General features: G+C 69.0%; 57 protein-coding genes and 1 pseudogene (1 of these 58 only partly in view). 29 read left to right on the top strand and 29 right to left on the bottom strand.

Annotated elements, in window-relative coordinates; genetic code table 11:
- A protein-coding gene (locus TFC3_RS12565) for a DapH/DapD/GlmU-related protein (RefSeq protein WP_067499375.1) crosses the window boundary here: on the top strand, positions 1–382 show its 3' portion. It extends 158 nt beyond the left edge of the window; only the last 382 of its 540 coding nucleotides appear in the window; its start codon lies off the left edge, out of view; its stop codon occupies positions 380–382.
- Between the two features lie 20 nt (positions 383–402).
- Here the strand turns inward: TFC3_RS12565 and TFC3_RS12560 are convergent, their stop codons facing one another.
- The gene (locus TFC3_RS12560) at positions 403–1,236 is read right to left on the bottom strand and encodes an alpha/beta fold hydrolase (RefSeq protein WP_067499373.1); all 834 of its coding nucleotides are present in this window, start codon (positions 1,234–1,236) and stop codon (positions 403–405) included.
- Positions 1,237–1,350: 114 nt separating this feature from the next.
- On the opposite strand from TFC3_RS12560, the gene TFC3_RS12555 reads away from it, so the two are divergent.
- Positions 1,351–2,400 carry an alcohol dehydrogenase catalytic domain-containing protein gene (locus TFC3_RS12555; protein WP_067499372.1) on the top strand — a complete coding sequence of 350 codons (1,050 nt, stop codon included), beginning with the start codon at positions 1,351–1,353 and terminating at the stop codon, positions 2,398–2,400.
- Complete coding sequence (locus TFC3_RS12550) at positions 2,397–3,056, top strand: hypothetical protein (protein ID WP_067499370.1); 660 nt, start codon at positions 2,397–2,399, stop codon at positions 3,054–3,056. The genes TFC3_RS12555 and TFC3_RS12550 overlap by 4 nt, the downstream gene beginning before the upstream one ends.
- A gap of 72 nt (positions 3,057–3,128) precedes the next feature.
- On the opposite strand, the gene TFC3_RS12545 is transcribed toward TFC3_RS12550, so the two are convergent.
- Positions 3,129–3,599, bottom strand: coding sequence for a nuclear transport factor 2 family protein (locus tag TFC3_RS12545; protein WP_067499368.1), 471 nt, complete (start codon positions 3,597–3,599; stop codon positions 3,129–3,131).
- A 135-nt stretch (positions 3,600–3,734) separates the two neighbouring features.
- Between TFC3_RS12545 and TFC3_RS12540 the strand changes: the two genes are divergently transcribed.
- Positions 3,735–4,349 (top strand): dihydrofolate reductase family protein, encoded by a 615-nt coding sequence (locus tag TFC3_RS12540; RefSeq protein WP_067499366.1) that lies wholly within the window; start codon positions 3,735–3,737, stop codon positions 4,347–4,349.
- A gap of 9 nt (positions 4,350–4,358) precedes the next feature.
- On the opposite strand, the gene TFC3_RS12535 is transcribed toward TFC3_RS12540, so the two are convergent.
- Entirely contained in the window at positions 4,359–5,480 is a 1,122-nt protein-coding gene (locus tag TFC3_RS12535; RefSeq protein WP_173745376.1) for a Dyp-type peroxidase, read from the bottom strand.
- Between the two features lie 5 nt (positions 5,481–5,485).
- The gene (locus tag TFC3_RS12530; protein WP_067499361.1) at positions 5,486–6,028 is read right to left on the bottom strand and encodes a copper chaperone PCu(A)C; all 543 of its coding nucleotides are present in this window, start codon (positions 6,026–6,028) and stop codon (positions 5,486–5,488) included.
- A gap of 331 nt (positions 6,029–6,359) precedes the next feature.
- Between TFC3_RS12530 and kdpF the strand changes: the two genes are divergently transcribed.
- The 6 genes from kdpF to TFC3_RS12500 are packed head-to-tail and all read left to right on the top strand — an operon-like array spanning position 6,360 to position 14,302.
- Entirely contained in the window at positions 6,360–6,449 is a 90-nt protein-coding gene (kdpF, locus tag TFC3_RS12525) for a K(+)-transporting ATPase subunit F (protein ID WP_067499359.1), read from the top strand.
- The gene (gene kdpA, locus TFC3_RS12520; RefSeq protein WP_067499357.1) at positions 6,449–8,125 is read left to right on the top strand and encodes a potassium-transporting ATPase subunit KdpA; all 1,677 of its coding nucleotides are present in this window, start codon (positions 6,449–6,451) and stop codon (positions 8,123–8,125) included. The genes kdpF and kdpA overlap by 1 nt, the downstream gene beginning before the upstream one ends.
- Before the next feature lie 35 nt (positions 8,126–8,160).
- Entirely contained in the window at positions 8,161–10,263 is a 2,103-nt protein-coding gene (gene kdpB, locus TFC3_RS12515) for a potassium-transporting ATPase subunit KdpB (protein ID WP_067499356.1), read from the top strand.
- Between the two features lie 5 nt (positions 10,264–10,268).
- A complete protein-coding gene (locus tag TFC3_RS12510) occupies positions 10,269–11,132 on the top strand; it encodes a potassium-transporting ATPase subunit C (RefSeq protein ID WP_067499355.1) in 864 nt (287 codons plus the stop codon).
- A gap of 6 nt (positions 11,133–11,138) precedes the next feature.
- Positions 11,139–13,628, top strand: coding sequence for a sensor histidine kinase KdpD (locus TFC3_RS12505; protein WP_067499352.1), 2,490 nt, complete (start codon positions 11,139–11,141; stop codon positions 13,626–13,628).
- Positions 13,625–14,302 (top strand): response regulator, encoded by a 678-nt coding sequence (locus TFC3_RS12500; protein ID WP_067499350.1) that lies wholly within the window; start codon positions 13,625–13,627, stop codon positions 14,300–14,302. The genes TFC3_RS12505 and TFC3_RS12500 overlap by 4 nt, the downstream gene beginning before the upstream one ends.
- Positions 14,303–14,473: 171 nt before the next feature.
- Here TFC3_RS12500 and TFC3_RS12495 read toward each other — a convergent pair whose 3' ends face one another.
- Together TFC3_RS12495 and TFC3_RS12490 are read right to left on the bottom strand one after the other, a co-directional pair.
- Positions 14,474–15,745, bottom strand: coding sequence for an Nramp family divalent metal transporter (locus TFC3_RS12495; RefSeq protein WP_236718095.1), 1,272 nt, complete (start codon positions 15,743–15,745; stop codon positions 14,474–14,476).
- Between the two features lie 68 nt (positions 15,746–15,813).
- Positions 15,814–16,764, bottom strand: coding sequence for a ferritin-like domain-containing protein (locus TFC3_RS12490; RefSeq protein ID WP_067499348.1), 951 nt, complete (start codon positions 16,762–16,764; stop codon positions 15,814–15,816).
- Positions 16,765–17,147: 383 nt separating this feature from the next.
- Here TFC3_RS12490 and TFC3_RS12485 point away from each other — a divergent pair, with 383 nt between their 5' ends.
- From TFC3_RS12485 to TFC3_RS12475, 3 genes are all read left to right on the top strand, one after another.
- Entirely contained in the window at positions 17,148–19,061 is a 1,914-nt protein-coding gene (locus tag TFC3_RS12485; protein WP_201787150.1) for a potassium transporter Kup, read from the top strand.
- Positions 19,062–19,180: 119 nt separating this feature from the next.
- Positions 19,181–19,597, top strand: a complete 417-nt coding sequence (locus tag TFC3_RS12480) for a response regulator (RefSeq protein WP_067499344.1) — start codon at positions 19,181–19,183, stop codon at positions 19,595–19,597.
- Positions 19,594–19,971, top strand: coding sequence for an Hpt domain-containing protein (locus tag TFC3_RS12475; RefSeq protein WP_067499342.1), 378 nt, complete (start codon positions 19,594–19,596; stop codon positions 19,969–19,971). Before TFC3_RS12480 ends, TFC3_RS12475 begins: the two co-directional genes overlap by 4 nt.
- Here the strand turns inward: TFC3_RS12475 and TFC3_RS12470 are convergent.
- Together TFC3_RS12470 and lexA are read right to left on the bottom strand one after the other, a co-directional pair.
- On the bottom strand, positions 19,962–20,651 hold the full coding sequence (locus TFC3_RS12470) for a GTP pyrophosphokinase family protein (RefSeq protein WP_236718094.1): 690 nt from the start codon (positions 20,649–20,651) through the stop codon (positions 19,962–19,964). The two genes, TFC3_RS12475 and TFC3_RS12470, sit on opposite strands and share 10 nt — an antisense overlap.
- A 35-nt stretch (positions 20,652–20,686) precedes the next feature.
- Positions 20,687–21,337 carry a transcriptional repressor LexA gene (lexA, locus tag TFC3_RS12465; protein ID WP_082772009.1) on the bottom strand — a complete coding sequence of 217 codons (651 nt, stop codon included), beginning with the start codon at positions 21,335–21,337 and terminating at the stop codon, positions 20,687–20,689.
- A 106-nt stretch (positions 21,338–21,443) separates the two neighbouring features.
- Here lexA and TFC3_RS12460 point away from each other — a divergent pair, with 106 nt between their 5' ends.
- The gene (locus TFC3_RS12460) at positions 21,444–21,800 is read left to right on the top strand and encodes a PRC-barrel domain-containing protein (RefSeq protein ID WP_067499338.1); all 357 of its coding nucleotides are present in this window, start codon (positions 21,444–21,446) and stop codon (positions 21,798–21,800) included.
- Here the strand turns inward: TFC3_RS12460 and TFC3_RS12455 are convergent.
- On the bottom strand, positions 21,773–22,573 hold the full coding sequence (locus tag TFC3_RS12455; RefSeq protein ID WP_067499336.1) for an SAM-dependent methyltransferase: 801 nt from the start codon (positions 22,571–22,573) through the stop codon (positions 21,773–21,775). The two genes, TFC3_RS12460 and TFC3_RS12455, sit on opposite strands and share 28 nt — an antisense overlap.
- Positions 22,574–22,837: 264 nt before the next feature.
- Between TFC3_RS12455 and TFC3_RS12450 the strand changes: the two genes are divergently transcribed.
- Together TFC3_RS12450 and TFC3_RS12445 are read left to right on the top strand one after the other, a co-directional pair.
- The gene (locus TFC3_RS12450) at positions 22,838–23,323 is read left to right on the top strand and encodes a DUF4396 domain-containing protein (RefSeq protein WP_067499335.1); all 486 of its coding nucleotides are present in this window, start codon (positions 22,838–22,840) and stop codon (positions 23,321–23,323) included.
- Between the two features lie 186 nt (positions 23,324–23,509).
- Entirely contained in the window at positions 23,510–24,256 is a 747-nt protein-coding gene (locus TFC3_RS12445) for an SDR family NAD(P)-dependent oxidoreductase (protein WP_067499333.1), read from the top strand.
- A 224-nt stretch (positions 24,257–24,480) separates the two neighbouring features.
- Here TFC3_RS12445 and TFC3_RS12440 read toward each other — a convergent pair whose 3' ends face one another.
- Complete coding sequence (locus TFC3_RS12440) at positions 24,481–26,469, bottom strand: acyl-CoA dehydrogenase (RefSeq protein ID WP_067499331.1); 1,989 nt, start codon at positions 26,467–26,469, stop codon at positions 24,481–24,483.
- A 52-nt stretch (positions 26,470–26,521) separates the two neighbouring features.
- Between TFC3_RS12440 and TFC3_RS12435 the strand changes: the two genes are divergently transcribed.
- From TFC3_RS12435 to TFC3_RS12420, 4 genes are all read left to right on the top strand, one after another.
- A complete protein-coding gene (locus tag TFC3_RS12435) occupies positions 26,522–27,181 on the top strand; it encodes a TetR/AcrR family transcriptional regulator (protein WP_161952586.1) in 660 nt (219 codons plus the stop codon).
- Between the two features lie 657 nt (positions 27,182–27,838).
- On the top strand, positions 27,839–28,210 hold the full coding sequence (locus TFC3_RS12430; protein ID WP_067499329.1) for a hypothetical protein: 372 nt from the start codon (positions 27,839–27,841) through the stop codon (positions 28,208–28,210).
- A 38-nt stretch (positions 28,211–28,248) separates the two neighbouring features.
- Positions 28,249–29,277 carry a trypsin-like serine protease gene (locus TFC3_RS12425; protein WP_067499327.1) on the top strand — a complete coding sequence of 343 codons (1,029 nt, stop codon included), beginning with the start codon at positions 28,249–28,251 and terminating at the stop codon, positions 29,275–29,277.
- Positions 29,278–29,345: 68 nt separating this feature from the next.
- The gene (locus TFC3_RS12420) at positions 29,346–30,050 is read left to right on the top strand and encodes a hypothetical protein (RefSeq protein ID WP_153040206.1); all 705 of its coding nucleotides are present in this window, start codon (positions 29,346–29,348) and stop codon (positions 30,048–30,050) included.
- On the opposite strand, the gene TFC3_RS36985 is transcribed toward TFC3_RS12420, so the two are convergent.
- The 6 genes from TFC3_RS36985 to TFC3_RS12395 form a co-directional block, all read right to left on the bottom strand.
- Positions 30,031–30,216: a hypothetical protein gene (locus TFC3_RS36985; RefSeq protein ID WP_153040205.1), complete on the bottom strand. Its 186-nt coding sequence runs from the start codon at positions 30,214–30,216 to the stop codon at positions 30,031–30,033. The two genes, TFC3_RS12420 and TFC3_RS36985, sit on opposite strands and share 20 nt — an antisense overlap.
- Positions 30,217–30,232: 16 nt before the next feature.
- Entirely contained in the window at positions 30,233–31,225 is a 993-nt protein-coding gene (locus tag TFC3_RS12415) for an MFS transporter (protein WP_201787149.1), read from the bottom strand.
- A 283-nt stretch (positions 31,226–31,508) separates the two neighbouring features.
- Positions 31,509–32,321 carry a polysaccharide deacetylase family protein gene (locus tag TFC3_RS12410; RefSeq protein ID WP_067506518.1) on the bottom strand — a complete coding sequence of 271 codons (813 nt, stop codon included), beginning with the start codon at positions 32,319–32,321 and terminating at the stop codon, positions 31,509–31,511.
- Positions 32,322–32,606: 285 nt separating this feature from the next.
- A complete protein-coding gene (locus tag TFC3_RS12405) occupies positions 32,607–33,794 on the bottom strand; it encodes a cytochrome P450 (RefSeq protein WP_067499323.1) in 1,188 nt (395 codons plus the stop codon).
- 3 nt (positions 33,795–33,797) lie between these two features.
- Complete coding sequence (locus TFC3_RS12400; RefSeq protein ID WP_067499320.1) at positions 33,798–33,992, bottom strand: ferredoxin; 195 nt, start codon at positions 33,990–33,992, stop codon at positions 33,798–33,800.
- Positions 33,993–34,160: 168 nt separating this feature from the next.
- The gene (locus TFC3_RS12395; protein ID WP_236718092.1) at positions 34,161–34,475 is read right to left on the bottom strand and encodes a hypothetical protein; all 315 of its coding nucleotides are present in this window, start codon (positions 34,473–34,475) and stop codon (positions 34,161–34,163) included.
- A gap of 101 nt (positions 34,476–34,576) precedes the next feature.
- Between TFC3_RS12395 and TFC3_RS12390 the strand changes: the two genes are divergently transcribed.
- The gene (locus tag TFC3_RS12390) at positions 34,577–35,761 is read left to right on the top strand and encodes a M20 family metallopeptidase (protein WP_067506512.1); all 1,185 of its coding nucleotides are present in this window, start codon (positions 34,577–34,579) and stop codon (positions 35,759–35,761) included.
- A 15-nt stretch (positions 35,762–35,776) separates the two neighbouring features.
- Here the strand turns inward: TFC3_RS12390 and TFC3_RS12385 are convergent, their stop codons facing one another.
- From TFC3_RS12385 to TFC3_RS36980, 4 genes are all read right to left on the bottom strand, one after another.
- Entirely contained in the window at positions 35,777–36,154 is a 378-nt protein-coding gene (locus TFC3_RS12385) for a response regulator transcription factor (RefSeq protein ID WP_067499318.1), read from the bottom strand.
- A gap of 66 nt (positions 36,155–36,220) precedes the next feature.
- On the bottom strand, positions 36,221–36,955 hold the full coding sequence (locus TFC3_RS40170; RefSeq protein ID WP_067499316.1) for a DivIVA domain-containing protein: 735 nt from the start codon (positions 36,953–36,955) through the stop codon (positions 36,221–36,223).
- Between the two features lie 128 nt (positions 36,956–37,083).
- Positions 37,084–38,424 (bottom strand): M1 family metallopeptidase, encoded by a 1,341-nt coding sequence (locus TFC3_RS12375; RefSeq protein WP_067499314.1) that lies wholly within the window; start codon positions 38,422–38,424, stop codon positions 37,084–37,086.
- On the bottom strand, positions 38,421–38,627 hold the full coding sequence (locus TFC3_RS36980) for a hypothetical protein (protein ID WP_067499312.1): 207 nt from the start codon (positions 38,625–38,627) through the stop codon (positions 38,421–38,423). The genes TFC3_RS12375 and TFC3_RS36980 overlap by 4 nt, the downstream gene beginning before the upstream one ends.
- 141 nt (positions 38,628–38,768) lie before the next feature.
- On the opposite strand from TFC3_RS36980, the gene TFC3_RS12365 reads away from it, so the two are divergent.
- The gene (locus tag TFC3_RS12365) at positions 38,769–39,398 is read left to right on the top strand and encodes a thymidine kinase (RefSeq protein ID WP_201787148.1); all 630 of its coding nucleotides are present in this window, start codon (positions 38,769–38,771) and stop codon (positions 39,396–39,398) included.
- 52 nt (positions 39,399–39,450) lie between these two features.
- Here the strand turns inward: TFC3_RS12365 and TFC3_RS39975 are convergent, their stop codons facing one another.
- Complete coding sequence (locus TFC3_RS39975; protein WP_255363759.1) at positions 39,451–39,585, bottom strand: hypothetical protein; 135 nt, start codon at positions 39,583–39,585, stop codon at positions 39,451–39,453.
- A gap of 101 nt (positions 39,586–39,686) precedes the next feature.
- On the bottom strand, positions 39,687–40,712 hold the full coding sequence (locus tag TFC3_RS12360) for an IclR family transcriptional regulator (protein WP_236718091.1): 1,026 nt from the start codon (positions 40,710–40,712) through the stop codon (positions 39,687–39,689).
- A 127-nt stretch (positions 40,713–40,839) separates the two neighbouring features.
- On the opposite strand from TFC3_RS12360, the gene TFC3_RS12355 reads away from it, so the two are divergent.
- Positions 40,840–41,715, top strand: coding sequence for a hypothetical protein (locus TFC3_RS12355; protein WP_067499311.1), 876 nt, complete (start codon positions 40,840–40,842; stop codon positions 41,713–41,715).
- 5 nt (positions 41,716–41,720) lie between these two features.
- Positions 41,721–42,212, top strand: coding sequence for a sigma-70 family RNA polymerase sigma factor (locus TFC3_RS12350; protein WP_067499309.1), 492 nt, complete (start codon positions 41,721–41,723; stop codon positions 42,210–42,212).
- Positions 42,213–42,383: 171 nt separating this feature from the next.
- Here TFC3_RS12350 and TFC3_RS12345 read toward each other — a convergent pair whose 3' ends face one another.
- Both TFC3_RS12345 and TFC3_RS12335 read right to left on the bottom strand, forming a co-directional pair.
- Positions 42,384–44,636: a M4 family metallopeptidase gene (locus TFC3_RS12345; RefSeq protein WP_236718386.1), complete on the bottom strand. Its 2,253-nt coding sequence runs from the start codon at positions 44,634–44,636 to the stop codon at positions 42,384–42,386.
- 921 nt (positions 44,637–45,557) lie between these two features.
- Positions 45,558–45,884 carry a TraR/DksA C4-type zinc finger protein gene (locus tag TFC3_RS12335; RefSeq protein ID WP_067499305.1) on the bottom strand — a complete coding sequence of 109 codons (327 nt, stop codon included), beginning with the start codon at positions 45,882–45,884 and terminating at the stop codon, positions 45,558–45,560.
- Positions 45,885–45,909: 25 nt separating this feature from the next.
- On the opposite strand from TFC3_RS12335, the gene TFC3_RS12330 reads away from it, so the two are divergent.
- A complete protein-coding gene (locus TFC3_RS12330; RefSeq protein ID WP_067506502.1) occupies positions 45,910–46,272 on the top strand; it encodes a DUF2203 domain-containing protein in 363 nt (120 codons plus the stop codon).
- A 174-nt stretch (positions 46,273–46,446) separates the two neighbouring features.
- Here the strand turns inward: TFC3_RS12330 and TFC3_RS12325 are convergent, their stop codons facing one another.
- Entirely contained in the window at positions 46,447–47,742 is a 1,296-nt protein-coding gene (locus TFC3_RS12325) for an HNH endonuclease signature motif containing protein (RefSeq protein ID WP_067499303.1), read from the bottom strand.
- Positions 47,743–47,789: 47 nt separating this feature from the next.
- On the bottom strand, positions 47,790–48,737 hold the full coding sequence (locus tag TFC3_RS12320; protein WP_173745318.1) for a sigma-70 family RNA polymerase sigma factor: 948 nt from the start codon (positions 48,735–48,737) through the stop codon (positions 47,790–47,792).
- 59 nt (positions 48,738–48,796) lie between these two features.
- Between TFC3_RS12320 and TFC3_RS12315 the strand changes: the two are divergent.
- A pseudogene (locus TFC3_RS12315) lies at positions 48,797–49,473 on the top strand (alpha/beta fold hydrolase).
- On the opposite strand, the gene TFC3_RS12310 reads toward TFC3_RS12315, so the two are convergent.
- On the bottom strand, positions 49,433–50,104 hold the full coding sequence (locus tag TFC3_RS12310) for a TetR/AcrR family transcriptional regulator (RefSeq protein ID WP_082772006.1): 672 nt from the start codon (positions 50,102–50,104) through the stop codon (positions 49,433–49,435). The pseudogene TFC3_RS12315 and the gene TFC3_RS12310 sit on opposite strands and share 41 nt — an antisense overlap.
- A gap of 179 nt (positions 50,105–50,283) precedes the next feature.
- Between TFC3_RS12310 and TFC3_RS36975 the strand changes: the two genes are divergently transcribed.
- Together TFC3_RS36975 and TFC3_RS12300 are read left to right on the top strand one after the other, a co-directional pair.
- A complete protein-coding gene (locus tag TFC3_RS36975; protein ID WP_067499299.1) occupies positions 50,284–52,059 on the top strand; it encodes a flippase-like domain-containing protein in 1,776 nt (591 codons plus the stop codon).
- Positions 52,060–52,157: 98 nt separating this feature from the next.
- On the top strand, positions 52,158–53,657 hold the full coding sequence (locus TFC3_RS12300) for an MFS transporter (protein WP_067499297.1): 1,500 nt from the start codon (positions 52,158–52,160) through the stop codon (positions 53,655–53,657).
- A gap of 300 nt (positions 53,658–53,957) precedes the next feature.
- On the opposite strand, the gene TFC3_RS12295 is transcribed toward TFC3_RS12300, so the two are convergent.
- Complete coding sequence (locus tag TFC3_RS12295; RefSeq protein WP_067499295.1) at positions 53,958–55,184, bottom strand: GDSL-type esterase/lipase family protein; 1,227 nt, start codon at positions 55,182–55,184, stop codon at positions 53,958–53,960.
- A complete protein-coding gene (locus TFC3_RS12290; protein WP_067499293.1) occupies positions 55,169–55,738 on the bottom strand; it encodes a TetR/AcrR family transcriptional regulator in 570 nt (189 codons plus the stop codon). The genes TFC3_RS12295 and TFC3_RS12290 overlap by 16 nt, the downstream gene beginning before the upstream one ends.
- Before the next feature lie 354 nt (positions 55,739–56,092).
- Between TFC3_RS12290 and TFC3_RS12285 the strand changes: the two genes are divergently transcribed.
- Positions 56,093–56,496 (top strand): TetR/AcrR family transcriptional regulator (locus TFC3_RS12285; protein WP_067499291.1); only part of this gene is annotated, 404 nt, incomplete at its 3' end.

Genomic DNA, 56,496 nt, shown 5'->3' with positions numbered 1-56,496 from the left:
GCCGGCGAAGGTCACCATCTACCCGCCGTTCTACACCGATCATGGCCTGCGCCTGGAGCTGGGCGAACGGGTGTTCATCAACCAGAACTGCACGTTTCTCGACTATGCGGGCATCCGGCTCGGCAACCGGGTGATGGTTGGCCCCAAGGCCACCTTCATCACCGTCGGTCACCCCGTGCACCCGCAGCCGCGCCGCGAATGGCTGACGGGGGCGCCGATCGACGTGGCCGACAACGTGTGGATCGGGGCCGGCGCGATGATTCTGCCCGGCGTCACCATCGGGCGTGACGCCGTGATCGCGGCCGGGGCGGTGGTGGCCGACGACGTCCCCGCGGCCACCCTGGTGACCGGGGGCAAGGCGGCTGTGCGCCGGAGCTGGTGAGGGCCCGGTGCAGGCGGTCCCTAGGCATTGACGGATTCCAGGAACGCCACGGTCAGCGCGGCCACCTGCTCGGGGAACTGCACGTGCGGGTAGTGACCGGCGCCCTCGATCATCTGCAGCCGGCCCAGCCCCCGCGGCAGCGCGGCGACGATGGCTTCTCCCTCGGCCTGCGGCGACGCCCAGTCGGGGTCGAGGGTGCCCTGCACGATGAGCACCGGGCAGCGCACGTTGCCCAGCTGATCGCCGGCGTCGGTGGGCGCGGACCGGGTCATCTGCTGGAACGCCTTCATCCGGCCGGGTTCGCGCATCATCGCGTCGATGCGGGCCAGGCTGGCGTCCCAGTCCGCCGGCTTGCGGCCCGGGGTGGCCAGCTCGAGGTATTTCCCCCACTGCGGGACGCTGCCGAACACACCCGCGCGGAGCAGCGGGAACATGGCCCGGCGGTAGCGCGACACCGTGAAGTCGCCGAGCTTGACCGACTGTTTGCGGGTGAACGGGCCGAGTTCCACCACGGCGGTGATCAGCGCCGGGGCCTGCGCCGCGGCGATCGTGGCGGCGCCACCGGCCAGCGAGTGCCCGACCAGCACAGCCGGTCCGCCCAGGTGCTCGACCAGCGCGATGAGATCGCGGGCTACGTCCGTACGGGAACAGGACGTCCATTCGGCAGTTGATTCGCCGCAGCCGCGCAGGTCGAGGGCGGCGACCCGGTAGCCGGCCTCGGCCAGCAGCGGGGCGACGAAGCGGTAGGCCTCGCGGCTGTGGCCGATGCCGTGGGCCAGCACGATCAGCGGTTCCGCGGCGCCGGTCACCTCGTAGGCCAGGGTGCCGCCGTCAACGCTCAGGTAATCGGTCATGTCGTTCTCCTGTTAGCTAGCCTTGTTAGCTCGAAAGCTAATGCACTTAGCCAGAGCGCGTCAAGGTGACCGGGCGCACAATGCCCTCGGCGGCCGGCAGGCTAGAAAGGAGCCATGCGCGCTGTCATCTTCGACAAGTTCGGCGAAGCTCCCCGGTTGGCCGTGGTGCCCGATCCCGTCCCACCGCCCGGAAGCGTCGTGGTGGCTGTGCGGGCGACCGGTCTGTGCCGCAGCGATTGGCACGGCTGGCGGGGTCACGATCCGGACATCGCGCTGCCCCACGTGCCCGGCCACGAGTTCGCCGGTGAGATCGCGGCGGTGGGCGCAGGCGTGACGGGCTGGCGTGCGGGAGACCGGGTGACCACGCCGTTCGTCTGCGCGTGCGGCTCCTGCCCGGCCTGCCTGGCCGGTGATCAACAGATCTGCCACCAGCAACAACAGCCCGGCTTCACGCATTGGGGATCGTTTGCGGACTACGTCGTGGTCCATCATGCGCAGACCAACCTGGTACGTCTGGAGCCCGCGATCGGCTTCGCCGGCGCGGCGGCTCTCGGGTGCCGGTTCGCTACCTCGTTCCGTGCGGTGGTGGCCCAGGGCCGGGTACGAGCCGGGGACTGGGTCGCGGTGCACGGCTGCGGGGGAGTGGGCCTGTCCGCCGTCATGATCGCGGCGGCGGCCGGTGCCCGCGTGGTGGCCGTCGACGTCTCACCCGCGGCTCTCGACCTGGCTCGGTCAGCCGGTGCCGAGGCGGTTGTCGAAGCCGGCCCGGACGTGGCCGCTACGGTCCGGGAGGCGACCGGCGGCGGGGCGCACGTGTCGATCGACGCGCTGGGCAGCCAGGCCACGCTGACCGCTTCGGTAGCTTCGCTGCGGCGGCGGGGACGGCACGTGCAGGTAGGGCTTTTCCCGTCGAACCAGCCCCAGCCGGTCGTACCGATGGACCTGATTGTCGCTCATGAACTGGAAGTCCTGGGAAGCCATGGCATGCCCGCTCACGCGTACGGCAGCATGATGGCCCTGGTCGCCTCGGGCCGGCTGCGCCCCGCCGAGCTGATCACCCGCGAGATCGCGCTGCCCGCGGCCCCCGACGCCCTGGTCGCGCTGGACGGTCCCGGCCTCGCAGGCATAACCATCATCCGGCCGCACGGGGAGACGCTCGCATGAAGCCCACGATCGCGCTGCTGCCCAGCGCCCTGCTCGGCCCGGCGGTCTGGCAGCCCGTGCACGCGGCGCTGACCCGGCGGGGCTGGGACGTGATCACCGCTGATGGTCGCGGATCCTCCACTGCGGAGGTGCAGTCGCGCTACCTGGACGGGTTGCCCGACGACCGCCCTTACTTCGTGGTGCCGCACAGCAACGCCGGGCTTTATGTGCCGGGGATTGTTGCGGTCCGCTCGGTTGCCGCCTGCGTGTTCGTGGACGCTGTGCTGCCGGGGCGCGCTGGGGACGTACCCGTCGCGCCGGAGCCCTTGCTGGTCCTGCTGCGGGACCTCGCCGACCCTGACGGGATGCTGCCGCCGTGGACCGAGTGGTGGGCGCAGGAGGACGTGGCGGCGTTGTTCCCGGATGCTGAGGTACGGGCGCAAGTTGCCGCTGAGCAGCAGCGACTGCCGTTGTCCTACTTCGAGGAAACCGTTGCGGTGAGCGCGGACTGGTCCCGCGTTCCGGCAGCGTATGTGGCCTTCGGCGAGACCTACGCGGACGAGTGCCGGGAGGCGGAGAGCCGGGGCTGGCCAACCACAGAGCTGACCGGCAACCACCTTCACATGCTGCACGATCCGGAGGGTACGGCCGAAGCAATCCACCGCAGCCTGCCCTGAGCGACCCGCGCGCTCCGGCTGCGGTGAACCGATGGCAGCGGTGCGGTGCTGCTTCGGTGCCATCCTGCGGGGTCAGCCTGCGGCGGGCGGCTCCACGACCAGGCCATCCCGCTCGTCGTCCCACGCCGCGGCGCTGATCCGCCAACCGGCCGACGTCCGGACGAACTGCAGCGTTTTCATCCCTCGCCCCGTGAACGGGACGCCGTCCTGCACGCCCTCCTTGGCGTAGCTGCAGAAGTGCTGCGCGATGTCGCCGAACACCTCGGTGCGCCCGGTCAGCTCCCACTCGGAGAAGCCGGTCAGCCGGCCCCCGCTCAGCAGCGCTTGCCGTGGCGCGATGAAGCTGTTGACCGCGTACACCTCGGGCTCGCCTCCGCACGTCTTGACGATCACCGCCTGCGGCAGAAAGACCTCCCGCAGCGCATCAAGGCGGGCCACACAGTCCCCCTCGGAAGTAAAAGCAGCGAAGAAGGTACGCACAACAGCCGCGATCGCCGCCCGATCACCGGTCTGCCCGGCACGCACCGGCTCATCATCGATCACAGAGCTACTGTGCCACGCCTCTGCGCGGCCGTCCCCGCGCCGGTCTCGTTCGAATTTGGTTCGTCGCCGCCGATGAGTTTGCGCGGCGGGCCCGGTCTGATGGTCGACAGAGTTTCAGCGAAAGGAACCGGCACCATGGCGAAGGTCATCTCCACCCTGTTCATCTCGGCCGACGGCGTTGCCGAGATCGACCCCAGCTGGCACTTCCCGTACTTCGACGAGAACATGGGTCGCAGCGTCGAGGAGGACTACAACACCGCCGATGTGCTGCTGATCGGGCGGGTGACCTACGACAGCTTCGCCGGCGCGTGGCCCGAGCGGGAGGTGGCCGGCGGGGACGACGCGGCGTTCGCCAAGCAGCTCGGCGACATCCGCAAGGTTGTGGTTTCGCGTCAGCCGCTGGAGTTCAGCTGGCGTGCGTCCGAGCTGATCGGCGGCGACCTCGTGGAGGCGGTCACCGCGCTCAAGGCCGACGCGGGCAGCAAGGGCATCCTGATCCCGGGTTCGATCTCCGTGGTGCAGCAACTGCTGGCCGCCGGTCTGGTCGACGAGCTGCGCCTGCTGGTGCACCCGGTCGCCGCGCGCAAGGGCCGCAAACTGTTCGACGAGGGCGAAGCGCCGTACCACTTGACGGTCATCGCCACCGAGGCCTTCCCGACCGGCGTCCTCCGGGTGATCTACGCCCCGGCGCCGGCGCCTGGCGAGGCCGGCTACGACGACGTGAAGGACCAGGTGCCCGGCAACCGGTGAGCGCCGCGTTCAGCCCAGCGCCTGCTGCCCGATCCAGCCGCCTTCGGGGCAGCCCGGCGGTACCGCGAACACCGCCGAGCCGATCGGGGTGATCCACTGGTTGAGCAGGTCCTTGTCGGCCAGGCGCTGCTGGATCGGCACGAACTGCCGGGCGATGTCGCGCTGGTAAGAAGCGAACAGCAGGCCCGCGTCGGGGCGGCCGAGAGCATCCGGAACGCCGTCATAGTTGTACGGTCGCCGCAGGATCTTCTGCGCCGGATCGGTGACCCGGGCGCGGGTGACGTGGGCGTAGTCGGGCATCGTGGGCAGCCCGGCGTCGTCCAGCGCGGTGAAATCGGGTTCGTCGTGCTCGCCGGTGCCGCTCAGCGGGGCACCGGACGCCAGGCGCCGGCCGGTGGCATTCTCCTTGTCGGTGCCCGAGAGCAGGTCCCACTTCTCGATCTCGGCTCGGATGCGACGCAGCACCAGCGTGGTGGAGCCGTCCGGGTTCCACACCGCGGTGTCCACCTCGGCGCCGCGCGGGTTGGCGGTGCCGTCGAGCTGGCCGAGCACGTTGCGCTGGGTGTGCCCGGGGGCCTGCACGCCGGGGCTGCGCCGGAAACCCTGCTGCACCCAGCGCACCGCGGCGAACGGGCGGGCGTCCTTGACGAGCATGCGTTGGGTGTGTGCCACGGTGAGCGGGTCGTCGGAGCAGATCTGCAGCAGCAGGTCACCGCCGGACCAGCGCTTCTCGAGCCGGTCGATGGGGAACTTCGGCAGATCGGCAACGGGGGAGGCCAGCCCGGCGGCGCGGTACAGGCCGGGTCCGAAGCCGAAGGTGACGCTCAGGCGGGCGGGCAGGGTGGCCAGGGTCGCGTCGGTGTCACCCAGGGCAGGGGTGCCCTGGGTGAGCCGGGCCGCGTCGTCGCTGAGCAGGCGCAGCATCCGGCCCAGCGCGCGCCGGTCGGTGCCGGTGGCGAGGGTGAACGCGACGAACGCGGCGTGAGCCGGCGGGTCCTGGGCCACGCCGGCTTGGCGGGGGCCGTGGAACGGGACTGTGGCCGTACCCATATCAGGGGGTTCTGCTGTTGTGTTTTCTTTCAGCGCAACCGCTGCCGCTCCCGCGCCGCCCAGGAAGAGCCGGCGGCTCAGCGACGTCACTGCGCGGCGCTCGGCATCGACATGCCCGGGTCATAGCTCTCCCCGGCGCCGGCGAAGGGCTTGGCGATGGCGGTGAACGCGACCGTGCTGCCGTCGGCGAGCTCGAGCGTGAACGACACCTCGTCACCGGCGGCGATCTCGGCGTCCGGCTTCATCAGCATCAGGTGGTCGCCGCCCGGGTTGAGCTCGTGGGTGCTCTTCGCCTTGATGACGAAGCCGCCCTGCTTGGGCTGCATCACCATCTTGCCGCCTTTCATGGTCATCTCGTGCAGTTCCATCGGCGACGCCGGCGACTCGGCGCTGACCACGGTGACTTCGGCCGCCGTGTCGTTCACCAGGACGCCGAACGCAGCGGTCATCGCGCCCGCCTTGGCCGCCTTCACCCAGGGGTCCTTGATGGTCAGCACCGCGCTGGAGCTGGTCGCGGGTGCTGCGGCGGCGTTGCTGGGAGTGGTGTTGCCGGCGGTGGCACCGGTGCCACCGCAGCCGGCGAGGGCGAGGACGGTCAGCGTCAGGAGGGCTCTGATCGGGATACGCATGATTGGTTGGTCGGGCGGCTCATCGCGGAAGTTCCCGGCTCCTTGCAGCACGCGAATTGCCGGTGGGTTTGTCGCGCTGGTCACAAGGTGAGTGGTGCTTGCGGCGGTGATGGGCACCACCTGGGGCGTTAAGAAGGCGTCAAGATGGCGGGTTGCTGCGTAGTCATCGCGTGAACGCCGATGACGGGGAGTTCTGGGCGCGCTGTGCTGATGGCAGCAGTTCAGCCCGTACCCCTCGCTAGGAGACCTCCGTGGCCGACGTCGTGTTCGTCCTTCTCACGGTGGCGCTGTTTGCCGCGCTTACCGTGCTGATCCGGGCGGTCGAGCGCTCGTGAGTGCCGTCAATCTTGTTGGCCTGATCATGGCCGTTCTGCTGGGTGGCTTCATGGTGTCCGCCCTGCTGTTTCCGGAGAAGTTCTGATGGCCGGGTGGATTTTCCCCGGTACGCTCGTGCTCGCTCTCGTGGTGGTCTACCGGCCGTTCGGTGACTACCTGTACCGCGCCATCGCGGGCACCGCTGATGCCCGGGCCGAGCGGGTGCTCTACAGGCTCGTCGGGGTGGACCCGAAGGCACAGCAAACCTGGGGCGTGTACGCGCGCAGCGTCCTTGCGTTCTCCGTGCTTTCCGTGCTCTTCCTCTACATCTTGTTGCGGGTACAGGACAAGCTTTGGCTTTCGCTGGGGCTGCCGCCGGTCACCGACCACGTTGCTTGGAACACCGCGGTCAGCTTCGTGTCGAACACGAACTGGCAGGCTTACTCGGGCGAGTCGACGATGGGCCACCTGGCGCAGATGGCCGGGCTCGCGGTGCAGAACTTCGTGTCCGCGAGCGTCGGCATCGCGGTCGCCGTGGCCCTCATCCGAGGATTCGCGGCCCGAAAAGCACCAGGTCAGGCCCGCAACCCAGCAACCCCCGCCACCCTGGGCAACTTCTGGGTGGACCTGACAAGAATCACGCTGCGCATCCTCGTGCCGGTCAGCGTGCTGTTCGCCCTCGTGTTCATGGCCGGGGGCGTGGTGCAGAACCTGTCCGGCGGCACCGACGCGACGACGTTGACCGGCGCCACGCAGCATCTCACCGGCGGGCCGGTTGCCTCGCAGGAAGTCATCAAGCTGCTGGGCACCAACGGCGGGGGGTTCTACAACACCAACTCGGCGCACCCGTACGAGAATCCGGCCACCTGGACGAACTGGCTTCAGGTGTTCCTCATCTTATTGATCCCGTTCAGCCTGCCCCGGGTGTTCGGCCGCATGGCCGGGCAGAACCGGCAGGGGTACGCCATCGTCGCGGTGATGGCCGTGCTGGCGATCGCGTCCACGGCGTTGACCGTTGGCTTCGAGCTGCACGGCGGTGGCACGGTGCCGCAGGCGGCCGGCGCGGCGATGGAGGGCAAGGATGTGCGCTTCGGTGTTCCGGGCTCAGCCACGTTTGCTGCTGCTACCACGTTGACGTCGACCGGGGCGGTGAACTCGTTTCACGACTCGTACACGTCGCTGGGCGGGATGATGCCGATGGTCAACATGATGCTCGGGGAGGTGGCTCCGGGCGGCACCGGCTCCGGCCTGTACGGCCTGCTGGTCCTGGCGATCATCACGGTGTTCGTGGCGGGGCTGATGGTGGGACGTACCCCTGAATATCTGGGCAAGAAAATCGGCGCGCAGGAGATGAAGCTGGCGTCCAGCTATTTCTTGGTCACGCCGGCGCTGGTGCTGACAGGTACGGCCACAGCGTTCGCCACCGGGCACAACAGCACAGCGCTCAACACCGGGCCGCACGCGCTGTCCGAGGTGCTTTACGCCTTCACCAGCGCGGCAAACAACAACGGCTCGGCCTTCGGCGGCATCACGGTGAACACGCCCTGGTGGGATACCGCGCTGGGGCTGGCCATGCTGCTCGGGCGGTTCCTGCCGATCGTGCTGGTGCTGGCCCTGGCCGGGGCGCTCGCCGAACAGCAACCGGCTCCGGAGACCGAGGGCACGATGCCCACCCACCAGCCGCTGTTCGTCGGCATGGTCGTCGGCGTGACCGTCGTGCTCGTCGCGCTCACCTTCCTGCCCGCCCTCGCCCTGGGCCCGATCGCCGAGGCCCTGGCATGACTGACCGCCCCGATTCTGAAGCCGAGGGACCGAGCATGACCGACCTGATGGAACGCCCGGCGGAACCCGCCGCCCCAGCGGCAGCGCGCAGAACCGTCCAGGGCGGCCTGCTCGATCCCCGGCAACTGTGGAAGTCTCTGCCCGGCGCGCTGCGCAAACTCGACCCGCGCACGCTGTGGCACAACCCGGTCATGCTCATCGTCGAGGCCGGCGCAGTGTTCACCACCGTGCTCTGCATCGCGCAGCCGAGCACGCTGGCCTGGATCATCACCGTCTGGTTGTGGTTGACCGTGGTGTTCGCCAACCTGGCCGAGGCTGTTGCCGAGGGCCGCGGCAAGGCCCAGGCGGCGACGCTGCGACAGTCCAAGAAGGACATCACCGCCCGGCGGCTCACCGGGGATGGGCGTGCGGAGCAGGTACCCGCACCCGAGCTGCGGCAGGGCGACACCGTGGTGGTCGAGGCCGGCGAGATCATCCCGGGCGACGGTGACGTGATCGAGGGCATTGCCAGCGTTGACGAGTCGGCCATCACCGGGGAGTCCGCGCCGGTGATCCGCGAGTCCGGGGGCGACCGGTCGGCGGTCACCGGCGGCACCAAGGTGCTGTCCGACCGGATCGTTGTGCGGATCACCCAGAAGCCCGGGGAGAGCTTCGTGGACCGGATGATCGCGCTGGTCGAGGGGGCGAACCGGCAGAAGACGCCGAACGAGATCGCGCTCAACATCCTGCTCGCCGCGCTGACCATCATCTTCTTGCTCTCGGTGGTGACGCTGCAGCCCCTGGCCATCTTCTCCAAGCAGTGGCAGGCCGCCGCGCCGGACACCGCGGCGATCGACGGGCACGGCGTCACCGGCATCGTGCTGGTCTCGCTGCTGGTCTGCCTGATTCCCACGACGATCGGCGCGCTGCTGTCGGCGATCGGTATCGCCGGCATGGACCGGCTGGTGCAGCGCAACGTGCTCGCGATGAGCGGCCGCGCGGTCGAGGCGGCCGGTGACGTCAGCACGCTGCTGCTGGACAAGACGGGCACGATCACGCTCGGCAACCGGCAAGCAGCCGAGTTCGTACCCGTGGAGGGGGTCAGCGCGAAAGACCTGGCCGAGGCGGCGCAACTGGCGAGCCTGGCCGACGAGACGCCGGAGGGCCGCTCTGTGGTCGTACTGGCGAAGAATGAATTCGGTCTCCGGGAAGTGGAACCTGGTCTGATCGGGGGCGCGACGTTTGTGCCTTTCACGGCGCAGACGCGGATGAGCGGCGTGGATCTCGGCGACCGGCAGATCCGCAAGGGCGCGGCGGCAGCGGTGCTCAAGTGGGCGGGTTCGGCCAGCGAGCAGACCGGGCGGATCGTGGAGGAGATCAGCGCGAGCGGCGGCACTCCGCTGGTGGTTGCCGACGGCCGCACCGTGCTGGGCGTGATCCACCTCAAGGACGTCGTGAAGAGCGGCATGCGCGAGCGCTTCGACGAGATGCGCCGGATGGGCATCCGCACGGTCATGATCACCGGTGACAACCCGCGTACGGCTCAGGCCATTGCGGCGGAGGCCGGGGTCGACGACTTCCTGGCCGAGGCCACCCCCGAGGACAAACTCGCGCTGATCAGAAGGGAACAGCAGGGCGGGCGGCTGGTCGCGATGACCGGTGACGGTACGAACGATGCTCCCGCTCTCGCGCAGGCCGACGTCGGCGTGGCCATGAACACCGGTACCTCGGCGGCCAAGGAAGCCGGCAACATGGTCGACCTCGACTCCGATCCGACCAAGCTGATCGAGATCGTGGAGATCGGCAAGCAACTGCTCATCACCCGCGGCGCGCTGACCACATTCTCCATCACCAACGACATCGCCAAGTACTTCGCGATCATCCCGGCCATGTTCGCCGGGGTGTACCCGGGCCTGGACGCGCTCAACATCATGCGGCTGCACTCACCGGGCTCGGCGATCCTGTCCGCTGTCATCTTCAACGCGCTGGTCATCGTCGCGCTGATCCCGCTCGCCCTGCGCGGCGTGCGGTACCGGCCCTCCAGCGCCGCCGCCCTGCTGCGCCGCAACCTGCTCGTCTACGGCCTCGGCGGCGTCATCACCCCGTTCCTCGGCATCAAGCTCATCGACCTGCTCATCCAGTTCATCCCAGGGATCTGAGACTCATGCGACTGCCTTCTTGGATTTCGCAGCACCTCGCCGCACTGCGTGCCCTGCTCGTCTTCACCGTGCTGCTGGGCCTGGCCTACCCGCTGCTGCTGGTCGCCGCCGGCCGCCTGCCCGGACTCTCCGGGCGCGCCGACGGTTCGCTGCTGCACGTCAACGGCACGGTTGTCGGCAGCAGACTGATCGGTCAGTCCTTCACCGATGCCGACGGCAACCCCGACCCGCGCTACTTCCAGTCCCGGCCCTCCGCAGCCGGCGACGGCTACGACCCCACGGCGACCTCGGCCAGCAACCTGGGCCCGGAAAGCGTCGTCGACACCCTGTCCGGCAACCCCGGCGACGCCTCGCCCAGCCTGCTGACCCAGGTCTGCGCGCGCAGCCTCGCGGTGGGCCGGCTCGAAGGTGTCGACGGCAGCCGCCCGTACTGCACCGCGGACGGCGTCGGAGCGGTGCTGGCCGTGTTCCACCGCGACGGCTTCGCCGGCCCGGTCACCCGTGTGGTGTCGGTGAACCAGACCAGCACCCCGTTTCTGGCCGGCTACGCGGGGGTGACCGTCGAGCCCGCGAAGATCGGCGAGGACTACCAGGCCCTCGGCGGCGTGATAACCCCGATCAGGGGTACGGCGCCGGCCCACCCGGCAGTCCCGGCCGACGCGGTAACCGCCGGTGCCAGTGGCCTCGACCCGCACATCAGCCCGCAGTACGCCGCGCTGCAGATCCCGCGGATCGCCCGGGAACGCGCCCTCACCGAGGACCGGGTCCGTACCCTGATCAAGCAGCACACCGACGACCGCGCCCTCGGCTTGCTGGGCGAGCCCGCCGTCAACACCCTCGAACTGAACCTGGCTCTGGACCGGACCTGATAGCGCATGGCACGTGGGGAACTGCGGATCTACCTCGGCGCCGCACCGGGGGTCGGCAAGACGTACACGATGCTGGAGGAGGCGCACCGGCGCGCCCAGCGCGGCACCGACGTGGTCATCGGCCTGGTGGAGACGCACGGGCGCCGGCACACCGAAGCCATGATCGGTGACCTGGAAGTCGTTGCGCGCACCGAGATGCGCTACCGCGGTGCCGGCTTCACCGAGATGGACCTCGACGCCATCCTCACCCGCAAACCCGAGCTCGTGGTGGTGGACGAGCTCGCCCACACCAATGTTCCCGGGGCGCGTAACGCCAAGCGCTGGGCGGACGTGCAGGAGCTGCTCGATGCCGGGATCGACGTGCTGACCACTGTCAACGTGCAGCACCTCGAATCGCTCAACGACGTGGTCGCCCAGATCACCGGCGTCGAGCAGCGCGAAACCGTGCCGGACGCGATCGTGCGCGCCGCCGAGCAGGTCGAGTTGGTCGACATGACCCCCGAGGCGCTGCGCCGGCGGATGGCGCACGGCAACATCTACCGGCCGGAGAAGATCGACGCGGCGCTCGGCAACTACTTCCGTACCGGAAATCTGACTGCTCTTCGCGAACTTGCCCTGCTGTGGCTGGCCGACAAGGTCGAGGACCAGCTCGACAAGTACCGGGCCGACAACAAGATCGACAAGACGTGGGAGACCCGCGAGCGCGTCGTGGTCGCGCTGACCGGCGGGCCTGAAGGCGAAACTTTGGTACGCCGGGCAGCCCGCATTGCCGCGCGTAACAAGGGCGCCGACTTGATGGCCGTACACGTTGCCCGCAATGATGGCCTGAACGGCGCCGACCCGGCCCGGCTGGCCAAGCAACGGGTCCTCGCGGAAAGCCTCGGCGGCTCGTACCACCTGGTGGTGGGTTCGGACATCCCGCAGGCGCTGCTGGACTTCGCGCGGGCGGTGAACGCCACCCAGATCGTGCTCGGCGCCTCCAGTCGCAACCGGCTCGCCCAACTGCTCACCCCGGGCGTCGGCGTCACCACCACCGCGCTGTCCGGCACGATCGACGTGCACCTGGTCCCGCATGAACGTGCGGGCGCGGGACGGCGGGGCCGCAAGCTGCCCGCAGCGCTGTCCCGGCGCCGGCGCATCGCCGGGTTCGTGGCCGTCGCGGCAGGACTGCCTGTGCTGGCCGCCTTGCTGAGCATCGGCCCGGGTCTGTCGCTGACCAACGACATCCTGCTGTTCCTGGTCGCCGTCATCGGTGTGGCGCTGATCGGCGGGCTGTGGCCGGCGCTGCTCGCCGCGGTCGCCGGTTCGCTGATGCTCAACTACCTCTTCACCCCGCCGGTGCGCCGCTTCACCATCGCCGAGGGCACCAACCTGCTGGCCCTGGCCATCTTCGTGGTGGTGGCCCTGGCCGTGAGCTGGGTTGTCGACACCGCCGCCCGCCGGACCCGCCAGGCCGCGCAGGCCGGTGCCGACGCGCAAACCCTGGCCACCGTGGCCGGCAGCGTGCTGCGCGGTGAACGCCCCCTGATGGCTCTGCTGCAACGGTTGCGGGAGACCTTCGCGCTCGACTCGGTGACCATGCTGGAGCGCGGTGTCCTCGTCGCCGGGGTCGGCACGCCGGCCTGCACCAGAACCGCCGACGCCGACGCCGAGATCAAGGTCGATGACGGGCTGACCATGCTGCTCAAGGGGCGGACGCTGGCGGCCAGCGACCGGCGCATCGTGGAAGCGTTCGCCGCCCAGGCCGCGATCGCGCTGCGCCAGGAGCGGCTGACAGCGCAGGCGGCAACGGCCAAACCGCTGGCCGAAGCGGACAAGATGCGCACCGCCTTGCTGGCCGCCGTCAGCCATGACCTGCGGACGCCGCTGGCGTCGGCGAAAGCGGCGGTCGCCAGCCTGCGCAGCGATGAGGTCCACTTCGACGACGAGGACCGCGCGGAGCTGCTGGAAACCGCCGACGAGTCACTGGACCGGCTGACCCGGCTGGTGATGAACCTGCTCGACATGAGCCGCCTGCAGGCCGGCGCGCTCGGCGTGCACCCCATCGCGGTGGGTGCCGACGAGGTGGTCCCGCGCGCCCTGGACGATCTGGGCCCTGCCGGGCGTACGGTCATCGTCCATGTCCCCGAAGGGCTGCCCTATCTCTTCGCCGACCCGGGTCTGCTGGAGCGGATCCTGGTCAACGTGGTAACCAACGCCCAGCGCTACAGCCCCGCCGACCGGCCGCCCATCATCACCGCCAGCGCCCTGGGACGCACAGTTGAGCTGCGCGTCATCGACCACGGCCCGGGCCTGCCCGAGGACCGCTGGGACGATGTCTTCCTGCCCTTCCAGCGCCTCGGCGACCGTGACAACCACACCGGCGCCGGGCTCGGTTTGGCCCTGTCCCGGGGGCTCATCGAGGCGATGAACGGCACGCTGCGACCCGAGGAAACACCCGGAGGAGGTCTCACCATGGTGCTTACGCTGCCGCTGCCCCCGGCGCTCACCCCGTGACCCGCATCCTGGTGGTCGACGACGAGCCGCAGATCGTCAGGGCGCTGCGGATCAACCTGCGTGCCCGCCACTACGAGGTCGATACCGCCGCGGACGGCACCTCAGCCCTGCAGGCCGCCGCGAACTTTCACCCCGACCTGGTCGTGCTCGACCTCGGCCTGCCCGACCTGCCCGGAGCCGAGGTGATCCGCGGGCTGCGCGGCTGGACGGCGATCCCGATCATCGTGCTGTCCGGGCGTACCGAGAGTCAGGACAAGGTGGAGGCCCTCGACGCCGGAGCCGACGACTACATCACCAAGCCGTTCGGCATCGACGAGCTGCTCGCCCGCATCCGCGCGGTCACCCGGCGCAGCCAGCCCAGCGAAGACACCGCGGCCACCGTGACGATCGGCGAGCACACCATAGACCTGGGTACCCATACGATCACTGGTCCGCCGCCACCGGTCCGGCTCACCCCGACCGAGTGGCAACTGCTCGAACACCTCACCCGCCACCCCGGCAAATTGCTCAGCCAGCGCACGCTGCTGCACGATGTGTGGGGCCCGCAGTACTCCACCGAAACCAACTACCTGCGCCAGTACATGGCCCGCCTGCGCCGCAAACTCGAAGCGGACCCGGCCCACCCCCGGCACCTGCTCACCGAACCGGGAATGGGCTACCGATACCGGCCCTGAACGCCGGCGGACGGGCCTGTGACCTGCCCACCGGGGGACGAAGTCGGTGGACGAGGAGTTTCGATGGCCGGAGAACTCAGCGGCCGCGCATCTCGAACGCTGCGGCGATCGCATGCTTTCGGGGCGGCCAGGTCCTCGAGTACACCACCGTGGCGGCACCGGTGTGCCGGCTCAGAAGCCCAGCCAGGACAACGACTGCTGCGCCAGTAGCAGAATGTTCAGGCCGCCGAGCACGGCTACGACAATCGCCATGCCGGCTTTGGTGGCGGTGGTGTTGACGTACGGGCCCATGATGTCGCGCCGGCTGGTCAGCCACAGCAGCGCGCCGAGGGCGAACGGGATGCCGAACGACAGCGTCACCTGGCTCAGGACCAGGGCCTTGGTCGGGTCGGCGCCGCACACCAGCAGGATCACGGCTGGGCTCATGGTGACGGCGCGGCGCAGCCACACCGGGATGTGCAGCCGCAGGAAGCCATCCATGATGATCTGGCCCGCGGCGGTGCCCACGCTGGAGGAGGAGATGCCGGACGCCAGCAGGGCTGCGGCGAATGCCAGTGCGACGCTGCCCCCGACGGTCTCGGCGAGCCGGCTGTGCACGGCTTGCAGGGCGATCGCAGGTGTCCCAGGCCCCTGATGGAACAATTTTGCCGCGATTGCCAGCATGCTGAGGTTGACCAGCCCCGCGATGCTCATCGCGATGCCGATGTCGGCTCGGGTGTAGCGCAGCAGCTGCGCCGGATCGCCGGCGCCGGCCGCGGCAGCTCGCTTGCTCATCAGGCCGGAGTGCAAGTAGATGGCGTGCGGCATGACGGTTGCCCCGATGATGCCGACGGCGAGCAGCAGGGTGTCCGAGCCGCCGATGCTGGGCACCAGCCCGGTCAGGACGCCGGAGCCGGAGGGCGGGATGCGCAGCGTCAGGTACAGGAAACCGGCGCAGATCAGGGCCAGCAGGAACCCGATGGCCACCTCGAAGGGCCGGTGCCCGCGGCGCTGGAAGGCCAGGACGGTGAACGAGAGCACCGCGGTGACCACGGCCGCCACCGGCAGCGGCATGCCGAACAACAGGTTCAACCCGATGGCTGCCCCGACGAACTCGGCAAGGTCGGTGGCCATGGCGACGACTTCCGCCTGGACCCACATGAGCCAACGGGCGCGGCGGGTCATCGTCTCGTGACACAGCTGGGGCAGGCTGCGTCCGGTGACCACGCCCAGTTTGGCCGACAGGTACTGGATGGGCATCGCCACCAGGTTTGCCAGCACCATCACCCACACCAGGCGGTATCCGGTGCTGGAGCCGCCGGCGAAGTTGGTGGCGAAGTTGCCGGGATCGAGATAGGCGATCGCTGCGACGAACGCGGGTCCCAAGGCGGTGACGAGCCGGGTCTTGCGCCCGGTGGCGACGCCGGCTCCGGCCACGCGGGGCTGTTCGGAGAGTTGGGTCACGGGCGAGGCCCCCTTCAATACGAGTGAGGTCCGCCCCGGTGTCGGGGCGGACCTCGGCCAGACTCGGATCAGCCGCTGACGCGGACGGAGCCGTTGACACCCTTGGGGTAGAAGCCGCCCTTGCTGACCTTGCCCGGGTTCAGGTAGACGATGTTGAGGACCCGTCCGGGCGTACGGCTGAAGGCAATGCCGCTCTTGTTCGTGGGGTTGATGTTCGCCCGGTCGTTGATCATCAGGCCCTGGTCGTCGTTGGCCGCACCGTCGAGGGCGTTGCGGGCGTCGGAGAGCTTCTGCACCTGCTCGCTCAGGCCCTTCTCGAACAGCGACGTGCGGATCGTCGCAGCGTGGTAGGCCTCCACGGCGAGGATGCCGGCCGCTGCTTCCAGGTACGTCTTGTTGCTGATCAGCGGCGCGGCACCCTTGTACGCGGTGACGCCGACGTCCTCGAACAGGTACGCCGCCAGCAGGAAGTTGTTCTCATTGGCGTACGGGTCGAAGGTGTCGTTCGCGCCGATGAGCTTGGCGGCTCGCGCGGCGGCCGTGAAGCTGTCTCGGATGTTGATGGCCGGGCGAGCCACCGCGGCGCTGCCCAGCGCCCCGCGCAGGAAGTTCACGTGGGCGCGTTCATCGTTGGCGATTTCCTGCGCGTACTGGCGGACCGCCGCCGTTTCGAAGGTGACCTTGCGTCCGCCGGTCACCCCGCCGAGGGTTCCCTTGCCGGAGGTGAAGGTGCTGGCCAGGCCCTCGCCGTTGACGGCGTGCAGGTAGAACTCCGCCTCGAGGTATTCCAGGTTCAAGGCGAAGTTGAGCACCGCGCCGTCGCTCGGCGCGGCGGTGACAGCGGCCTCTTCCTGCGCCGCAAGGCTTTCGTCAGGCGCGGCGGACGCGCCGCCGCTGAGCAGGCCGGCGCCGACGACGCCGAGCCCGACGGCTCCGGCACTCTGCAGGAACCGGCGCCGGTCGGTCGCGTTCTCCGCACTGCGGCCGATCATCTCTTTGACGAGTTTCTTTCCGAACACGTGGAACTCCCTGGCATGAGGACGATGCTGCGCGCCCGCGATCCACGGGCGCGGCGCGCCGCCCGGAGGCGCTGTCCCCGGTCAGGGCAGTGTCATGCCGGGACGGCGAGAAGACGAAGGAATAAGGCCCGCGCGACGGACTGAGACCTCGAAGGCGGCGGGTCCTGATGCGACCTTGGATGGGCCGATCACGAGAACCATAGCCAGCCTGCGGCGGGTCCGGTGGGCAAACAGCAAACTCGGACGAAACGGGATGGGCGGTGGGTAGGGGAGCCATACCGGCGACGACACGGTGCTGGTAGCCGTGCGCTGACTCAGAGTGATTGCCGGGCGGAGTAGATCACGGCGGCGTAGTGTCGCGCTCGGGCAGCGGAGGGACATCTGTGACGAGTCGGCAGCATGCAGGGGACAGCGCACGGCTCGCCGTGGTGGTCGGGGCGCTCGGTGTGGTGTTCGGCGACATCGGCACCAGCCCGATCTACACCTTGCAGACGGTGTTCAATCCCGACGATCCGCACCCGGTCCCGGTCAGTGACGCCAACGTGTACGGCGTGGTGTCCCTGATCTTCTGGTCGGTGATGATCATCGTGACCGTGACCTATGTGCTGCTGGCCACGCGCGTCGACAACCACGGCGAGGGCGGCATCATGGCCCTGATCGCCCTGCTGCGCGGCAGCGCCGAACGCCGGGGCCGAAAGGCCGCCCTGGTGCTGGCCGCGCTGGGGATCTTCGGGGCGTCGCTGTTCTTCGGCGACAGCATGATCACCCCGGCCATCTCGGTGCTGTCAGCGGTCGAGGGCCTCAAGGTCGTGCAGCCGTCGCTGGGGGAGGCCGTCGTCCCCATCACCGCGGTCATCATCGTCGCGCTCTTCCTGGTGCAGCGGCGCGGAACGGCCGCCGTCGGCCGGGTTTTCGGCCCGGTGATGATCTGCTGGTTCGCGGTGATCGGGGCGGCCGGCATCGGCGGCATCATCGCGCACCCGGCAATTCTCAAGGCGCTGTCCCCCACGTACGCGCTCAGCTTTCTGTCCGGGCATTTCGGCATCGCGTTCTTCGCCCTGGCCGCGATCGTGCTCTCGGTCACCGGCGCCGAAGCCCTGTACGCCGACATGGGCCACTTCGGGCGCGGCTCGATCGTCAGGGGCTGGCTGCTGCTGGTGCTGCCCGCGTGCACGCTGAGCTACTTCGGCCAGGGTGCCCTGGTGCTGCAGAACCCGGCCCATGTGAGCAGCCCGTTCTTCCTGCTCGTACCGGGGTGGGGGCGGTTGCCGTTGGTCTTGCTGGCCACCGCGGCGACCGTGATCGCGTCGCAGGCGGTGATCACCGGGGCATACTCGGTGGCGTCGCAGGCCGCGCAGCTCGGTTACCTGCCGCGACTGCGGATTGCGCACACCTCCGAGTCGTCGATCGGCCAGATCTACGTACCGTGGATCAATTGGCTCCTGATGGTCTCGGTCCTGACTCTCGTCTTCGCCTTCCGCAGCTCGGCGGCGCTGGCCTATGCGTTCGGGATGGCCGTGACGGGCACGATCACCATCACCACGCTGCTGTTCTTCTACGTCGCTCACCAGCGCTGGAAGGCTCCGCTGTGGCTGATGGGCGCCGGGGCCGCGATCCTGCTGGCCGTGGACCTGCTGTTCGTCGCGGCCAACCTCACCAAGCTGGCGCACGGGGCTTGGCTGCCGCTGCTGATCGCGCTCACCGCCTTCACGCTCATGACAACGTGGCAGCGCGGCCGGCAGATCGTGACCGCCGAACGCGAACGGCGTGAAGGCTCGCTGCCGGGGTTCATCGAGGACCTGCGCACCCACCGCCTGCCCACCAGCACGGTGCCGGGCACCTCGGTGTTCCTCAACCGCGGCAAACTGACGGCACCGTTGGCCATGCGTGCCAACGTCGAACACAACCACGTCCGCCACGAACACGTCATCATCATGTCCCTGCAAACCGAAACCGTCCCCCGCATCCCGGCCGAGGACCGCATTGTGGTCGACGACCTGGGCTACGCCGACGACGGCATCGTCCATGTGATCGCCCGCTTCGGCTACATGGAGACGCCGGACGTGCTGGCAGCGCTGCGTCAACTCCACCCTGACACCACGGAGGGCGACCTGGACCTGGAGCAGGCGTCGTACTTCCTGTCCAAAATCGAGCTCAGGCTGGGCACGGAACCGACGATGGCGGTGTGGCGCAAGCACTTGTTCGTGGCTACGTCCTACATCACTGCTGATGCGGCTGAGTATTTCCGGCTGCCGCGCGATCGTACGGTGATCATGGGGTCGCACATCGAGGTGTGAGCGCCGCCGCACCGACATCCGGCGCTGAGGGTGTTGCAGCAAGGCGCTGAGCGGGCTAAAGGGGCGATGCGGCCCGCCAGCCGGGGGTTTGGTCTAGCCTTGGTTGGGGGGTATGGGATATGAGTGACGTTTCGGGGCTTTCGCTTCCGGTGGTGCTCGTCGTCGAGGATGATGAGGATGTCCGGGACATCATGGCCCATGCGCTCGATGGGCGGGGCTTTCAGGTGCTGACGGCTCCGGACACCCGGACCGCCCGCACCATCTGTCAGGAGCGGTCCGGGCGGATCAACATTCTGATCGCTGATCTCTCGCTGCCGGGGGAGGTGCCCGGGTCACTCGGGCACTGGGTGGCCACCGCCTACCCGCGCATCAAGGTCGTCTACGCCAGCGGCATCCCGCGGCACGTCGCGTTGTCGTCGGGGCTTGTGCAACCGGATGCTCCTTATCTGGAGAAGCCGGTGAACCCGAACGTACTCGCCAGCACATTGCGCAGCCTGCTGCCCCGCGCCACCCCGGTGCCGGACGACGACTGGTGAGCAGCGACGACCACCGTGCCGGCATCCAGGCCCGCCTCGAGGAGATCACCGGGCCGCAGCCGGGGGAGTCCGAGCGCGCTCTGCTGGCCCGGGTGCTCGGGTCGTACGTGAAGAAGACTCCGCCGGGGATGGAGCAGTTGGCGGTGGCGTGGGAGGCCGGCGATGTGGTGGCCGTACGAGATCAGGCTCATGCTCTGAAAGGGTCGGCCACGAACATCGGGGCGCTGGCCATGAGTGAGTTGTTCGCCGGGATCGAGGACGCGGCGCGCGCCGGGCAGTTGGCTGAACCCGGACCGGCTCTGCAGCGGATCCGGGAGACGTTTGCGCAGGTCGAGCCCGTGTGTGCGGCGATGGCCGCCGAGCTTCAGGGCTGAGGTCTGGGTCCGTGGATCTCGTGGTGCAGCCGTTCCATGCGCTTGTCGAGGCGGGCGGCGTCCTCGGCAGCGGCCGGCCGTTCATCGCGCAGGGCGGGCGGAATGTCCGGGTCGTACTTGTAGTAGATCTTGTGTTCGAGGCTGGCCCAGAAGTCCATGGCCACCGTGCGTAGCTGCACCTCGACCGGCACCGCGACCACCCGGTCGGACAGGAACACCGGAATCTCCACGATCAGGTGCAGGCTGCGGTAACCGTTCGTCTTGGGCTTGTCGATGTAGTCCTTGGTCAGCACGAGGTTGACGTCGGGCTGGCGGGTGAGCATGTCGGCGACCGTGTACACGTCCGAGACGAAGCTGCACACGATGCGGATGCCGGCGATGTCGCGGATGCGCGAGCGCAGGTCGTCGAAGGTCAGCGGGCATTCGATGCGCCGGGCCTTGGCCGCGATGCTGACCGGGGTCTTGAGGCGCGGGCTGACATGTTCGATGGGGTTGCCCCGGCCCTTGTGCGCCAACTCCTCGGCCAGGATCTTGATTTTCGTCTCGATCTCGGCGAGCCCGAACTTGTAGACCATCATGAAGTGGGTCAACTCGTCGGGCTGCTCCGGGAAGATCCCCGGTTCCGTGGGCCGCGCCCACCGGGTGATCTGCCCTGAGTCTCGGGACTGCTCGGAAGTCACCGCCATACCGTATGCAAGCCGTGCACCCCGCGCCCTTAAATACGCCTCAGCACGGACACGACTTTGCCGAGAATCACAGCCCGGTCGCCGTCGAGGGGCTCGTAGGCGGCGTTGCGCGGCTCCAGCAGCACATGACCGCGGCGGCGCTGGAACACCTTGACGGTGGCTTCCTCGTCGATCATGGCGGCCACGATGTCGCCGTTGCAGGCGTCCGGCTGCTGGCGCACGACCACGATGTCGCCGTCGCAGATCGCCGCGTCGACCATCGAATCGCCCTGCACGCGCAGGCTGAACAGGGTGCCGCTGCCGCGTCCGACCAGGTCACGCGAGACGGTCAGCACCTCCTCGGAGGTCTCCTCGGCCAGGATCGGGGCGCCGGCGGCGATGCTGCCGACCAGGGGCACGCTCACCGTGGAGGGATCGGCCCGGGGAGCATTGTCCGAATCAAGAAATGTCCGTACGTCCACAGGGCGCGTCACCGATCGTCCGCGCCGCAGGAAACCAAGGTCCTCCAGAACCCGCAGATGCCGGCTCACCGAGGACGTGGAGGCCAACCCGATCGCGTCACCGATCTCGCGGGTGGACGGTGAGTAACCGTATCGGTTCGCCCAGTCGCGGATGACCGTCAGGACGGACCGCTGACGCGGCGTGAGGATCGAGGTGTCGAGATCGTCATCCAGGTGCACCTGGAGATCTTGCCTGATCGACGGGCGCGGCCGGGTCAGGCGCGCCGGGTGGCGTTTGTCTTGGCGCCTCGCGGGTAGCTCTCGGTATGCCGAGGGGAGGACAGTGATGATCAAATTCACGGAGACGAGCCGGCGGCCTGCCGGGCCGGGGCGGATGCTCGGGTTGCGGGTGACCGACCGCGACGGCAACGCCCTCGGCACGGTGGAGGATCTGCTGGTCGACGCGCCCGGCCCGCGTTTCCGGCTGATCAGCGTGGAGCACGGCGGCGTGACCGGCTTCGGTGCCACCCCGTCGTTCATCCCCCTGGAAGCCGTCCACGAGGTCAGCGGCAGCGGCATCCGCATCGGCCAGTCCAGCGCCCAGGTGGCCGACGCCCCCCTGTACGACCCGAGCTCGATGGCCCCCGGTGAATTCTGCGAGCATTTGTACGGCTACTACGGCTTGCGCCCGACCGCCGCATAGAAGCTGACCAGCCGCGCCTCGGCTTCCTCCTGACCCGGCTGCGGTCGCCATCGAGTGCCCAGCACTACGCCGGGTTCGACCAGGTCGAGGCCCTCGAACAGATCCTGCACCTCGGCTTCGGGGCGCGGCCAGATGTCGAGGCGCCCGGATTCCACCATGGCCAGGTACCCCTGAGCATCGGTGGGCGGCATGAAGTCCACTGTGACGTGGGTCAACGCGAGATAGCTGCCCGACGGCAACGCTTGCATCAGGTGGTCGACGGCTTTCTTCGCCTCGCCCTGGCCGGGCAGGAAGTGCAGCACGGCGACCAGCATCAAGGCGACCGGTTGGGCGAGGTCGAGCACCTCGCGTACCTGCGGGTCGTCCAGAATGGTCTCCGGGCTGCGCAGGTCGGCCTCGACGTAACCGGTGCGCCCGTGCGGGGAGCCGTCCAGCAGCGCGCGGGCGTGGGTCATTACCAGCGGGTCGTTGTCCACGTAGATGATCCGGCTGTCCGGGGCGAGGCGCTGGGCCACCTCGTGGGTGTTGTCGGCGGTGGGCAGGCCGGTGCCGATGTCCAGGAACTGCCGGATACCGGCGTCGCGAGCCAGGTACGTCACCATGCGCCCGAGCACGTCACGGTTGGCCCGCACCCCGGCGCGCATCCCCGGGAACCGGCGTTCTATCTCGTCGCCGGACTCCCGGTCGGCGGCGAAGTTGTCCTTGCCGCCGAGCCAGTAGTTGTACCGGCGCGCCGGATGCGCCGTTGACGTGTCGATCCCCGCGTGCGTCACACTTGCACGCTAGTCGATGTCTGTCATTCGTGGGGGTAAGCCGGATCCGGCGCTTCGTAGCTGAACCCGCGAGCCGCGCAGCACGTAGTCGCCACGGCCATCGATCAGCTGCAAGGCGCTGCGGTACGAACACAAAGCCCGTTCGGTCGCGTCGGCACCCCGAGGAAATCGCCGCGGTGGTGGGTCGGTATACGCGGGCGGGAATGCTTTGCGCCTGGCCGTTCATACCCCTGGGGGGTAAACTTGACGGCTGGGGAGGTACCTATGAGTCATCCGGAACACCACTCGCACGCCCAGCATCCCGCCCCGGCTACGTGGGCGGTGGCCGCGGCGGCGACGGTGCACTGTCTCACGGGCTGCGCCATCGGTGAAGTGCTTGGCATGGTGATCGGGACGGCGGCCGGCTTGCACAACGCCGCGACCGTTGTGCTGTCGATCGCCCTGGCGTTCCTGTTCGGCTACGGCTTGACCATGCGTGGGGTTTTGCGCGCCGGCGTCGACCTGCGAAGCGCCCTGAAGGTGGCGCTGGCCGCGGACACCGTGTCGATCGCTGTCATGGAACTGTTGGACAACGCGTTCATTGTTGCGGTGCCTGGTGCGATGAATGCCGGGCTCACCAGTGCGCTGTTCTGGGGTTCGCTTGCGGGTTCGCTGGTTGTGGCGTTCCTGCTGACCACTCCGGTCAACCGGTGGATGATTTCGCGGGGCAGGGGGCATGCCGTGGTTCATCGCTACCATCACGGCAGCTAAGTGGCGTTGTGGCGCTGCGTTTCGGTGAGGCGCTTCGCTGTGATGCTGCCCTTTGGTGCTGCGCTGTGGCACAGGCGAGCGACCAGTAACTCGTCCCCGAGTTTGTCCGCGGTAGGTGGGGCGGCCCCCCGTAGCCATCCGCGGCGTCCCATTGGCCACCGGAGCATCGCAGGAGGTCGTAGCACCATGACGACTCGACCATCGTTCGTAGTCACCGGAGGCGCCCGAGGAATCGGCCGAGCCATTGTGGAGCGGCTGACCGCTGACGGTCAGGTTGTCGTCCTGGATGTCGAGGACGGCCCACTCGGATGGCAGCACGACCGGATCAATGCCATCGTTGGCGACGCCCGCGATCCCCAGGCAGCACGGGAAGCAGCCGCGGCCGCCGAGGCCACCGGTCCTCTCGCCGGCTGGGTGAACAACGCCGCCATCTTCCGCGACGCAGGTCTTGCCGACGCCTCGACGGCGCAGATCCTGGAACTGATCACCGCGAATCTCGCCCTGACCCTCACGGGATGCCACACAGCCGTCAACCACTTCCGGGTACGCCAGCGGCCCGGCGCCATCGTCAACGTCTCCTCCCACCAAGCGCAACGTCCCGTCCGCGGCGCCTTGCCCTACGCAACGGCGAAGGCAGCCATCGAAGGCTTGACCCGAGCAATTGCGGTCGACCACGGCCCGGATCGCATTCGCACCAACGCGGTCGCGCTTGGATCCATAGCCACGGATCGGTTCGAGCAGTACCGGATCGAGCATCCCGGCGTCGACGCCCAGATGGCGGCCCTGCACCCCCTCGGACGAGTCGGCACGCCCGCAGAGGTGGCAGATGCCGTCGCCTTCTTGCTGTCGCCCGCCGCAGGGTTCATCAACGGCGCCACTCTGCCTGTTGACGGAGGACGGGCGGTTAACGGTCCTGATCCAGAGGCCGCCTGACCCCCGCCGGGCATCCGCCGTTTCTCCAGCGATGTGATCTTCGATCTTGCCGCCGTGACCGCTGGGCTGAGCCTGTACTTCAGCTCAGGGCCGGTTGAGGGCAACGTCCATCGGATCAAGGTATCCAGCCGATGCCGCAGTACCTTGCACCCGCGGGTAGGTCCAAGGCATGCCGGCTCCGACCCGCCCCGGAAGCGGGGTTTGCTCGCCTGCTGTTCGGACGCTTACTGGGCCGGCGCCACCTCCATGGCCGTGGCGGTTGCGGGTTCGAGGGGCTCGTCGTCGTGGGTGGCCATGATGGTCTGGCGGGCTGGTTCTTCGCGGAGGATGGCGGCGTTGAGCCATTCGTCGGGGATGGCGAAGGCGGCGACCAGCGTGGGCAGGCCGGGGCGGAGGTGCTTGAGGAGGTCGTTGACCTTGGCGGTCACTGCTTTTGAGCGGGCTGGGGTGAGGCGCTGGTGTTCGAGGAGCCAGCCCTTGTGGGCTTCGATGGTGCTCAAGGCGTACAGGTCGCACACCTTGGAGAGCAGGGCCTTGGCGGCCGGGTCGGTGGTGCGGTCGATGCCGGCCACGAAGGCTTCGAGGATGACGCGGTCGATGTGGGCGCCGGCGGTTTCGAGGACGTGGTCCTGGACGTCGTTGAAGATGTCGAACGGGCGGTCCTTCTTGGCGGCGGCTCCCTTGCGCAGGCGGCGGATGGCGCCGTCGAGCAGGTGCTTCTCGCGGTCCTCGAACAGGGCGAGGTGCCAGCCGCGGTCGGTGAGCACCACCTCCTCGTCGCGGCCGGGGACGGCGTCGACCAGGCGCTGGATCAGGGTGCGGGCGGCGGTGCGTTCGAGCACCATGGCGCGTACCTGCTCGGCGACGAAGGTGGCGCGGCCCCAGCCGTCCAGGGAGCCGAAGGCGTCGCGGTAGCCGGTGAGCAGACCCTTGGCGACCAGCTGCAGCAGCACGGTGTTGTCGCCCTCGAACGTGGTGAACACGTCGGTGTCGGCCTTGAGCCCGGGCAGCCTGTTCTCGGCGAGGTAGCCGGCACCGCCGCAGGCCTCCCGGCACGCCTGGATCGTGGCGGTGGCGTGCCAGGTCTGCGCCGCCTTGAGACCCGCCGCCCGGGACTCGAGCTCGCGCTGGCGGCGCTCGTCGACCGGGCCGTCAGCGGTCTGCACCTCGTGCAGCGCAGCGACCAGCTCGTCCTGGGCGAAGTGCAGCGCGTACGTCTTGGCCAGCGCGGTCAGCAAGGTGCGCTGGTGGGCCAGGTAGTCGTTGAGGGCGACCTCGCGCTGCTCGCCGGGGGCGGTGAACTGGCGCCGCGTCTCGCCGTAGCGCACCGCGATGGTCAGCGCGCTCTTGGCGGCCGCCGACGCCGAGCCACCCACCACGACGCGGCCGCGGACCAGGGTGCCGAGCATGGTGAAGAAGCGGCGGGTGTCGTTCTCGATGGAGCTGGTGTACGTGCCGTCGGGGGCCACCTGGCCGTACCGGTCGAGCAGCATGTCGCGGGGCACTGTGACGTGGTCGAAGCAGAGACGTCCGTTGTCGACGCCGAGCAGGCCGGCCTTGGACCCGTCGTCGCCGATGCTCACCCCGGGCAGCGGGTTGCCGTGCTGGTCGCGGATCGGCACCAGCCAGGCGTGCACGCCGTAGCGCCGCCCGCCGGTGATGAGCTGGGCGAACACCACCGCCATGCGGCCATCGCGAGCGGCGTTGCCGATGTAGTCCTTGCGGGCCGCCTCGTGCGGGGTGTGCAGGTCGAAGGTCTGGGTGAGCGGATCATATTCGCAGGTGGTGCGCAGTTGTTGCACGTCGGAGCCGTGGCCGGTCTCGGTCATCGCGAAGCAGCCGAGCAGGTCGGCGGAGATGATGTCGCGCAGGTAGGCGTCGTGATGCGCGCGGGTGCCCAGCGCCACCACGGCCCCGCCGAACAGGCCCCACTGCACACCGGCCTTGACCATCAGCGACAGGTCGAGCTGGGCGAGCATCTCGGCGGCGACCACCGAGCCGCCGGGGTCGGACCGGCCGCCGTACTCGGCGGGGAAGCCGGCCGCGACACCGGGATCGGCGGGCAGCTCGCGCAGCAGCCGGGTTATCCGGGCGCGGGCCTGATCGAGGGTCTCGCCGGGCACGGCGACGAAGTGACCGCCGCCCAGCTGGGTGCGGGCCGCCTCGCGGACGTGTGCCCAACGGCCGTCGAGAGCCGCCTGTAGTGCTCGCATGCCCCACCTCCGATGTGTGGGTACAGACTGTACCCCGCTTAGACTGGGCGGCATGACGTCTGTGAGGCGGGACACCGTCAGCCGGGACACCGTCAGGCGGGACACCGTGGCCGCCCGCCGGGCCGCCGTTGCGGCCGACGACCGTGAGCAGCGGCGGCGCGTGATCGTCGAGGCCGCTGTCCGCGCGATCGAGGAGAACGGGGCCGATGCCGGGCTGGGCGCGGTCGCCGACCAGGCCGGCCTGCCGCGCCCGCACGTCTACCGGCACTTCACCGGCAAGGACGACCTCGATCAGGAGGTGGCCCGGCATGCTGGGCGCCTGCTCAGCGAGTGGATCCGCCCGTCACTGGAGGCGCGCGGGGAGCCCGAGGACGTCATCAACGGCATCGTCGGCCGGGTGCTGATCTGGGCCGTCGACCACCCCAACCTCTACCGGTTCCGCGCCCGGCTCGCCTCACCCGCGGCGGTCGGCGAGCTGGGCGACGCGCTGGCCGCCTACCTGCGCGCGGCCGGCCACGACGCGCGCCCGCCTGCGCATGTGGTGGCCGGCATCATCGGGCTGGCCGACGGGGGCATCATCTGGTGGCTGGATCACCGTGACGAGACCGACCTCGACGGACTGGCCCGCTGGCTGGGGGCTCAGGTGCTGGCCGTGCTCGGCGACCTTGTATCGTCAGCACAGCGTTCGGGCCCGCGGTCCGCGCCAGCGTGATGCGATCGACCTCGGTTGCTTGACGCGGCGCGAAGGGATAACACGGGCTCCGGCCAGAGCCACCGCAGACGTGCCGCGCCCGCGGTGCCCCCGCCAGCAGCGAACGCGGCCTCGGCGAGCGTGAACTGGGCCAGCGCTCCGGCGGCGGCCGCCTTGAGAGCCCAGCGCCGGTCACCTGCCGGCGGGCCAAATGCTGGGTGTTCCACTCGGTGTACTCATCCATTATCGGGTCGTTTGTCACACTCGCCGTGGTGCGGCGGTCCGTGAGTATTGCCCGGATTTCGGTGAAGGCGTGGGCGATTGGACCAGGACGGAGAAGAGTGCGCAAGCAGGTGATCAGCAGCGGCAAATCAGATTTCGCACGATAGCGTCACATCGATGTGAGTAACAAGAGAATGCATTCTTGCTGGTAGAGTGGATCTTGGTTCCGCGTTGGACGGGAGGCGGATTCGGCGCGGACGGGCGGGACCAAGGGCGAATTGACGCGGCAGGGATCAACGGGGTGCCGCAGCGTGCGGGATCCCCGGTCAGGGCTTGGCGGAAATGCTGCGGCGGCAGGCCAGGCGACGCGGTCGGCGCGGCTTCGATAAGCGGGCTGTGCTCCGGCGGCTGGCGGCTGGCCGGTGGGAAGTGGTTTCTGGGGAGAGGTAAGGGCTGTTGGTGGACATCGATACTGCGCTTGAGCGAGCTATGGGGATCGATGGTGCCATTGGGGCCGCCCTTGTGGATGGGAGCAGTGGGTTCACGCTTGGCGTAGCGGGGGACGGTCAGCGGGATATGACCATTGCCGCGGCTGGGAACACCGATGTTGTGCGGGCCGAGCTGCGGACGTTGGAGATGCTCGGGTCCGATGACGCTCTCGAGGACATGCTGATCACGCTGGACAGCGAGTATCACTTGTTGCGGCTGCTGCGCTCCGGCCGTACCAGCGGATCGCTTTTCTTGTATCTCGTTCTGGTCAAGAGCCGGGCCAATCTGGGGCTTGCGCGTGTGCAGTTGCGGCGGATTGAGGCCGAGCTTGACGTGTGATGCCGGCGGCTTGATCCGCGGGGTTAGGGTCGGCGGCAATGGATGCTCTGCGCTGGCCACGGGTGGTGTTGCTGCTGCTACTGAGCGGCATGCTGCTGCTCGGGCATTCCAGCGCCGCGCACGCCATTGCCAACGGGGACAGCGTCGACAACGGCCGCTATCCGTTCGCGGTGAAGCTCACCATGACCGGCATTCCGGACACCGACGGCGGTGAGCGGGACAGTTCGTGCTCCGGCGGCCTGATCTCGCCGCGGTGGGTGCTCACGGCGGGTCACTGCTTTCGTGACGCTCAGAAACGCCGCGTCTCGCGTCCGGTTGCCGAGAAGACGACGGCCACGGTCAACCGCGCCGATCTGACGAGCAACAACGGGCAACAAGCAACAGTCATCCGGGTACGGCAAAGCGACACCCACGACATCGCCCTCGCCCAGCTCGACAAGCCCATCACCGGCGTCACCCCGATGCGCCTGAGCCGCGGCGCCCCCGAAGCCGGCGAACGCGTGCGGCTGCTCGGCTATGGCCTGACCAGCGGCACCGCCACCAAGGAACCCAAGCGCCTGCGCACCGGCGAGTTCGCGATCACCGGCATCGACGACACGACCCTGGGCCTGGCCGGCATCGAACCCCGCGCGGATACCAGCGCCTGCCCGCACGACTCAGGCGGACCCTACTTCACCGAGCAGCCGGGCAGCAAAACGGTCGTGGTGGTGGCCGTGGTCAGCAAGGGCCCGACGTGCCCGCACACCGGCGCGGACCTGGGCGGACGCGTCGACACCGCCGCCGCCTGGATCCAGTCGGTCATCGGTTCCGACCTCGAACCGGCCGCGAGCGCTCGCCCGGCATCGCGTACCGTCCCGTCGAAGCCCGCCGCCCGCAAAGACGCCGCCCGCAGAGACGCCGCCCGCAAAGACGCTGTCCGCAAAGACGCCGCCCGGCAGTCGGAAGGGCAGCCGGTTCCGGACAAGCAGGTCGCGATGGTGGGGGCGGCGGTGGCTTCGGTGGGCACGGTGGTGATGGTCGTAGCAGTCCGGCGCCGCCCTCGACGCCGCCGCGGTAAACACCGCTGACTCCGTAGAGCTGTCTTCACACCGGTAGTCCGTCGCGGTCGGGTGTTGCGCCGACACACTGCTCGACCGTGACACGTGCTGTGCTGGTGGTCGTGCTGGCGGGGATGCTGACCCTTACCGGTCTCGAGGCAGGGCCCCGGCCGACGCTGCAGCGCGGCAACGCCGTGGACGAGGCTGCGCGCGACGCTGTCCGGTGCGTGGCCGGTGATCCGGAGCCGGGGACGTACACCATTGTTGTGATGTTGATTGCCGAGCGTGACGGCCTCGCGGTCCCCGGTCTGGTCCGGGAGATCCGGCGCGGGGTTGCCCGGCTGGACCAGGCACGCAGCGGCGACCGCGGTCTCACGGCCGCTACGTTCGCCCTGGCCGCGCGCGCCGAGGTCGGCGACGACCCGGCCGCCGCCGAAGCACATCTGGCCACGGCGGCGCAGCTGATCGAGCAGGCCGGACCCGGTGCGGGCAGCCCGGCCATGGTGCTCGGCGCGACCGAGCTGGCCCGCACCGCGCGGGAGTTCGGCGATCCGCGCGCCGAGAAGTGGCTGCATCAGGCCGTCATCTGGTCCGGCAGCGGTCGTGGCGGTGCGTCACCGGCCGTGCGCGCCCTGGCCGAGGCGGAGTTGACCGGTCTCCCGCTCCTCCCCGCAGCCGGCCCGCCGCCGCATTGCGCCTACGATCGGGCCGCTGGTTTGTCGCTCAGCGCGTTGCACCGCCCGACCGGCGAGACGTCCATCACCGCTGCCTTGTTGAGCGCCGTCAGTCCACGTCGTTCGTGAGCATCGGGTACGCCGCCACGTCCAGATCCTTGACTTTCTCGGGAACTGCGGGAGCAGCTGTCTCACCGTGCTTCGAAAACGTGATCGTCAACGGCGGCTCGGCGGCCTGGGTGGGCGCCTCGGAGGGGAACGCCTCCGGCGCCACGGGGCAGGACAATACGGTCACGTCTCATGGTCACCATCTACGACCCTGAGTCCACCAGCAATCGCGGCAGATGAGCGAGCGGCGAGCAGAACATCAGAACCGGTGATGCGAGCATGCCGGCCGCCGCGATCAGGATGGCCGCACGCAGGCCGTACTGCTGCGCGAGCAAGCCTCCGGCCAGCGAGCCCAGCGGGGCCATCCCCATTCCGGCGAACATGATCGTCGCGGCCACCCGGCCCTGCAGCCCGACCGGCGTGACGACCTGCCGGATGGCCATGACCATGACGTTGACCAGCTGACCGCCCGCCGCGGCCACGAAGCTGACCAGGACCAGTGCCGGAACGGTCACCGTGGCCGGACCCCGCACGGCCGGCACCGCCAGCATCACGCCGTCGCCGATCAGGGCCGCGCTCACCAGCACCACGCCGTAGCCGAACCGCCCCGGCAGGCGCGCGGCCAGCAGCGATCCCAGCAGCGCACCCGGCCCCGCCGCCGCCAGGACCAGCCCGATGACACCCCCGGACAGGTGCAGCTCACGCGGCAGGAACACCAGGTAGGCGGTCATCGTGGCGGCGAACGAGAACTGGAATGCGGCCGAGGCCAGGCACACGGTCCGCAGTCTCGGGTCGCGCGTCACGAAGCGCACGCCCTCGATGATCCGCGGGCGTTCCGCCGCTGCGGGAATCACCTCCCGGCGCCGGATTCGCAAGATCGACACGAAGGAGAGTACGAACAGAAGCGCACTGCACCCGGCGGCAACCGGACCCGACAGCAGCGAAACCAGAGCCCCGCCCAACGCCGGCCCGCCGATCTGTGCGGCCGACCGGCTGCCCTCGATCGCGCTGTTGCCGCGCAGCAACTGGCCGGGGTGCAGGAACCGCACCAGCGATGCCTGGTAGGCCACGTCGAAGCACACCGACAACGCCCCGGCCACGACCGCGATCACCAGCAACCCCGGCAAGCCGAGCCCACCGGCAACGACGGCCACGCCCAGCGCCAGCGCCCGGCCCAGGTCGGCCAGCACCATCATCGTGCGGGGTCCGCCACCGATCCACCCAGGCCCCGGCCAGCAGGGCCAGGAGCAGAACCGGGGCCTGCCCCGCGGCCCGCAGCACACCGAGCTGACCCGCGCCCACATGCAGCGTGAGCACGGCGATCAGCGGCAGAATGACCAGAGTGGACTGCTCGCCCAGCTGCGACGCAGTCTGCCCGAACCACAGCCGGCGAAAATCGCGATCACGCCACAAGCGCCGAAGGTAGCCCCGCCCGTTGAGCGCCACAAACGGATATTTTCGGCGCCTTGGGCGCGGGGTTCACCGCCCGTTCAACGCGACAAAAGTGTATCCGCGGGCTTTGAGCGCCGGGATCACCGTGGTCAGCGCCTGATAGGTCTGCGAGCGGTCGCCGCCCCCGTCGTGGCACAGCAGGATCTGCCCGGGCTTGGCCGCGAGCAGCCGGTTGGTGATGTGCGGGACGCCCGGGCGCGACCAGTCGCGCGGGTCGTCACTCCAGTCCAGCGGGATCAGGTGGTGTTCGGCCGCGCTGCGCAGCACCGTCGGGGACCAGTCGCCGCCGGGGGAGCGGAACACCGTGGGCACCGCGCCCGTGGTGTCGTGAATCTTCTCCTGGGCGCGGATGAGCTCCTTGTTGACCAGGCCGCTCTTGCGCTTGGCCAGGTGGGTGGGGTGACTCCAGGTGTGGTTGGCCACGTGGTGCCCGTCGTGTACGACATCCTTGGCCACGCTCTCGTGCCCCTGCACCTGGTTGCCGATCATGCAGAACATTGCCGGTACCTGGTGCTTGTGCAGCAGCCGCAGAATCTTGGGAGTCCACACCGGGTGCGGCCCGTCGTCGATGGTCAAAGCCACCGCGTCGGCCGGGAACGCCGGGCCGCCGGCCGCCTTGCGGAACTGCTCAAGGGTGTACACGGGCTTGGCAAGCGGGTGTACGGCCGGTTTGCTCGCCGGTGGGGGCGGCGGAGGCGGCGCCTTGGGCCGGGGCGTGGCGATGGCGACCGGCCGTGAGGGCTGCGGGGGCGAGGGAGCAGCCGAGGCCGCCAGCGACAGGATGCCCGCCGCCGAGGCCGCGCCCAGCAGTTGCCGGCGCGTCACAAGGGTCTCGGGCATCCGCGGATTGTGAGGCAATTTGCCGGCCAGATGCCCGAGAGCCTTCTTTCCGGTGATCATGAGTCGGAAACGTAGCAACCTGGATCAAGCTCACGTTGCGTCCCGGCGCCAAACCTCACCGTGAGGCGACACCTGGAACGCCGCGGCATCCGCGCTGTCGTATGCGATCAGTGCCATTCTGCAACTCAACCCGGCGCGCAGGTCCGCGGGCAGGAGCCAGTGCAACAGTTCACAAAGGTCATTCTCCTGGATGTCAGACCTGCCACCCCCGCAACCGCGTCGATCTCACCAGCGCACAGGCACTTCCCGCAGCCCACCCACGGCCAGCCCCTCCACCCGCTGCAACTCGTCGGGCGTAACAGCGAGCGACAGGCCCGGCAGACGGCGCAAGAGCACTTCCAAGGCGACCTGCAATTCGGTACGAGCCAAAGACTGCCCGATGCACGAATGCGGCCCCGATCCGAACGCCAGGTGCGGGTTGGGCGTACGCGTCAGGTCCATGGTCGCCGCGTCGGTGTACACGTTCTCGTCCCGGTTCGCTGCGCCCATCGAGCACATCACCGTCGTACCAGCCGGCAGATGTTGCCCGTCGGCCAGGTCCAGGTCCGTGGTCAGATAGCGGACCATGCCGAGACCGGGGTTGGCGTCCACCCGCAGCGCCTCCTCGACAGTGGAAGCCAGCAGGGAACCGTCGGCAAGCAGGGCCTCCCAGCGGCTGCGGTCGGCCAGCAGCATCGCGATCATCTTGCCGATCATGTTGGCCGTGGTCTCGTGCCCCGCGACCAGCAAACCCTGTCCGGTGTAGATCAGCACCGCGTCGGACAGCGAGCCGGCGGCGATCAGATCACTGAGCAGATCATCACCCGGCTGGGCCCGCTTGGCCTCGACGTGCCCGCGCATGTACGTGACGAACTCGGCTGCCGCGGCGTCCATCTCGGCCTGGGTGTACCGGGTGAGGCTCAGCATGGTGTCGGACCAGTGGGCGAACCGGTCGCGGTCGGTGTCCGGCACGCCGAGCATGTCGCAGATCACCCACACCGGCAGCGGAAACCCGAACGCCGCCTTGAGGTCGGCCGGGGCGCCCTGCGCCAGCATGCCGTCGACCAGCTGATCGGCCATCGCCTCGATGCGCGGGCGCAGGGCCCGCATCCGCTTGATCGTGAACCACTTGGTGATCAGGCGCCGCCACTGCTGGTGCGCCTCACCCTCCTGCGGCATCGCCTGCGCCATGTCGGTGTTGAACAACCCACCCGACTCGGTGTCGGCCACGCGGGCGCTGCCGGCCGACGCGCGAGGGAACCGCGGATCGGAGAGCACCTGCTTGACGTCGGCGTACCGGGTGAGCAGCTGCGCGGTGTCCCCGCTGGGCAGCGAGACGGCGGCGACCGGGCATTTCGAACGCAGCTCAGCCCACTCGGCCGGCGGCTCGAGCGGCGCCGGCCCGGTGAACGGGTACTTCAGCGGCTCCGCCACGGCTCAGTCCTTCACGGTGATCGCCTGCGCGGGACAAACAGCCGCGGCTTCGCGGACATCCTCGGCCAGGTCGGCGCCGGGGTCGGGGTTGAGCAGCACGACAACACCGTCCTCGTCGCGCTGGTCGAACACCGCCTCGGCTGCCATGACGCAGGAGCCGGCCGCTACGCATTTGCCTTGATCGATGAGCACCTTCACCTGTCCGACATTAAGTCACCTGACTGATCGACTCAAGGGTGAGGGGATGATGCGAGCATCGAGAGGGGCCGCGCACCTCGCGCTTCGTACGGTTGCGCGCAATGTCCGAGGTGGCCGGCAAGGCGTTCACGAGCATCACCGAGCTTCGCGTCGCCGCGCCGCAGGTTGTCAGCTGGTAGCCCGGTACAGCTTGTCCTGGGTCACCGACAGCGCCACGCCACCGGGCTCACCCGCTGTGACATCGGCGAGCTGGTCCGCCCCGGCGTACGTGTCGTTGGACAGCTGCCCGGTCCCGTTGATCCGCACGTACCCGGTGCCCATCAGCAGCTCGGCGACCCCGGCGGCAACATCGGGGCGCACGTGGGTCCCGGCGCTCTGCACAGCGGACACGGTCCCGGCGTCGCTGCCTGCCGCGTCGGTCACCGGCATCCCGACCACGATCCGGTCGACGGACAGGGGCTCGGAGGGCGTGTTGATTGACATGGTCGCGGTTTGCCCGCCCCGACGCCGCACAAACGTCGCAACGTCGCCGAGCGGGGGAAATGGGGGTGCACGGCGTCGGCAGTCGCGGGCAAGCTGTCCCGGTGACCCTTGCCGACGACCTAGTTGCCCTCCGCCGCGAGATCCACCGTCATCCCGAGCTGGCCGGGGAGGAGCGGCAGACAGCCGGGCTGGTCGCTGAGCAGTTGCGCGCGGCGGGGCTCGACGTGACGACCGGTGTCGGCGGGTACGGGGTCGTCGCCGTGCTTGACGGGTCTGCGCAGGGGCCGGCGGTGGCGTACCGGGCGGATATGGACGCCGTCGACGCGAGAGTGAACGTGCTGCCCATCGCGCCTTCGGGCCGGGTCTTCGACGAAGGTTTCGCCTCGCAGGTCCCCGGCGTTGCGCACCTGTGCGGGCACGACTTGCACACCGCGATCGGCGTTGGCGTTGCCCGCACGCTGGCGCAGAGTTCGCAGGCGGTGCCGGGCCGGGTGGTGTTCGTCTTCCAGCCGGCCGAAGAACCCCTGCAGGGCGCACGTGCGATGCTCCAGACCGGTGTGGTGCAACGCCTCGCGCCGCGCGAGTTCTACGCGCTTCACTGCAGCCCGTACCCCTCGGGCACCATCGCGGTCTCTCCGGGGTACGGCCTGCCCGGGCTCGACCACCTGCGGATAGTGCTGCCGGACGCTGACGACGCGGGCGCTGCTGCCGTCGAGGGTGAGGTGGCACGGCTCGGCTCCGTCGAGTTCCCCCGGAGCATCGAGGACTACCACGCGGGCTTCACCGCGTTGCTGAAGCCCGCGGCCGCCGCAACGAACCAGGAATCGGTGTCTGTCGCCCACTGGATCGAGCACCCGTCCGATGCGCCGCCGGCGGTCAACGTTCTGCTGCGGGTCTGGCCGCAGGAACGAGGCCCGGAGCTGCGCGTACGGATCAAGCAGCTCGCGGCGGCCGCCGGTGGGCACGTTGAGTTCTCCGGCGACCCGTTCCCCGCCCTGGTGAACTCGGCCGGGCTCAGCACGGCGGCCGGGCAGTACCTGACAACAGCGCTGGGGCCGGAGTCCGTCGGCTGGGCCCGCGTGTCCTGGCCCTACAACTGCGAGGACTTCGCGCTGTACCTCGACGAGGCGCCGGGCGCGTTGTTCTATCTGGGCGTCGCGGACACCGAGGCCGGGATCAACGGCGCACCGCACGCCCCGGACTTCGCCGCCGACGAGCGAGCGATCGGGCACGGCGTACGGGCCATGGCTGGGCTGCTGACCCACCGGCTGGCAGCCCGGTCGTAGCCGCTGGCGCCGAGCTCACCGGTGGTCGTCGAGCAGGCTCCGGACGCGGTCGACGAGCTGGGCCGGGCGGACCGGCTTGGGCAGGTAGTCGTCGGCGCCGATGGTGTAGGCCAGGTCGATGTCGTGGTGGCTGGTGGTTGAGCTGACCACGATGGTGGGGATCTCGATAGTGGCGCGCAACTGCTGCAGCCGGTAACACACCGCGAAGCCGTCGAGCTCGGGCATGGCGATGTCCAGCACGACGGCGTCCGGCAGGTGCGTTTCGACAGCGGCGAGCGCCTGCGTACCGGTGCCCGCGGTCAGCACCCGGAAGCCCGCGTCGCGTAGCGAGAACGCGATGATCTCCCGGATGTCGTCATCGTCGTCGGCCACCAGAACCGTCTCGTTGCGCATGGGCAGCTCATCGGCGCGGCCCGCCGGCGTACGAGGTGAACCGCCGGTGCAAATCGGGAGCGGAACCTACAGGTTAGCCGCGCTCGGCAGGCCCGCGGCGCCACCGCCGTCGTGCTGGGCCGGCGGGACGGTCTCCAGGTCGAGCAGGTGGGTGGCCAGCGCCTCGTGCAGCCGGTTGCGGTAGTCGTCGGCCAGCCCGGCCAGCCCGCTGATCTCGCGCAGCATGTCGTTGCGCTTCTGCCCGAGGCTCTGCACCGCCTCGGAGTGGCGCTGGCGGGCCTCGAGCTCCAGCGTGGCAGCCCGGTCCATGGCTTCCTGCACGGTCTGCTCGGCTTTGGCCCGGGCCTCGACCAGCAGCGTGTCGGCTTCGCGGCGGGCGTCGTTGACGTGTTCGTCGGCGGTGCGCTGGGCCATTTGCAGCACTCGGGGGCTCGCGCCCGGGCCCTCCGAGGAAGGCGGCGCGGGGTAGCTGCGCGTGCCGGAGCGGGCCTGCTCGAGTTCGCCGTGCACCTGGTTGGCGGCCTGCTCGGCGGCGGACTGCTCGCGCATCGTCCGTTCGAGGCGGGAGCGCAGCTCGGCCAGCTCGGCCTGCATGCGCTGCGCGGCGTCCTCGCCGCCGGACCCGGGGGCAGCGCCGGGACCGAGGTGGGCGCGCAGCTCGTTGTTCTCCTCGAGCAGCCGGATGAGCTCCCGCTCGACCTCGTCGAGGAACGCGTCGACTTCTTCCTCGTCGTAGCCGCGCTTGCCGATGGCGGGTTTCTTGAAGGCGACGTTGTGCACGTCGGCCGGGGTCAGTGGCACCGCATCTCCTCACGGAACCGGGGGTGTCGCGTTGCCGACGATACCGCCTCCGCGCCTGACCTGCGCGTTGACGGCGTTTTGTCCCCCCGCAGGGGCGCCGCGGTGCGCGCGGCGCCCCCCGGCTGAGTTCAGCCCTCCACGCGGTGGCTGGTCCAGAACGACGTGAGGTCGGTGGAGCCGGCGGCGGCCTGAGCGGCTGCCTTGAAGTCGGCGACCGTGGAGATGCCGTACCAGTGCGCGGCCGCGTACGACTTGAGCAGGTTTGCCATGGCCGTGGTGCCGATCAACCGGCGTAGGTCGTGCAGCGTGCACTTGCCGTAGTTGTAGATGACAGTGCTGTAGCGGCTGGAGTGGGCATCCCAGTAGGCCATCGAGTTGGTCAGCTTCTCCGCCGAGGACTGCCAGGTGATGCCGCAGCCGCTGCCGGTCTTGTTGAAGTACAGGTCGGTGGCGTAGTCGGTGAAGCCCTCGTCCAGCCATGGCGTGGTGTACTCGTCGTCGCCCACGATGCCGTAGAACCACTGGTGGGCCAGCTCATGCGCCAGCGCCGTCGTGCTGACCAGGTCGAGCACGAAGCCCGGGTACTCCATGCCGCCGAACCAGAACCCGTTGTCGAGCACCACGTCGGCCTCTCCGTAGGGGTAGGCGCCGAAGCGGGAGGCATGCGCGTCGAGCGAAGCCGTCGCCGTGTTGAGCATCGAGGTGGCGCTGCTCGAACTGATCGACGAAACCCGGTAGACGTTCACGCGAACGCCAGCCGCGGTCGTACCGGAAATCTTGGCGAACGGTCCCGCCGCCCAGGCGAATTCGCGCACCTGCTTGCCCGCCGCCGTGGTGATGGTCCTTCCGGCGGTGCCGGCCGCATCCGTGCTCGTACCCGTCGCCGGCACCGAGATCGACGTGGGGTGGTCCAGCTTCACCGTGTAATCGCTGGCCAGGGCATAGAACGATTCACCATTGTTCGTGTACGGATCCAGGTGCCACCCGGCCGCGTCACGCACCGCGAGCACGGGCAGCGCGTTGCCGATGAAGTAGTAACTGCCGTCGTGGCCGAACCGGTCGATGCCGTCGGGCACCACGATCGACAGGTCGAACCCGATGCTGCCGCTGCCGCCCTGCGCGACGGGGGCGGGCAGCGTGATCTTCAACGCGGTGCAGTTCACGCTGAGCGCGGACGCCGTGCCGCCGCTGACGTTGCTGACGGTGACCGGCGTGGACGGGCAGCTACCGTGATAGTTGTCCCAGAGCCGCAGGTAGACCTCGGTCAGCGGCGAGGCCGACGGGTTCGAGAAAGACACGTTCTCGTGCCCGGTCCAGGTGCCGCCCGTCGCATTGCTGGTGAGATTGATCGTGTACGCCGGGGCCGCCGGTGTCCGGACCGCATCCACCGCCGCGGCCTGCGCGGGGCTCGCCGGGACAGCCAGGCCCGCACCGATCGCCAGCAGGGCCGGTAACAAACGTCGCATCATTCGACAACGATGAATGTCCTGGGTGGCCGGGACAAGCGGGGAAACCCTCGCTTCATCCGTAGGTGAGTTTCCTGGGTGAGCGGCGTTGCGCGGGTGAGCGCTTCGGGGCCGCTCTGCTGGGCGGCGGCTGCGCGGATCGGGGCGGTGAGGTGCTGCACGGCCAGGTAGGCAGCGACCACGACGGGTTGCAGCAGCTCACGCATGACCCGGCCTTAAGCCCGGGTGCCCGCCGGGTAATATCGTCCCGCTTGCCGCGTCGCGGTCTCGTGCCGTGCTTTTCGTTTTGCGCGCCTGGCTGGGCCGGTGAGGTCATGGGCCAGTGAAGATCATGGGCCGGTGAGGTCATGAACCTGGGAGAGGCGGCATTTGCGGTGGCTCAGCTGCACTATCGGCACGCGGCGATGAACAGCGGCAAGAGCACCATGGTGTTGCAGTACCGGCACACTTACGCAGCGTGCGGGCGTCGTGGCTTGCTGATGACCCGCCTTGACCGCGCCGGCACCGGAATAGTGTCCTCCCGCATCGGCTTGGCCGCCGACGCCCTGGAGATCGGCGCGGACACCGACTTGACCGACCTGGTGCTGCAGCGGCCCGAGCCGCGCGTCGACCATGTGATCGTCGACGAGGCTCAGTTCCTGTCCCCGGAGCAGGTCGACCAGCTGGCCACGCTGGTGGACGACCACAACATCGACGTGTTCACGTTCGGGCTGCTGTCGGACTTCCGCGGCCTGCAGTTTCCCGGCTCGGCGCGGCTGGTCGTGCTCGCCGACGTCGTCGAGGCGCTGCAGGTGTACCCGATGTGCTGGTGCGGGCAGCCGGCCCGGATGAACGCCCGCGTGGTCAGCGGGGAAATGGTCCGCGACGGCGACACCGTGGTGCTGGGCGACACCGGCGCGGACGTGGGATACGTGGTGCTGTGCCGGCGTCACCACTGCGCGGGCCAGCCCTTCGCGCCACTGGCCGCGGCTGCCTGACTTTCGAGCCCGGGACTATTCAAGAGAAGGCGCTTCATCCAGAGAGGGCGCTTCATCCAGAGAAAGCCAAGTAGAGCAGCACTCCCATCGCCACCAGGAACAGCAGGATCATTCCGGCAACCGCCAGCGTGGAGATGCCGCCGGTTTCCTCGTCGGGCAGGGGGGTTCCGCTGGTGTCGCGTGCCACGATGGTGCCTCCTGGAGTTCGGTTCGGTGGAGGCTAGCCAGGGGTTACGGGCGGTGACGAGACAGCGTTCCGCAGAGCGGAACGCGGGGTGAGCCGGTGCTCTACTTGGTGGTGAGCCGGTGCTGGGCGAGCACCCGGCGGATCAACTGGCCGGTGCGGTCGAGCTGGGCTCGCGGATAGCGGGTGGCCATGCCGAGTACCGCCACCGTGCCGGCCACCTGACCGGACACGTGGACCGGAACCGCCACGCCTGCCATCCCGGGCAGGAACTCATTCGACTGCATGGCGTACCCCCGCGCCCGGCTCGCCTCGATGTCGGCGGCCAGCACGGTGGGGTCCACAATGGTGCGCGGCGTGAACGGGGTCAGCCGCAGCCGGGGAACGATCGCCGCCGTCCCCTCCGGCGGCAACCCGAACAGCACCGCCTTGGCCATGCACCCGCTGGTGATGGTGAGCCGCCGTCCCACCGGTGAGGTGGCGGCAGCCGGGTTGACCGGCTGCCGCTTGCCGACGATGAGCAGCGACAGCGAGGTCCAGTCGACTTCGGCCACCAGCACGGTTTCGCCGGTCCTCCGGGACAGCTCGTCGGCGCAGGCCCGGGTCTGCCGGGCGATCGCTGACGTCTCCACCACCTGGCTGCCCAGCTCCAGCAGCCGGGTGCCGAGCAGGTACGACCCGTCGTCGTCCTGGCGCAGGAAGCCCCGCTCGATCAGGGTCAGCGCGATACGCCGCACACTGGGCCGGGGGAGCCCGACGGCGTTGGCCAGCTCGGACAGTTGCAGGCGCGGGTGGGCTGTGCTGAACGCGCTGAGAATGTCGAGCGCGCGCGAGACCGAGCGAACCTCTTGCGGGCGTTGCGGATCCTGCTCGGATGCGCTCACCGGCCACCTCCCCGGGGAAACGCTACCCAACCACGCAGACGACATCGCGCTCGGACGCAGCGTGGTGGTAGCGGTGCCTGCTGCGCATGCGGTTACAGAGAACGAGTTGGGGACGAAGTCCTTGCCGCCGAACCAGCCCTGCGAGCGGGTCCATTGCGCGACCGCGAATGTCCGCCGATGCCAGCAGCGCCCGAGCGCCACGCTCTGGGCAGCGGCGCTGCTGAGCAGCGTCGACCGGGTGATCATGCTCTTCAGGGCGGTTCCGGGCCGCCTGTTGACGATCTCAGTAAGAAGGTTGGTGCCGGGGTGTCACCGAATGGCAGAGTCGGTGCGTCGTTGGGGGAGAGAGGCCACCGCACAGGGAAGGACGGCCGTGACCGAGGATCTGAGGGCGCTGATGCGGTCCGAACTGAGCGAGGAGCGCCCGCCGCCGCTGGGTGACCTCATCGCGACGGCGATGCTCGACGGCCGCCGGATCGCGCGTCGCCGCCGGTACGCGATGGCGGGCGTGTCCGCTGCCGTGGTCGGCGTGCTCCTGGCCGGTGCTGCCGTGGCGTGGCCCTCCGGCGACACTCAGGTGCAGCCCGCTGCCCCGGCCGCGTCGCCGGCAAGTCCGGCACCGTTGTCCCGGCCGCCGTCCCCGTCTGCGTCACCCTCGTCAATCCCCGCGTCGTCCGAGCCCTCGGAGTTCGATCCGACCGTCGTCGACCCGTCCATCTCGGCCGATTCGTCGGATTTCTCAGGCTTGAGGGCGAAGACGTGGACCGTGCGGGCGAACGGGCAGCACGACTCCGGCAAGGTGGCCCGGGCCACCCCGCAGGCCGTGCTCGAGCTGCTCACCCAGCTGCTGCCGAAGGGCAAACTCACCAACGTGGCCGCCAACGCCGACGACGGGTTGTTCGCGCAGGTGTACCTCGACACCGGCAAGGGGCCCGGCATGATCCGCGTCTGGCTCAAACCGTACGAGGGCCGGGACCTCAAGCCCGGCACCGTGGCGTTCGAGGCGTTCCCGGTCGAAGGCAACTGCGTGCAGTCCACGGTCATCGGCGCGTCGTACGCCACCGGCGGCCACCTCGAGATGAACATCGCCACGTGCCTGGGCTCCGACGAGAAGCCGGCGCGCCCGGCATTGTCGCTCGACGAAGCGGTTACCGTCCTGTCCGACGCGCGCTGGGGATCCAGCATGGACGCTGAGCTGGTCGACTCGGGCAACAAGAGGTTCGCCGACGTGCCGGCGAACGCGGAGTAGACGCCGTGACCAACGACGACGAGTTCGAGATCTTCGCGCGCGCGTCCGCCGAGCGGCTGCGCTCCACCGCGTTCATGCTCTGCCGCGACTGGCATCTTGCGCAGGATCTCACCCAGACCACGCTGACCAAGCTCTACGTGTCCTGGCGCCGGGTCACCCAGGCCGAGAATCCGCACGCGTACGCCCAGAAGATCCTTTTCCGCGCCTACCTCGACTACCGCCGCCGTCGCAGCTCCAGCGAGCGGATCACCGCGGACTTCGCCGACATCGCCGACGCCGCCACGCCGGACCTGCGCCTGACTATGCTCGAAGCTCTGGGCCAATTACCGCCGCGTGACCGGGCGATCGTGATCCTGCGCTACTTCGAGGACTACAGCGTGGGGCAGACCGCTGACGTGCTGAACATCCCGGCCAGCGTGGTGAAGAGCCAGACCAAGCGGTCGCTGGCCCGGCTACGCGACCTGCTGGCTCCGGACCAGTTGGCTTTGTTCGCCTAGCTCCGCTCGGGCAGCGCTGTCACCGGCATAGCTCGTCGGTGGGCTGGGACGACGCGGTGCTACCCAGGTCGGGGGTGACTGTGCGGCGGGCAAGCGCTCACTTCGTACCGGATGTCGAGGGGTCCCGGCAGACACCGGGACCCCTCGACAATCAGCTGATCAGACGCGCGCTCAGAGTGAGAGCTTCCAGCTGTTCAGGTAACCGGTGTCGATGTTGGCCGCGTCCTGCACCTTGAGCGTCCAGACGCCGTCGGCCGACTCGCCCGACAGGTTCACCGAGTACGTGTTGTCGATGTTGTCGGTGCCACCGCCGGCGCGGTTGTGCAGCACGTACGCCGTGCCATCGGGGGCGATCAGGCTGACCACCAGGTCCCCGATGTACGTGTGGACGATGTGCACCTCCACCGCGCTCGTGGCCGACGGGGTCGCCGTGCAGCCCGTGAGGTCGATGGTGCTGGTCACGGTGCTGTTGTCGGGAATAGCGACGTCATTGTCGTTGGCCCCGGCGCAACCACCCGCGCTGCGCACCGACACCGTGAACGTGGCCGAATGCCGGGCCGAGGGCGACGTGCCGGTCAACGTGATCGGGTACGTGCCCGTGCCCAGCGAGTCGTCAGTGCTCACCGTCACCGTGGCCGATTCGCCCGCGGTGACTTCGGCCGGGGAGATGGTGACCGTGGCGCCGGCCGGAGCGCCGGACGCCGTCAGCGTTATCGTTTCCGGGGTGCCGTTGGTAACTGTGGTGCTGAGCTCGGTGGTGACGGTCTCGCCGCGGTCCACGGTGACTGTGGCCGGTGACGTGGCGATCGAGAAGTCGTGGTCGGTGGGGCAGTAGTCGCTGCCGGCCACGTTGACCGCGGACCAGGCGGACTGGACTGCCTTGTACTCCGTACCGCATTCGCCGTACAGGTCCGCGGCTGCGGCGAGCGAGTAGGCCCGCGCGGTGTTGGACGGCTGGGCGGTGTTGACGTACTTGGTGTTCGACACGAAGTAGGTGTCCAGGGCGCGGAACCAGATCTTCTCGGCCTTCTCGCGGCCGATGCCGACCACCGGGTCGGCCGAGCCGCAGACCGGAGATGTGCCGAACGAGGTGGAGCCGGTGCCCTCGGCGAGGTCGAAGAAGAAGTGGTTGGCCACGCCGGAGGAGTAGTGCACGTCAACGCTGTTGGTGCTGCTCGACCAGCAGCTGTGTGACACGCCGTCCAGGGCCGGGTTGTACATGTACCGCAGCGGTTCGCCCGTACCGAAGATGTCGATCTTCTCGCCGATGTCGTAGTCGCCCGGGTCGCTGGCGGTGTTGGCGTAGAACTCGACCATTGTGCCGAAGATGTCGCTGGTGGCCTCGTTGAGACCGCCCGACTCGCCGGAGTAGGTCAGCCCGCCCGGAACCACGTTCTCGGTGACGCCGTGCGACATCTCGTGCCCGGCGACGTCCAGGGCGACCAGCGGGTTGGCGTTACCCTCGCCGTCACCGTAGGTCATCTGCGCGCCGTCCCAGAACGCGTTCACGTACTGGTTGCCGTAGTGCACCCGCGACGGTACGCCCGCCCCGGTGCCGAAGATGCCGTTGCGCCCGTGCACGTTCTTGAAATAATTGAACGTGACGGCGGCGCCGAAGTGCGCGTCCGCTGCGGCCGAGGCGCGATCGGAGTTGGTGCCGTTGCCCCAGACGTTGTCCGCGTCGGTAAAGGTGGTGCAGGTCGAGCTGCCGTTGTTCAGATCGCAGGTACGTCCATCGCCCCGATCCGGGTCGACCAGGCTGAACCCGGTGGCCGTCGCGGTCGTGCCGATGGTGACCGGACCGGAGTAGATGCTGTTCCCGGTGCCGTCCACGGTCTCGATCTCGTCGAACGAACCCCGCACCCGGCCGGTCGAGGCGTCGGTGATCACGTGCAGCTTGGACGGCGTCTGCCCATCCTTGGCGAACCCCTCGACCACGGTCTCCCACGCCAGCACGGGCGAGCCGTTGCTGGCATCGACGAACAACTCGGGGGATCCGGTCTTGGAAGCCCTGCCGGAGAACGCCTTCTGCGCGGCCAGCTTGGCGCTTGCGGCGGTCACCTTGGGGTTCACGCTCAGCGACAACGGCTTGGCCAACCCCACCGAGCTTCCGGTGTAGCGACCGTCGGCGGCCACCCGGACAACGAGGTCACCACCGTAGACCCGCAAGCCTTGGTACGTACGCGTGTAGCGCACTGCGCCGTTGCCCTTGGCGTCCTTCTTGCTGCTGTAGACCGTGAACTTGTCCTGCGCCGAACCCTTGATGGCGGTCATGTGGTCCCTCAGTGCCGCGCCGGCGTCGGCAAGCAGCGAGGGAGACGGCGTAGGCGGCGGCGCGGCGGACGCACTCGTGGCGGTGACCGCGATGCCGCTACCAGCCAGCAGGATGGCGCCGGCCAGTGCGAGAACTGATCTCAACTGCATTCCTCCCCAGATCAACATTCATCGATCTGGCAAGGATGGCGGAGAGCTTGAAGATTGAACAGTCAGCAAACCTCAAATTTACAGCTCTGACATCGATGTCAACGAATTGACCAAGATCTTGTCAGGGATGTGAAGGGTGGGCTGGGGTGCGGGTGGCGGTCTGCTGGGTTGCGGCTTCGCGGGCGGTGTCTTGGGCTGCGTTGGGGCTGCGGTTGAGGCTGCGGTGGGCGGCTCGGCACGGGATGGGGTGGGTTTGCGACGCGGGGTGCGCAGCTCGACGAATTTGTGGCCGGCCCCAGAATTCAGCGGTCCCTAGCGCGTTGAGCCAGGTGGCTGGTCGCGGATTTGATGGGGGCCGGGACGGGCCGCCGGGCGAAGGTTGAGTTCGGTCGGATGGGTGTTGCCTCGGGCGAGGTATGTCGGCTTGAGTTTGAGTGGGCCTGCCTGGGCGTGGACGAGCTCGGCTGGACGTGGTTCGAGTGGAGACTCGCCAGGGAGAAGCTTGTGTCGGCCACCGGGCAGGCAGGCGAGGCGAGGCTAGCGGCAGCAAGGCCAACACGGGCGAACGCGACTCTTGCAGTTGAGGTGGGCCTGGCTGCGAGCCGCGCTTGAAATACGAGCCGCGCAACATGCGTCAGGCTGATAGGCACCTGGGATCTGTCAAGCTCAAACTGAACTGAAGTCGCGGAACCAGAGTGGGCCAGCAGATCAAGCCAGTAGACAGCCCGAGCAGCTGCCAGCCGAGCGGGACCGCAGCTCGACTACAGGTGGCTCTCTGCTCACCTCTCCACTGATCGGCTGCCCGTAAAAACTTGGCAGCGGCCACCTCCCCGCAGCAGGCGCAGAGATCATCGCGTCCCCGCAAGGCGGCGTTCCGCATCGCCAGCAGCAACACACCGGCAAACCGTGCCGCAGGACGCCTCAAGCGCAACCCACGCACGTCCGGGCGGCCGGCCGGGCCTCAAGCCTTTCGCCGGGAATCGCATTGCCGCAGCGTTCGCACACGCCATACGTCCCCGCGTCAAGTCGCTGCAGGGCCTCGTCGAGTTCGCTGATGAGCCGGCGCTTGGCGTCCAGCAGAGCGGTGAGCTGCGCTCGTTCGTATCCGATGGTGGCGCCCTCGGGGTCGTGCTCGTCGTCGGCGTTGGACTGCTGGGATGCCTCGAATACCGCGTGCAGGTCAGCGTTCAGCGTGGCGGCCTCGGTCTTGGCCTGGTCGTGGAGGCGGAGCAGCTCGTCGCGGGTCATATGAGCTCACCGTACGCTGATGGCCATGGGTTTGTTCACGGTGGCCGAGGCGCGGGAGGAATTGGCCAAACTGCTGCCGCTGCTCGCCGAGCTTGTCGACCTCCGGGCCGACATGGTCGAGTTGTCCGCGGCGCTTGCCGTCGGCGGTGATTCCTCTGAGCTGGGCGGGTTGCCGGAGCGCAAGGCGGCCGAGGCTCGCATGGACGAGTTGATGACCGCCGTCCAGCAGACCGGTGCGGAGATCAAGGGCATCGCGCCGCTGCTTGTCGACTTCCCGGGTGAGCTCGACGGCGTGCCGGTGCTGCTCTGCTGGCTGGAGGGCGAGACAGAGCTCCTGTGGTACCACCGCGTCGATCTCGGCTTCGCCGGTCGCCGCAGACTCGCATAGCTATGCGCCTGTAGCTATCCGTCTGTAGCTGTCCGTCGGCCCGAGCAATCTGCCTCCCGTAGCAATCCACTTGAGGAACCCACCCGCGTGCCGTAACCAATGCGCGCGCCATGAGCGATCTTCTGCCTCACGGTCCGCGCTCCACCACCGTCTCGCCCGATCCCCATCAGCGGGTCACTTCCGCGGGTGGAACTGGTTGCGCTGGGGGACCTGCTGCGGGTCGACCCATGTCGGCGGGATGAATTCCGGCAACCCGTCGGCGCCCATGCGGACCTGCCAGCCCCAACTGGGGTCGTGCATCAGCACGTGGTGACGCCCGCAGAGGGCGACCAGGTTCGGCAGGTCGGTGGTGCCTCCGTTGAACCAATGGATGATGTGATGAATCTTCGCCCAGCGGGCCTGGGCATCACAGCCGGGAAACGCGCAGCCCCCGTCGCGCAGCAGAACCGCGCGGCGCAGCGGGCCGGTTGCAGTCCGGCTGGAGCGTCCGGCATCCAGGACCTGCCCGGCGCCGCCGAGGACGTAGGGCAGGATGCGCGCATCGCACGCCAAGCGTCGTATGGCTTCGGCTGACAGGCGTTCACCGTTGTCCAGGGTGCCGATGCCGACTTGCTGAGTCAGGCTGTCGTAGGCCACGGTCACGGAAAGCTGGGGTGGTTCGCCGCCGTGGCTGGGCAGGTCGCCGGTGCGCAGGGCGAGCTGGCACACGTCGACCAAGGCGTCGGCGCGTTGCTGGGCCGGCGTGCGGTCGTCAGCGGGGCAGGGGCGGCACAGCGGCTCCAGAGCGGCCTTCACTGTCGCGGCGTCCTCGACGGTTAGCGCGCCGGTGAGGTGGACCAGACCGTCGCGCGGCAGCGACAGCGTGAAACCCCGCTGTTGGCGTGCGCGGGCTTCCTGGCGTTCCAGGGCCAGCTCTTCGGCGCGCTCGGCGATCTCCGGGGCCACGTGGTCGAGGATGCGCTGCCCGAGTCGGCGTAGCTGGTAGGCGGGGAAGTCACCGGCCATGCCGATGAGCATCCGCTCGGCTTTGTCCACGATCTCCTGCGCCGACACCTCGGGGGCAACCTCGTTGACGGTCTCCGGGATCTGGCTGAGAGCCGAGGCGATGACCTCGGCTTGGCGGATGTCGGTGTGCCCGTCGAGCACAGCTTGGCGCAGCCGGGGCCAGCATTCGAGCATCCGCGAGCGCTCGGCCATCTCCCGGGCCGGCGTCGGATCGATGCGCAACTCAGCCCGCAGCCAGGACGCCAGATGCTTGAACTTGTGCTCGGCCGGTAGACCACGAATCTCGGCCTGGTGAACCAACTGCAGCTGGACAGTCATCAGAGCTTCGCTGGCGCGGTGGATCGAGTGCATGCACTCGACGGTTTCCGCATCGGACAACGCCCAGACCGAGGCGTCGGCCAGCTCGGCCACGTCCTCGTCCAACCGCTCCAGCGTCGTCATCACGCCAGCAATGTTGGCACGCATGTTCGAAATCGTCTTGTAAGGAACATGACTCCGAACAAGCCGCCTGATCAGTCCACGTGCGACGGCAGTCCGAACAGCGAAAACAGCCGATCCGTGTCCAGAAACGAAGCCAGGCCAACAATTTGCCCGTCAGCGATTTCGAGGACTATAAGACCCCACGGATCATGGCCAACGGCGGCGGGACGGTACTGACCGAACGCGGGGAGCCCGTTCGCGGTGACCGGCAGCAGGCGCGAACCGCGGCATCCGTTACCGGTGCCGGCCATCCAGGCGGTGATGTCGGCCGGCCCGCGCAGCCACAGCGGTACCGGGGGCATCGACAACGTGGCTTCCTCGTGCAACAGCGAGGCCAGGGCAACCAGGTCGTAGGATTCGAACGCTTGGACGTACCGGGAAAGCAAGGCCTTTTGGTGCTCGTCCTCGGGGCAGTGCGGCTCGGTGGCGGCGGGATTGACGGTGGCGAGGGTGGCCCGCGCGCGTTGCAGGGCACTGTTCACGCCGGCGACCGAGGTGTCGAGGAGGGTGGCGACTTCCTGCGCGGACCAGGCCAGCACCTCGCGCAGAATCAGCACCGCGCGTTGCCGGGGCGCCAGATGCTGCAGGGCGGCCACGAATGCCAGGCGCACCGATTCGCGGCCCGCAATGACGTCGGCGGGATCGCTGTGATCGGGCCAGAGCCGCTGATCGGGGATCGGGCCGGTCCACACCTGTTCCGGGCGTGGCTCTCCGGGATGGGTGGCGTGACCCGAACCGGCGGGGCCGAGGTCCATCGGGCGGGCCCGTCGCTGGGCGCCGTCGAGCATGGTCAGGCACACGTTGGTGGCGATGCGGTAGAGCCAGGAACGCAGCGCGGAGCGTCCCTCGAAGCCGTCGAGTCCCCGCCACGCCCGGATCATCGTGTCCTGCACGGCGTCCTCGGCCTCGAACGCCGAACCCAGCATGCGATAGCAGTAGCCGGTCAGCTCGGGCCGGTACGCCTCCAGATCCTCGACCACAAAAAGCACGCTACAGCGCCGATGAGTTTGCGCCACACACCCGGTCCTACTCCCGGCTAATGGCGGGCGAAGGAGCCGTCGTGGGTGAGTACGCCGAGGTCAACGGAATTATCCTCTACTACGAGGCGCAGGGGCCGGGCCGTCCGCTCGTGCTGTTGCACGGCGGGCTGGGAGCGGGGGAGATGTTCGCCCCGATCCTGCCGGCCGTGGTCGGCTATTCGCTCGGCGGCGGCTGGGACGGCCGTTGGCGATCCGGCATCCGGACAGCATCGGCCGGCTGGTGACAGCGTCCGCGGGGATCCGGCGCGACGCTCAGTATGCCGACATCGTGCAGCAGCAGAGCCAGGTGGGTGCGGCCGCCGCCGGCTTCATGAAAGAAACACCGATGTACGAGTTGTACGCCCGCGTGGCGCCCCGCCCGGAGGACTTCCCCCGGCTGCTGGGCAAGGTCGGCGTTGCCCTGGCGCAGGACTACGACTTCACCGCGGACGTACGCGATCTTCGCGTTCCGATTTTGATCGTCGGCGCGGACGCCGATCTCGTGCCCCCGCGGCACTTCGTGGAGGTTTTCGAGCTGCTCGGTGGGGGCCGGCGCGACGGCGGCTGGGCTGGGGAGGGCCGGCCCGAGGGCGGTCATGCGCTGGCGATCCTGCCCGGGCTGACCCACTACAACCCGTTTGTGTCGCCGCTGTTCGTCACGACCGCCCTGGCTTTTCCTGATCAGGGGGCAGCATGACGTTCACCAGGTCGGTAAGCGGGGCGAGAAGCTCCTCGGCGGTGGCGGAGGCCAGCGGCTGAACGCCCGTCGAGGCCCGCAGCACGGAGATGCCCAGCGACGTGGCGAGCACGATCTGCGCGCGCAGCAGGGCTTCCGTGTTGCCTTGCGAGTCGGCGGCGGCCCGGGCGAGCTTCTCGCTGACCGACTGCAACACGTTACGCCGCAGTCCGTCGATGCGTTCGTCGCCGGAGGAGCGCAGCAGCAGCAGGAGCGCGTCGGGCAGATCCTCCGACTTGTTCGCACCGGCGAGGCGGTGCGCGATGGCTTGCGCGATGCCGGCGCTGGGCATCTCGTCGGCGTCGCGGCGTACCTCGGAACTCGCCGTGGTGAGACAGGCCTCGAACAGACCTTCCTTCGAGGTGAAGTAGCGGTTGATCAGGGCTACGTTCACACCGGCGTCGTCGGCGATGTCGCGCACGGTGGTGGCCGCGTAGCCGTCGCGGGCGAACCTCCAGCGTGCCTTGGCGAGCAGCAACTGTCTGGTCTCTGCGGCGTTGCGGCGCCGGCGTTGCGGGCTGGAATCGCCGGGCGGGGGGCAGGCTTTGTCGGTCGGCGGGCAGGCGTTCGCGGCGCCCCGGCTTGCTACCACTGGCTATCCTCTCGGTTCTTCACGGAAGCGTAACCCGAGGGGTGCAATATGTAAACAAGCATTGACTTGAGGTAGCTTGTGATCAACGGCTCACTGCCCGGTAAACGGTTTTTGAACTTTGTTCAGCCAGGGATAGTGTGGCCGCGTCAACATCCGTTTACTTGGGCTCGGGGGATTCCATGGCGCAGGCAAGCAAGGTGGCCCCGCGCGCGGAGCCGAGCACCGGCGAAGCTGTCACCAGCGACGATCTCGGCAGCAACAGTATCGACAGCCTTCCGCTGATCCCCAAGCAGCGCGAGGTGCCGGCCACCGGGCAACGCAGTTCCTGGGCCCGGGCGGTGCGCGAACTGGTTCTGGTGACCGTGCTGTTCTTGATCTACAAGGCGGGCCGCATCTTCACTGCCGGGCACACCCGCGAGGCCCACGACAACGCCGCCTCGGTCTGGCACTTCGAGCGAGCCCTGCACTTCCCGCATGAGCTTGACCTCCAGCACGCCCTGATGTCCGCGCACTGGCTCGTCGTCACGGCTAACAGCTATTACGCGTACGTCCACTTCCCCGCGACCATCGCCTGCCTCATCTGGTTGTACATGCGCCGACCGGCCCTGTACCGCCAGACGCGCCGGGTCCTGGCCTGGCTGACCGCCACCGCGCTCGCCGTGCACGTGCTGTACCCGCTCGCCCCGCCCCGGCTGACCAGCGGCACCGGCTTGCTCGACACCGGAGCGCTCTTCGGTCCCGGGGTCTACGGTCCGCCGGACACCGACACGCTGAGCAACCAGTACGCCGCGATGCCCTCGCTGCACGTCGGCTGGGCGGTTGTCGTGGCTGTGGCGCTAGCCGTGGCCATCCCCGGCCGGTGGCGCTGGCTGTGGCTCGCGCACCCGGTCATCACGCTGCTGGTCGTCGTGGGCACCGGCAACCACTACTGGCTGGACGCGCTGGTCGCCTTGGTGCTGCTCGGGGTGGCCGCGCTGCTGGTGCTGCCAACCGCGCGCCGGATGGTGGCCGATGCCGGCTCCTGGCTGCGCCGGCGGTGGCTACGGGTGCTGGCCTGGACGGCGGCGATCGTGGCGATGGTGCTGGCATTGCACGGGCGCATACCGGATCCCGGGTCTGTCGTGGTGGCCCTGGGGGACGCCGATCCACGCTGGCTGGTCGTCGCCGTGCTCGCGCAGTTCTGCTCGCAGGCCGCCTTCGCCAAGCAGCAACGAACTTTGCTGGCCGCGCTTGCCGTCGCCCTGTCCCGGCGTGCCGCCCTGGCGATCACATACAGCCGCTCGGCCATGAGCATGGTGCTGCCGGCCGGTTCCGCCATGTCCGCCGCGTTCGCCGTCAAGCAGTATCGTCGCTACGGTGCGACCACGGCTGTCGCGGCCACTGGCATGGTGCTGTCCGGGGCGGCCTCGCTGGCCGGTCTGATCCTGCTCTACATCGGTGTGGTCAGCGCCTGGGCGTTGGTGGGACTCGCTGCCGCCGGGGTGGTCGGGTGCGCGATCGTGCTGCGGCGCCGCCGGCTGCCGCGCGTGGCAGTTACGCATTGGGCAAAAGGGCGCTTCGAGACCGTACGAAAATTGGTTCGTGAAGCTCGTGCTGTCCGCCTGCGCCACTGGGCCGCCACGATCGCCTTCGCGATGCTGAACTGGCTTCTTGATCTTGCCTGTCTGATCGCGATCGTCCATGCCTGCGGGCTGTCCCTGAGCGTGCTGCACGTCGCCACCGTGTACCTCGCGGCCCAGGTCGTGCGGCAGATCCCGCTGACCCCCGGCGGTGCCGGGCTGATCGAGGCCAGCCTGCTCGCCGGTCTCGTGGCCGCCGGAGCACCGCAGGCCGCGGCCGCCGCAGTGGTGCTCGGCTACCGGCTGGTCTCGTTCTGGCTGTTGCTGCCCGCCGGCCTCGCCGCGTACCTGCGGCTCACCCGCTTCGACCGGACGCCCGCCGCCGCCGAGGCCTGACGACACGCCCTCGAAGTGTGACGTAAGCAATTGTTGACTTAAGCCTCCGGTGGCCGATAATTAGTCAGCAATCGTTTACATCGAGCCTCGAGGACACCATGACCCAGACCATCGACCACGCCGGTTCCGCCGGCACCTCCCCCGGCGCGGAGCCCGCCAAGGGCGGCTCCCTGCTGGTGCTGTACCTGTCGCTGGGTGGCCTGGCGTTCGCGGTGCTGCAGTCGCTGGTGGCCCCGGCGCTGTCGACGATCGGGCGGGAGCTGAACGCCGACACCAGCGACGCCAGCTGGGTGATCACCGCCTATCTGCTGTCGGCCTCGGTGCTGACCCCCATCCTCGGCCGCCTCGGTGACATGGCCGGCAAGCGCAAGGTGCTCATCGGCGTGCTGGCCGCGCTGGCCGCCGGTACGGCGCTCGCCGCCCTGGCCCCCAACCTGGCCGTGCTGATCGTCGCCCGCGCACTGCAGGGCGCCGCCGGTGCGATCCTGCCGCTGTCGATCGGCATGGTGCGTGACGAGCTGCCGCGCGAGAAGGTGGCCACCACGGTCGGCCTGCTGTCGGCGATCTTCGGGGTGGGCGCCGGTGTCGGCATCGTGGCCGCCGGCCCGATCGTCGAGCACCTGTCCTGGCACTGGCTGTTCTGGCTGCCGCTCGTGCTCGTCGTGATCGCCCTGGCCGGCGCCATTTTCGGCATGAAGGAGTCGCCGGTACGCACGCCGGGCCGCCTCGACATCGCCGGCACCGTCATCCTGTCGGTCTCGCTGGTGTCGCTGCTGCTGGCCATCAGCAAGGGTCAGGCGTGGGGCTGGGGCGATGCCAAGACGGTGGGCCTGCTCGCGCTCGGCGTGGTCACCCTGGCTACCTTCGTCTTCGTCGAGCTCAAGGTACGCGAGCCGCTGGTCGACATGCGCCTGATGAAGATCCGCGGCGTGTGGGCCACCGACCTGGTCGCGCTGATCCTCGGCTTCGCCATGTTCGGCACGTTCCTGCTGGTGCCCACGCTGCTGCAGCTGCCCGCGGTGACCGGTTACGGCTTCGGCAAGTCGGTGTCGCAGTCCGGGCTGTTCCTGCTGCCGACCGTCATCATGATGGTGCTGTTCGGTCCGATCGCCGGCATCCTGACCAAGAAGTACGGCCCCAAGCTGCCGATGTTCCTGGGCGCCGTGTTCGTCGTGGCGGCGTTCACCCTGCCCGCCATCGCCCACGGCCAGATCTGGCAGGTGCTGGTGTCCGGCATCCTGACCGGTGCGGGTATCGGCTTCGCCTTCGCCGCCATGTCCAACGCCATCATCGAGAGCGTGCCGCCGACCCAGACGGGCGAGGCGACCAGCGTTAACACCATCGCCCGCACGATCGGCAGCAGCATCGGTACGGCGGTGGTAGCGGCCGTGATCACCTCGCACAGCACGCCGCAGGGCCTGCCCACCGATGACGCGTTCACCTATGGCTTCTGGGCCTGCGCGGGCGTCGCGGTGCTGGCCATCGTGGCAGCGCTGATCCTGCCGTCGGCCCGCCGCCGCCACGAGGAAGCGGTCGCGCACGGGGTGACCGACGTGCCGGAGGAGCCCGCCGAGCTGCACCTGCCGCACCGGAGCTGATCCACCTCGGTATCGAACCGTGGCCGCCATGCCGGCGGCCACGGTTTTTCTTTGCGGTTTTCTGGCGGCGGGGCAACCCGGGGGCGTTCCGGTCTCGTGTTCAGCGTGACCGAAAAGGTGGGGGAGCGACATGAGCGATTGCGACGGGGCGTTCGCCGAGTACGGCAGAGCCGTTCGACAACCAGCGCTTCCCCGGCTGAGCCGCTGGAGACGTTGCCGTTCACGGTCCAGCAGTTGGCGGGCTGGCGGGCGATAACCGGTTCCATCTCAGTTGGGGTCGGGGATCAGTGGCGCGAGGTCTCAGCCGAGGTCGGGGATCAGCGGCGCGAGGTGTTTGGCGAAGCGAGCGGCGATGCGGCGGTGGGTGGCCGGGTCGGGGTGCAGGCGGTCGGGGAGAGGCAGTTCGGCGTGGTCGGGTTCGCCATACAGGTCGAGGCCGTTGAGGTAGTGCAGGTGGGGGTCGGCGGCGGCGCGCTGCTCGACGATGCGGGCCAGTTCGTCGCGGATGAGGCGCAGGGTGAGCCGGCCGTCGGGCTTGTCAGCGGGCGCGGCGGCGGGTTCGGGGACGGCTTGGAAGGCGATCCGGCCTTCGCGCAGGGCGGCCAGGTCGAACGCGCCAGGGCCGGGGATGTCCTCGTGGATCGGGCAGAAAATGGGGGAGACGACCAGGAGTGGCGTGTCGGGGTGACCTTCGCGGACGGTGTCGAGAAAGCCGTGCACGGCCGGGGTGAACGCGCGCAGCCGCATCAGGTCGGCGTTGACGAGGTTGATGCCGATCTTGACGCTGATCACATCGGCGGGTAGGTCACGCAGGGTGCGGGCGGTGAACGGGTCGAGCAGCGCGCCGCCGCTCAGGCCGAGGTTGAACAGCTCGGCACCGGACTGCGCGGCGGCGAGGGCGGGCCAGATGGCCGAAGGGCTGATGGCGTTGGAGCCCTGGCTGATCGAACTGCCGTGGTGCAACCACACCGCTCGGCCTCCGGCGACCACCACTCGGTCATCGGCCGGGGCGGGCGTGGCAGCGTCATCGAGGAACGCCGCCAGCCGTGAGGGCGCGGGCGTAGCGGGGGCGTTGGGGCGTAACGCGACCAGCTCGGTGCGCTCGTTGTGGGGCAGCCAGATCTCCACGGTCTTGTCGCCGGTGGGCAGGTCATCGAAGCGCAGCGTCACCACCGGGCCGGCGGCGAAGGTGCTCGTCCCGGTGCTCATGTCCACGGTCACGGTGTTGCCGCCCCGCGCGACCAGCTGTGTGGTCAGCTCACCGTCGACCAGGAGGTCGTACATGCCCTCGGGCCGCGCCGGGAAGCCCGCGTGGACCAGCTTGGTGGGCAAGGTGTCCAGCTCGATGACCGTCGCCGTGGTGCGCAACGCCAGCCGTACGCCCGAAGGCTGAGCTTCCACCATGGCAAGCTGCGGGTCCGGGGTTTGGGCGCGGGCCCACGCCGGGAGCCGGTGCGGCAGGTAGCCGCGGTCGGTGCGTTCGAGTTCGACGGCGCCGCGGAGGAATTCCTTCACTTGGTCGACCACTTTCGTAGCAGGGTGTCCAGGGCGTCGAGGGTCCACGCCCAGGACTCGTCGGAGTTCGGGGCGCTGTGGCTGAAACCGCCCTCGGCCTCCAGGGTCACGTAGCCGTGAAAGACGCTGCCCAGCAGGCGCACCGCGTGGGTGGCGTCCGGCTCGGCGATGTCGTAGCCGCGCAGCAGCGCCCGCGTCATCCGCGCGTGCTGAGGGCCGGCGCTGGCGGCCGCGGCCTCGGCGTCGAGCGTCAAATGAGCGGCGGCGTAGCGGCCGGGGTGCTCGCGGGCATAGTCGCGGTACACGTTGCCGAGGGCGACCAGGGCGTCCTTGCCCGAGCGGCCGGCCAGCGCGTCGGTGGCCCTGTCCGCCAGCTCGGCCAGGGCCAGCAGCGCGATCCGGGTCCGCAGCTCGGGGAAGTTCTTGACGTGCGCGTACAGGCTGGCGACCGCCACGTCGAAGCGCCGGGCGAGCGCGGACGCCGTCACGTTGGCGAACCCGATCTCGTCGGCCAGTTCGGCGCCGGCCAGTACCAGGCGTTCCGTCGTCAACCCGACCCGTGCCATCCGCTCCCCCGTCACAATCGAACCGCTAACCTAAAAGCTATAGGCAGAATAGCGCACCCTTTAGGTAGCTGTCGAATGGTGGACGCACGGGCGATCCCCCTGCCGCGCCGCGACGAAGCAGTTACGCCGTTCAGCCGGTGTTGCGGGGGGCTCAGCGGAACGGCTGACGTGGCGGGAAACTGCGCGGCCGGAGCGGTTGCTGGCGTTGCGCGCGCTGGGGACGTACCGGTGGATGCTCCGCTTTGGTGTTTCTCGAATCTCGGCCGCACCGAGTGCGTTGATCGTCGCCACGGACTGCGTGATGTGCACTGACAGCGCCAGATCTCCCCGCTCCCAAAAGCTACGATTCACCCCGTGAGCAGATGGGAGCCGAACGCCCGCGACCGCCTCGAGCAAGCCGCCCTCCAGCTCTTCCGGGAGCAAGGCTTCGCCGACACCACAGTCCCGCAGATCACCGCCCGCGCCGGGCTCACCACCAGGACGTTCTTCCGGCATTTTGCGGACAAGCGGGAGGTGCTGTTCGCCGGTGAGGAGGAGTTGCCGGCGTTGGTGGCAAGCATGATGGCTGAGGCTCCGGCCGAGCTCGATCCGATGACGCTGATCGTGCAGGGGCTGGCGGGGGTCGTGCGGTCGCGGTTCGAGGGGCGGCGGGATTATCTGCGGGTGCGGCGGTCGGTTGTGCGTACCGATGCGGGGCTTGTGGAGCGGGAACTGCGGAAGCTGTCCGACCTTGCCGACGCGGTGGAGCTGGGGTTTCG

It is taken from the genome of Actinoplanes sp. TFC3, assembly GCF_001553785.1.
Classification (GTDB): domain Bacteria; phylum Actinomycetota; class Actinomycetes; order Mycobacteriales; family Micromonosporaceae; genus Actinoplanes.
The sequence above is the reverse complement of the archived record's forward strand: the minus strand, read 5'-3'. Positions and strand labels throughout refer to the sequence as shown.

Coding starts and splice junctions, on each gene's coding strand:
- TFC3_RS36975 (WP_067499299.1), top strand. CDS start 50,284: ATGGCGCAGGCAAGCAAGGTGGCCCCGCGCGCGGAGCCGAGCACCGGC.
- TFC3_RS12300 (WP_067499297.1), top strand. CDS start 52,158: ATGACCCAGACCATCGACCACGCCGGTTCCGCCGGCACCTCCCCCGGC.
- TFC3_RS12290 (WP_067499293.1), bottom strand. CDS start 55,738: ATGGCACGGGTCGGGTTGACGACGGAACGCCTGGTACTGGCCGGCGCC.
- TFC3_RS12385 (WP_067499318.1), bottom strand. CDS start 36,154: ATGCGCAACGAGACGGTTCTGGTGGCCGACGACGATGACGACATCCGG.
- TFC3_RS12395 (WP_236718092.1), bottom strand. CDS start 34,475: ATGTCAATCAACACGCCCTCCGAGCCCCTGTCCGTCGACCGGATCGTG.
- TFC3_RS12365 (WP_201787148.1), top strand. CDS start 38,769: ATGAACCTGGGAGAGGCGGCATTTGCGGTGGCTCAGCTGCACTATCGG.
- TFC3_RS12555 (WP_067499372.1), top strand. CDS start 1,351: ATGCGCGCTGTCATCTTCGACAAGTTCGGCGAAGCTCCCCGGTTGGCC.
- TFC3_RS12335 (WP_067499305.1), bottom strand. CDS start 45,884: ATGACCCGCGACGAGCTGCTCCGCCTCCACGACCAGGCCAAGACCGAG.
- TFC3_RS12550 (WP_067499370.1), top strand. CDS start 2,397: ATGAAGCCCACGATCGCGCTGCTGCCCAGCGCCCTGCTCGGCCCGGCG.
- TFC3_RS12530 (WP_067499361.1), bottom strand. CDS start 6,028: ATGCGTATCCCGATCAGAGCCCTCCTGACGCTGACCGTCCTCGCCCTC.
- kdpA (WP_067499357.1), top strand. CDS start 6,449: ATGGCCGGGTGGATTTTCCCCGGTACGCTCGTGCTCGCTCTCGTGGTG.
- TFC3_RS12450 (WP_067499335.1), top strand. CDS start 22,838: ATGAGTCATCCGGAACACCACTCGCACGCCCAGCATCCCGCCCCGGCT.
- TFC3_RS12480 (WP_067499344.1), top strand. CDS start 19,181: ATGAGTGACGTTTCGGGGCTTTCGCTTCCGGTGGTGCTCGTCGTCGAG.
- TFC3_RS12505 (WP_067499352.1), top strand. CDS start 11,139: ATGGCACGTGGGGAACTGCGGATCTACCTCGGCGCCGCACCGGGGGTC.
- TFC3_RS12360 (WP_236718091.1), bottom strand. CDS start 40,712: ATGATCACCCGGTCGACGCTGCTCAGCAGCGCCGCTGCCCAGAGCGTG.
- TFC3_RS36980 (WP_067499312.1), bottom strand. CDS start 38,627: ATGCGTGAGCTGCTGCAACCCGTCGTGGTCGCTGCCTACCTGGCCGTG.
- TFC3_RS12440 (WP_067499331.1), bottom strand. CDS start 26,469: ATGCGAGCACTACAGGCGGCTCTCGACGGCCGTTGGGCACACGTCCGC.
- TFC3_RS12510 (WP_067499355.1), top strand. CDS start 10,269: ATGCGACTGCCTTCTTGGATTTCGCAGCACCTCGCCGCACTGCGTGCC.
- TFC3_RS12460 (WP_067499338.1), top strand. CDS start 21,444: ATGATCAAATTCACGGAGACGAGCCGGCGGCCTGCCGGGCCGGGGCGG.
- TFC3_RS12410 (WP_067506518.1), bottom strand. CDS start 32,321: ATGCCCGAGACCCTTGTGACGCGCCGGCAACTGCTGGGCGCGGCCTCG.
- TFC3_RS12560 (WP_067499373.1), bottom strand. CDS start 1,236: ATGACCGATTACCTGAGCGTTGACGGCGGCACCCTGGCCTACGAGGTG.
- kdpB (WP_067499356.1), top strand. CDS start 8,161: ATGACCGACCTGATGGAACGCCCGGCGGAACCCGCCGCCCCAGCGGCA.
- TFC3_RS12375 (WP_067499314.1), bottom strand. CDS start 38,424: ATGATGCGACGTTTGTTACCGGCCCTGCTGGCGATCGGTGCGGGCCTG.
- TFC3_RS12330 (WP_067506502.1), top strand. CDS start 45,910: ATGGGTTTGTTCACGGTGGCCGAGGCGCGGGAGGAATTGGCCAAACTG.
- TFC3_RS12345 (WP_236718386.1), bottom strand. CDS start 44,636: ATGCAGTTGAGATCAGTTCTCGCACTGGCCGGCGCCATCCTGCTGGCT.
- TFC3_RS12435 (WP_161952586.1), top strand. CDS start 26,522: ATGACGTCTGTGAGGCGGGACACCGTCAGCCGGGACACCGTCAGGCGG.
- TFC3_RS12540 (WP_067499366.1), top strand. CDS start 3,735: ATGGCGAAGGTCATCTCCACCCTGTTCATCTCGGCCGACGGCGTTGCC.
- TFC3_RS12325 (WP_067499303.1), bottom strand. CDS start 47,742: ATGCGTGCCAACATTGCTGGCGTGATGACGACGCTGGAGCGGTTGGAC.
- TFC3_RS12425 (WP_067499327.1), top strand. CDS start 28,249: ATGGATGCTCTGCGCTGGCCACGGGTGGTGTTGCTGCTGCTACTGAGC.
- TFC3_RS12445 (WP_067499333.1), top strand. CDS start 23,510: ATGACGACTCGACCATCGTTCGTAGTCACCGGAGGCGCCCGAGGAATC.
- TFC3_RS12415 (WP_201787149.1), bottom strand. CDS start 31,225: ATGATGGTGCTGGCCGACCTGGGCCGGGCGCTGGCGCTGGGCGTGGCC.